Raw genomic sequence first — 50,879 nt, forward strand, 5'->3', positions numbered from 1 at the left:
ATTCGGGGTGGGTACTCGAGCCCGCCACCTACCGCACTCCCGGCCACCCGGCACTACCGGGGTGCGCTACCTGTCGCATTGCCAGCCACACGGCACCAGATTCAGTCCGCCATAACCGCAGTCCCCGCCCGACCGCCCTCCAGGGTCGCGCTCGAGTGGCGCTGTGGGGCGGGGAGTGGAGTGTGTTGCGGACCTGAGCGGTCGTGCTGGGTGGCCGGGAGTCAGTGTGGTGGCGCACTCGGGTGGTGCCGGGTGGCCGGGAGTGCGGTAGGTGGTGCAGGGGGGGGCTGGGTGCCCGGTAGGTGGTGCACTCGAGTGGTGGTGGATGGCCGGGGGCGCGGTGACCACTGCACTCCGATGGGATCAGCTCTGAGCCGCCAAAGCCTGTTTGACCTGCGCCAACGTCGGGTTCGTCGCGGTCGATCCATCCCGATACTTCACCGTCGGCACGACGTGGTTGCCGTTGTTGACGCTTCCGACGAAGTCGGCCGATGCGGGGTCCTCTTCGATGTCGATCACCGTGTAGGTGATGCCTGCCTCGTCGAGCTGGGTCTTGAGGCGGCGGCAGTAGCCGCACCAGGTGGTGGAGTACATCGTCAGGTCAGGGGTTGTTTCGCTCACGCGATGTGCAACGTCGTGGATGTCGCTGGTGTTCCGGGCGGGTTCTTGTCGGCGGGCGCTGTCATGATGGTGCCCGTGTCAGCACTCGATCTCGCCGCCCTCGACCCGGAACAGGCCGCCGCGGTGCGGGCACCGAGGGGACCGGTGTGTGTGCTCGCGGGCGCGGGCACCGGCAAGACCAGGACCATCACCCATCGCATCGCGCACCTGATCGCGGGCGGTCACGTGAAGGCCGACCAGGTCCTCGCGGTGACGTTCACCGCGCGCGCCGCGGGCGAGATGCGCGGCAGGTTACGGGCGATGGGTCTCGGTGGCGATGCGGGGCAGGTGCAGGCACGGACCTTCCACGCGGCGGCGCTGCGGCAACTGCGGTACTTCTGGCCGCAGGTCGTCGGCGATGTGCCGTGGCGCTTGCTCGACAGCAAGTTCCCTGTCGTCGCGCAGGCCGCCCACCGGGCGGGGTTGGGCAGCTCGACGGAGCTGATCCGCGACCTGCTCAGCGAGATCGAATGGGCCAAGGCCTCGCTGATCGCCCCGGAGGACTATCCGGCCGCGGCCGCGAAGCACCACCGCGACGCCCCGGTGGAGGTCACCCGCGTGGCCCAGGTCTACGCCGGGTACGAGTCGGCGAAGACCTCCGCCGATGGCCTGCTGCTGGACTTCGACGACCTGCTGCTGCACACCGCCGCCGCGCTCGAGGACTACCCGGCGGTCGCCGACGAATTCCGTGGCCGCTACCGCAGTTTCGTCGTCGACGAGTACCAGGACGTCACGCCGTTGCAGCAGCGGGTGCTCGACGCCTGGCTCGGCGAACGCGACGACCTCACCGTCGTCGGCGACGCCAACCAGACCATCTACTCCTTCACCGGCGCCACCCCGAACTACCTGCTCGACTTCTCCCGCCGCTTCCCCGACGCCACCGTCATCCGGCTCGAACGCGACTACCGCTCCACTCCGCAGGTGGTGTCGCTGGCCAACCGGGTGATCGGCGCCGCGCGCGGCCGCATCGCGGGCACCCGGCTCGCGCTCGTCGGTCAGCGTCCCGACGGCCCGGAACCCGAATTCGCCGAGTACCCCGACGTGCCCGCCGAGGCCGCGGCCGTCGCGGGCAAGATCAAGTCATTGATCGCCGCGGGCACACCGGCGGCCGAGATCGCGGTCCTCTACCGGATCAATGCCCAGTCCGAACCGTTCGAACAGGCGCTGGGGTCCCGTGGCATCCCGTTCCAGGTGCGTGGCGGCGAAGGGTTCTTCCAGCGGCCGGAGATACGCCAGGCGGTTCAGAAGCTGCGCCACGCCGACACCCGCGACGACCTACCCGACGCGGCGCGCAGCGGTGGCGGGCTCATCACACTGGTACGGGCCGAGCTGGCGTCGGTCGGGCTCACCGCCGAGGAACCGGCGGGCGCCCAGGCCAAGGAACGCTGGTCCGCGCTGCTCGCGCTGGTACAGCTCACCGAGGAACTTGTCGGCCACGACCCGGAGATCGACCTCACCGGTCTGCTTCGCGAGCTGGCCACCCGCGCCAAGGCCAAACACCCCCCGACGGTCGAAGGCGTCACGCTGGCGTCGCTGCATGCCGCCAAGGGTTTGGAATGGGATGCGGTGTTCCTCGTCGGCGTCAGCGACGGCACGCTCCCGATCCAGCACGTGCTCGGCGACGACGGCAGCCCGTCCGACCAGGCGGGTCTCGAAGAGGAACGTCGGCTGCTCTACGTGGGCGTCACTCGCGCGCGCGAGCATCTCGCCGTCTCGTGGTCGCTGGCCCGCGCCGAGGGCGGCCGACGGGTACGCAGGCGGTCCCGGTTCCTCACCGGTCTCGTCCCCGACGACTCGCCCGCCTCGCGCATCGCCGCAACGGCCACGGGCCCCAAGGACGCCGACGGCAAACGCCCACTGTGCCGGGTCTGCGCGAAACCGCTGATCGGCACCTACGCCTCCATGCTCGGCCGCTGTCGACGTTGCCCGGCCGAACTCGACGCCGAACTGCTCGCGGCCCTGCAGGAGTGGCGCGCGGAGAAGGCCGAGGTGCTGCGGGTGCGCGATTTCGTGGTGTTCACCGATACCACCCTCACCGCGATCGCCGAACAACTCCCCGCCGACGACAAGGGGCTGGCGGCGATCGCGGGCATCGGCCCGAAGAAGATCGAACAGTACGGCGCCGACGTACTCGCGATCGTCGCGTCACGGATGCGGGCCAAGACACAAAACCGCAGGTAGAAAATAGGTTGTCCGGTTATCGATCTTTGCCTATGGTGGACAGCACGCACCGAGAGTGATCTCGACGCGTGGAAACTATCAGCACACGAGTTCAGGAGGGAGGCAGTCAGATGAACAACAACACCGCATTCGTCGCGATGGGCAATCGCGACCTGGTGAACGAATTCATGGTGTCCGCCTCCCGGGGGGTCCTCGCTCTGCAGGGGACCGGTCTGTCCGGCGTCGATACCAAAGCTGTCCCGATGACTGTCGTGCATCAGCACAGCCCTGTTCGTCTCCAGGACAAGCCCATTGTGGGTTGGCAGCCGACCGCCGTTCCGGCATCGGCAGACACGTTCGCCGATGAGGCCGGATACGCACCGGCAATTTTCGGCGGCGCAACCCGCCTCCGCGTCCGCCCAGCGACCGTGCTCAGGTCTCGACACAGATGTCGAACTAGGTAGGAATTCCTCCCTAGACCTCCTGGCCACGGATCGCGAGAAGCGAAATCCGTGGCCATTGTTTTCGGCTCCTCAGCCGCAGGCTCCGGGTTCGCACACCGAACACCACGACCGCTGCAACGAGCTGAAGGAGAACGACGTGTTCACCGCCCAGGACTGGCCGACGGCCACTACTGACGTGACATGCCGAACCGTGGCGCAGACCCCTCGCGTCCGTGAGGTCACCACCAAGACCCTGCCCTGCCGGGCCGGAAACCCCGATCTGTGGTTCGCCGAGAGCCCCACCGATCTCGAGCAGGCCAAGCAGCTGTGCGCCTCCTGCCCGATCCGTAAGGGCTGCCTGACGGCGGCCATCGACCGCGCCGAGCCGTGGGGCGTCTGGGGCGGTGAGATCTTCGACCAGGGTGTCGTGATCGCCCGCAAGCGCCCGCGTGGTCGCCCGCGCAAGGTCGCGATCCCGGCATGAGCGGACAGCGGCCGGAGGCGGCAGCGGAGCGTAACCACGCAGGCCGCCCGCGCATGCCGCACGAACACCGCATGAACCCGGGAAAAGGGTTGTATCGCAAGCGAACCGCTCACCGCGCGTCGGTGGGCGGTTCGTTTGTCTCGGTGTGGCTAGGAGGCCCGTTCGGCGGGGAAGCCGGGCACCCAGGTGCGGACCAGGTTCATGAAACCGAGTTCCGCGTCGAGCTGGGCGAGGATGCCGACCGAGCCGCCGAGTACCCGGAAGATCATCAGGTGTTCCGGCGGAAGTTGTAGCGCCCGAGCGGTTTTCATCTCGGGGCTGGACAATTCCGACGCCTTGCCCGCCACCTGTTGCAGCCAGGTGCGGGTGAAATGGAACGAATCGGTGCGGATCGGGTCACTGAACGGACGCAGGTAGGCCCCGATCTCCTCGGGGGTGACGGTGCGGCCCGGGATCACCCAGCCGTGCTCGTAGAGCAGCCGGGTGAGGGCATCGTGGTCTTCGGCGACAGCCAGCGCCAGCATCTCACCGAGAACGCGGGGGAAACCGTCGGGCATCGGCGCGCAGGCACCGAAATCGAGGACGGCCAGCTTGCCGTCGGCGGCCACGAGGAAGTTGCCCGGGTGGGGATCGCTGTGCAGCAGACCGACCAGCTCGGGTGAGGAGAAGTGGAAGACCCCCATCAGCTCCGCGATCCGATTGCGCTGCGCGCGTGTGCCTTCCGGGTCCTGCGCACCCGCGGCGATGAGCGCCGAGATCGGCGTGCCCTCCAGCCATTCGGTGACGATCACCTTGGGCGTGCTCGCGAAGACCTTGGGGATCGCGATATGGGGGTGCCCGTCGAAGGCAGCGGCGAAGCGGCGCTGGTTGCCCGCCTCGATGCGATAGTCGAGTTCGTCCTCGGTGCGCTCGGTGATCTCGGCGAGCAGCGGCTTCACGTCGACGCCGGGGATCACCGACGAGAACAGCCCCGTCATCCGCGACAGTGTCTTCAGATCCGCGCGCAGCGCCTCGTCGGCACCGGGATACTGCACCTTCACCGCCACCGCGCGCCCGTCGGACCACACCGCGCGATGCACCTGGCCGATGCTGGCCGACGCGGCGGGAGTGTCGTCGAAGGACTGGAAACGATCACGCCACTTGGTTCCGAGCTGCTGGTCGAGCACCCGGTGCACCTTGTCGATGGGCATCGGCGGCGCGGCTGCCTGCAGCTTGGTGAGGGCATCGCGATAGTGCTCGCCGAATTCCTCGGGCACGGCGGCTTCCATCACACTGAGCGCCTGGCCGAACTTCATCGCGCCGCCCTTGAGCTCACCGAGCACGGTGAAAAGTTGTTCGGCGGCCTTCTGGTTCAACCCGGCGTTGATCTGCTGCTTGTCACCCCCGACGAGCTTCTTGCCGAACCCGACGGCGGCTCGCCCAGCGATGCCGAGCGGAATTTTGGCCAACTTGGCATTGCGGCTGGAGCTGCGGCGCACGATCTCGGACACGCTACCCATCATGGCCGAACCTGCGGGCGCTGTGCCATGGGAATGCTCACACCGGCGATCATCGAGCCACCTCCGCGTGGTGACCGGCCAATGTCCGGCAGCCGCATTCCGGGTGCGGTCGCCACGGCCTGCGGCGCAGTTCGTGCGAGTCGAGATCGAGTTCCAGCGTCGCGTCCAGGGTGGCGGGGCGTCGTCGTGGTGAGCACGCGACGATGGCTTCCAGTTCGCCGAGGGTGAGCGCGGTGGTCGCCGCCACGCCCGCGGGGGAGGCGTGCCCGGTGCGGCCGAGCAACTGCGCGGCCAGATGCGGCCAGTCTTGGTCGAGACCGGCGCGGGTGAGGTCCGCGCAGCGCAGGCAGCTGGTCTGACCGGGCAGGACGAGCGGGCCGACGACACCGATGCCGTCGCGCACCCGCACCTGCAGGTGCGGCATCCGGCGCAACACCAGGTCGACCGACAGTCGCGGGTCGATCATCAGCGCGTCGGTGAGCACGACCAGATCGCAACCGGGCGCGCCGACCACCACCTCGGGCCGGAACACGCGTGACCGGGTGGGCCGAAAGCCCATGCGGCGCAGCCCGATCGTCACCGCGTCCGAGAGCGGTCCGAGGCCGTGCACGGTGATCGAGCGGATCTTCGCCTGTTTGCGCTCGGGTTGCAGAAGCAGCCCGGCCCGATCGATGGCGGCCAGCAGGGCGTCGGTGCGATCGGGGGAGATGCCGAATTCCCCGGCACGCCAGATGATCTGGGGGCGCGACTGCAGACCGTCGAGCAGTCGGAGGAAGGCGAGCACCGTTGCGGTGTCGAGCTCGGTGGTCTCCAGGACGAGCGCGCGTTCGGGGTCCCAGCCCAGTTGCACCGTGCCCGAGGGTCGGACCAGGGTGGTCACCCTCGGGTGCAGCATCGGGCCGCGCAGTGGTGTTGTGGTCGTCATGTCGGAAGTATCGGCGACCGGGTGGGCCCACCCGGCGCCCGAAAGCCTGGTTATCCACAGGTTTTGGGCGTGTCGCATGCGCGATCTCGTCTTGTGAACAGCCGATGTTCCGCCCGTCGTCCCGGCGATTCGAGACGGCGCCGCGCCGAAAAGCCGTGTCGCGGGACCACCGGGGGAAAGTTTTTCACCACCGGTGGTCGCGCGGGCGGTCAGGAACGGTCGCTGTCCGGGTCGTCGCTGGTCTCGTCGGACTTCTTCTCACCCTGCTGCGCCTGATCGCGCTCGCGGGCCTCGGTCTCGGCCAGCTGGGCCAGCGGGTCGTCGAAAGCGCCTGTGCCACCACCGATCACGGAGTCGATGAAACCGGCGGGGGAGTCGAGGTCGGTGGAATCGGGCAGCAGATCCGGGTGCGCCCACACGCCGTCGCGGCGTTCCATGCCCGCGTCGTCGGTGAGTCGGCGCCACAGCGCCGAGGCCTCGCGCACCTTGCGCGGACGCAGTTCGAGTCCGACCAGTGTCGCGAAGGTCTGCTCGGCGGGCCCACCGGTCGCCCGGCGGCGCCGCAGCGTCTCCGACAGCGCCGTCGCACCGGGCAACCGCTCGCCGACCGCGTCGGTGACCACCACGTCGACCCAGCCCTCGATCAGCGCGAGCAGTGTTTCCAGCCGTTCCAGCGCGGCCTTCTGCTCAGGCGTGGTCTGCGGTTCGAAGGTGCCCTGCGAGAGCAATTCCTCCAGCTTGGACGGATCGCTCAGCATCATCGGATCGATGTTCTGGGCGGCGTCCTCCAGCGCGGAGAAATCCATCTTGATGCCGCGTGCATAGGCTTCGACCGCGCCGAGCACCTGCTGACGCAGCCACGGCACATGCGCGAACAGGCGCTGATGGGCGGCCTCGCGCGCGGCGAGGAACACCATGATCTCGCTCTCGGGCTGCTCGAGTCCCTCGCTGAAGGCGGCGATGGCGCTCGGCAGCAGTGCGGCGGTACCGGCCGGGCCGAGCGGCAGACCGATATCGGTCGAGGTGAGCACCTCCTTGGCCAGCTGGCCGAGTGCCTGGCCGAGCTGCGAACCGAACGCCAGCCCACCCATCTGACCGAGCATGCCGACCATCGGCCCGGCGAACTGCTTGGCCTCCTCGGGCAGCTGCGCGGTCCACATGCCCGAGATCTGCTCGGCCACCGGATCGCACAGCCGCTTCCAGGTGGGCAGCGTCTCCTCGATCCAGTCGTTGGCCGTCCACCCCACGGTCTTGTTCGCGCCCGCGGGGAGCACGGTCGCGCCGTCGAGCCACAGTTCGGCCAGGTGCGCCGCGTCCGCGACGGCGGACGACGTCTTCGCGGCGATCGGCGCCACGGAGGACCCGAGCTGCTGGCGGGCCAGGCGCTTGGCCACGTCGTAGTTGACCGGGCCGGACTGCCCGCCACCCGGCGCACCGCCCTGGCTCATGCCGCTGATCATCTGACCGAGCTGGGTCAGCATCTGACCAAGCTGCGACGGGTCGAACCCACCCGTACCGCCCGCCCCGAAACCGAACGGATCCGATCCGGCGGGTCCGTTCGCCTCGTCGCGACGCTTACCGGACTCGTCGTCGTCGCGGTTCGAGAAGCCGAAGGGGAGATCGCTCATGCCTCTTACGTTACGCGGGACCTGCCGGTCCACGGTGTTCGCGCTTCGCGAAATCCTCGGCACGGCCGGTGGCGCAAATGCGTGCCGTGCCGTCACGCGCGGGCGGTGATCACTACTGTGGTCCGAGTGAATCGTCGGATCCTCACCCTGATCGTGGCCCTGGTGCCCGTCCTCGTGCTCGGCGTGGTCGGCAGTGTGGTCACCGTCCCGTTCGTCGCACTCGGTCCCGGCCCGACCTTCGACACCCTCGGTCAGGTCGACGGCAAGCAGGTGGTCGACGTCACGGGCGCACCACTCGATCCGACCACCGGGCAGCTCAACATGACGACCGTCTCGGTGCGCGACGAACTCAACCTGTTCGAAGCGTTCGGATTCTGGGTGAGCGGTGAACACGGCCTGGTCCCGCGCGCCGAGGTCTACCCGCCCGGCGTGTCCCGTGAGGAAGTGGACAAGTCCAACCAGCAGGACTTCAAGGACTCCGAGAGCAACGCCGAGGTCGCCGCGCTGCACCACCTGAACCTGCCGACGGTGGTCCTGGTGCGCGGAGTCGTCGAGGAAGGCCCGGCCAAGGACATCCTCACCGCCGACGACCAGCTCATCAGCATCGACGGCAAGCCGATCAACGCCCCGCAGGAGGTGATCGACCTGGTCGGGACCAAGCGGCCCGGCGACGTCATCACGGTGGTGTATCGACGCGGCGACGCCGAGCAGACCACCCCGATCACCCTCGCCGCCCGTCCCGACGACAACGACAAGGGCTACCTGGGCATCGGCCTCGGCGAGGGCGGGCGCCCGCCGCTGAAAGTCGAGTTCAACCTGGCCGACATCGGCGGCCCCTCGGCCGGACTGATGTTCAGCCTCGCCCTGATCGACAAGCTCTCACCCGGCGAACTCAACGGCGGACGCTTCGTCGCGGGCACCGGGACCATCGACCAGGAGGGCAAGGTCGGCCCGATCGGCGGCATCCAGTACAAGATGATCGCGGCCCGCGAGGCAGGCGCCGAAACCTTCCTCGTGCCCGCGGCCAACTGCAACGAGGCGGCCCAGCGCATCCCGGAGGGCCTGCGGCTGGTGAAGGTCGACACCCTCGACACCGCGATCACCGCGCTGTCCGACATCGAAGCCGGACGCGAACCCGTCAGCTGTGCTTGATGGCGGCTGGCGCCGCGGTGCTTGATGGCGGCTGGCGCCGCGGTTCTCGGCGCTAAGCGCCGCCTCTTCCCTCCCTGCGGGCACTCCTTCGTCGCACCCTCCGGTCAGTCCAGAGGCGGCGACGCGCCGAGAACTCGGGGGTTGATCAGTTGATCATTCGAGGGTGTGGTGGAGGGCCTCTACCAGGCCCGGCGCCAGATTCGGGTAGGTGCGCAGGTCCAGGTCGCCGAAGCCGTCGTCGTCCTCGGGGCGGATCTGCAACAGACACAGTGACGCGCCCTGGCGCAACACGCCCGCGATGAGCCGGGCATCGCGACGGCCCGGGTGGGCGTGGGCGGCGGCGCGCCCGGCCGCGTCGGCGGCTTCCTCGTCGGCGAGCAGCGGAACGAGCGCCTCGTCCAGATCGCTCTCCGCGTCCGGCGGCAGCACCACGATCTCCTGGACGAGCACGCAACCCTCGACCGCGGGCGGCCAGGTGGTGGTGGCCAGGAATTCGTCGAGCGCCATCGACCCGCCGGTGATGTCGTCGGGGAAGGCGTCCTGGGCCACGGGCGTCAGTTCGCTGCCGTCGTCGAGCTGATCCTGCAGATCCGGTTCGGCCGCGGCCAGGTCGGCGGTCGGCACCAACGCGAACATCTGCGGCGGATTGCCCCAGCCTTCGGCGTCGGCGAACTCGACGACCTCGCGCACACAGCGGGCGAGGAGAACTTCGGCGTGCTCGTCATCGGTCACGCGACCATCCAATCATTTTCGGCCCTGGCGCTTGCACGGTGTCCGATTTCCGTAGAGTGGGCGCCAACGGTCCGGCAGTTCGGTTCCCCGCGCGAGTGGGGATGACCCTCCGGATCACCCGCAACATCGGACTGCGGTGTCCGCGCCCGGAATCGGTCGCGGTACCGCCGGAGCATGGAGAGTGGCACCGTGGGCATGCGGCCCCCCACCGGCTTACCTTCGTTGTCCCGACGCAGCCGTGTGCTGCTGGTGACGGCTGTCGTCCTCGCGGCGCTGCTGCTGCTCGGGCCCCGACTCACCGACGCCTACACGAACTGGTTGTGGTTCGGCGAGGTCGGCTATCGCAGCGTGTATCTGGGCGTGTTGCGCACCAGATTCCTCTTGTTCGTCGTGATCGGGCTGTTCGTCGGGCTCGTGGTGTGGGCGGCGCTGCTGCTGGCCTACCGGTCGCGTCCGGTGTTCGTACCCGTCGCCGGGCCCAACGATCCGATCGCGCGCTACCGCACCACCGTGATGGCCCGACTGCGCTGGTTCGGCATCGGCATTCCGGTGTTGCTCGGCCTGCTGTCGGGTCTGGTGGCGCAGTCGAATTGGGCGACGGTGCAGATGTTCCTGCACGGCGGCGACTTCGGTCAGCAGGACCCGCAGTTCCATCTCGACATCGGCTTCTACACCTTCGACCTGCCGTTCTACCGGATGGTGCTGAACTGGCTGTTCGTCGCCGTGGTCATCGCGTTCTTCGCGAACCTGGTGACCCACTACGTGTTCGGCGGGCTGCGCCTGGCCGGGCGCGAGGGCGCGCTCACCCGTGCCGCGCGGGTGCAGCTGGCCGTGATCGCCGGAATCTTCGTGCTGCTCAAGGCCGTCGCGTACTGGTTCGACCGGTACGACCTGCTGTCGAGCACGCGCAAGGAACCCACTTTCAGCGGTCCGTCGTTCACCGACATCAACGCGGTGCTGCCCGCCAAGCTGATCCTGCTGTCCATCGCGGTGATCTGCGCGATCGCGTTCTTCGCCGGGATCGTGCTGCGCGATCTGCGGGTGCCCGCGATGGCGGCGGCGCTGCTGGTGCTCTCCTCGATCCTGGTCGGCGCGGTGTGGCCGATGGTCGTCGAGCAGTTCTCGGTGCGCCCGAACGCCGCCGAGAAGGAAAGCCAGTACATCGAGCGCAACATCCAGGCCACGCGCGAGGCGTACGGCATCACCGACGACAAGGTCGAGTACCGCGACTACCAGGGCGTGAGCACCAAGAGCCCGCTCGAGGTCCCCGCCGACGCGGCGACCATCGGCAATGCCAGGCTGCTCGACCCGAACATCCTCTCGCCCACGTTCACCCAGTTGCAGCAGCGCAAGAACTTCTACGGCTTCCCGGAGTCGCTCGACATCGACCGCTACAACGTCAACGGCGAACTCCAGGACTACATCGTCGCCGCGCGCGAGCTGCATCCGGCGGCACTGTCGGGCAACCAGAAGGACTGGATCAACCAGCACACCGTCTACACCCACGGCAACGGTTTCGTCGCCGCACCCGCCAACCGCGTGAACAAGCCGCAGTCCGACGCGCAGAGCGCATCGGGCGGCAGTGATTCGGGGTATCCGCTGTTCACGGTGAGCGACCTGTTCACCGAGAAGGACAAGCAGCAGATCAAGGTCGACCAGCCGCGCATCTACTTCGGCGAGCTGATCTCCCAGACCGATCCCGACTACGCCATCGTCGGCGCGGCCGAGGGCGAGGCGCCGCGCGAATACGATTCCGACACCGCGCAGTTCACCTACGACGGCACCGGTGGCGTGCCGGTGGGCAACTGGTTCAACCGGTTGGCCTTCGCCGCCAAGTACGCCGAGCGCAACATCCTGTTCTCCTCGGCGATCAGCGACGACTCCAAGATCCTGTTCAACCGGTCGCCGCGCGACCGGGTGCAGAAGGTGGCGCCGTGGTTGACCACCGACGGCAACGCCTATCCGGCGGTCGTCGGTGAGCGCATCGTGTGGATCGTGGATGCCTACACCACCCTCGACAAGTACCCGTACGCGCAGTCGACCTCGCTCGACGGCGCCGTCGAGGACAGCATCGACAAGAAGACCGGCCGGGCCATCCCGCGCAAGGAGGTCAGCTACATCCGCAACTCGGTGAAGGCCACCGTCGACGCCTACGACGGCACCGTCACCCTGTACGAGACCGACACCAACGACCCGGTCCTCAACGCCTGGCAGGGCGTGTTCCCCGACGCGGTGAAGCCCGAGAGCGAGATCTCGGCCGAGCTGCGCGCGCACTTCCGCTACCCGGAAGACCTGTTCAAGGTGCAGCGCGAGATGCTCACCAAGTACCACGTGGACAACCCGCGCGAGTTCTTCACCAACAACGCCTTCTGGTCGGTGCCGAGCGATCCGACGATCGAGGGCGGCACCTTCAACCAGCCGCCGTACTACGTGCTGCTGGGTGATCCGAAGACGAACAAGCCGGTGTTCAACCTGACCTCGTCGATGGTCGGCTACAACCGCGAGTATCTGTCGGCCTACATTTCGGTGCGCTCGGATCCGGAGGGTTACGGCAAGTTCACGGTGCTGCAGCTACCGGGCGAGACGCAGACGCAGGGTCCGCAGCAGACCCAGAACTCGATGACCACCGCCGACGCGGTGTCGCGGGAGAAGACGCTGCTGTCGAACTCGAACAAGATCCGCTACGGCAACCTGCTCACCCTGCCGGTGGCCGACGGCGGCATCCTGTACGTGGAACCGTTCTACAACGAACGCAACACCGGTTCGTCGACGTTCCCGCAGCTGCTGCGCGTGCTGGTGAGCTACCGCGACTCCGGTGGCGGTGTGAAGGTCGGATACGCGGCGACCCTGGCCGACGCGCTCAACCAGGTGATCCCGGGCGCCGGTTCGCTGGCGACACCGTTCGGCGGTGATCCCTCGGTGAAGCCGAAACCGGGCGCCACTCCGCCGGTGGACCAGGGTTCGACCCCGCCCGCGGGTGGTGTCAACCCGCCGCCGCCCGCGACGGGTACCCCGTCGACGCCGACTCAGGACGCCGCGGCGGCCGAGCTGAGCCGCAAGATCGAGGCGGTGCGCGCCGCGATGCGCACGGGCAACTTCACCGACTTCGGTAAGGCGCTCGAGGAACTGGACAAGGCCGTGCAGGACTACCAGGATGCGGGCGGCCGGTAACGGTTCGTGACACAAGAAGGCCCCGCCGGACTCGGCGGGGCCTTCTTGCTGCAGGGGGAAACGAGTGGATCAGCCCGCGATCTGCGCGATCAGCGGAGCGTTGGCATCGAGCAGGTCCTGGTACTGACCGGCGACACCGTACTGCTCGGCCAGGGCGCGGCCCGCGGCGGTCGCCTGGTCGACGGCGGCGCGCACCTCACTGGGGGCCTCGACCGGCAGCTCGACGGCAGGCTCCTCGATCGGGGCAGGAACGGGCTCGGGCTCGGCGGCCTGCAGGTACCTGCCGCAGTGCGGCCACGCGCCGACACCCTGGGTGGCGAGCACGTTCTCCGCGACGCGGATCTGCTCTTCCTTGCTCGCGGTGTGGGCCGAGCCCTGTCCGCCGTTGGCCGCCCAGGTGCTCTGCGAGAACTGCAGACCGCCGTAGTAACCGTTGCCGGTGTTGATGCCCCAGTTGCCACCGCTCTCGCACTGGGCGACACCGTCCCAGTTGTGGGCGGCGGCGGAGGCGGTGCCGGTGGCGAGGCTGAACGGAACGGCAACCAGGGCGCCGGTCACGGCGGCGACGCCGAGGGCGCGGGTGCGGAATTTCCGGGTTTCAGTCATGGGGGAGACGCTAACCAAGAATTGCGCACCGATCACATCTTGATAACGGACATATTGTGTGATTGGTTCATCCGTCTTTTCTGGGTTTATACGGCGTATCCGGCGGGAATGCGTAAGTTGCCCGCAGTTTGTGATTGCATCGTTATGTGCCTGAGATCACGCCGAAATAGTGACCCGGGTCACTGATTGGCGTCCTTTCTCGGGGCGCGACCGTCGCGATGTGATGGTCATCACTGATGACGTCATGGCTGAGGGGCTGACCTTCGTGAAGATCGGCTCGCTTCCGCGAAAAACCCCGTCTGACCTGACGATTTGGCATCTACGCTAACCCGTGTGTAATGTTGTATTCACCGACGCGGGGTGGAGCAGCTCGGTAGCTCGCTGGGCTCATAACCCAGAGGTCGCAGGTTCAAATCCTGTCCCCGCTACAAACGAAGAAGGCCCTGATCAGTAGGTCAGGGCCTTCTTTCTGTCCGGTGCCCGCCCCGATCCTGTTCGTGGTCACCGTTCCCCCTGCGCACTGTCGGTGACATGTCCAAGGACGCCGCCGACGCCGTGTCGCCCGCGCCTTCCCCCGCTTAAGTTCGAGATGGCCTCACCGGCCGAAACGCACCCGGGGCGACCGCCCCACCATCCGGCTGATGATCCTGGGGAGGGACCACATGTCGCGGCCCGGTAGTTTGCGAACCCTCGTTCTCGCCGCACTCACCGTCACGGCGGCGGTCACGGCCGCACCGGTCGGGGCAGCGCCCTCGCTGGTCGACGACGTCGTGCCCGCACCCGCGCTGCCCGCCGCCTCCGCACAACCGATCAAAGACCTGCCCGCCGACATCGCCGCCCTGTGGCAGGCCACCCGCGCCACCCCCACCGGCGACCCGATCTTCGACGCCTGGCCCGCCGGACTCGCGGACCGGCGCCCGGGCGAGATCATCGACCAGCGCGACGTGACGGCCACGGCGGCACCGTTCGCGGTGGCCCCGATCCAGCAGGCCCTGCTCCTGAAATTCCGCACCACCGACTCGCGCGGCGCACCGTCGTACGCGACGGCGACCTTGCTCATCCCGACAGCCGCACCCCCGACGGGAACGATCAGACAGGTGGTGGTCAACGCACTACCGATCAACTCGCTCGGCGCGACCTGCACACCGGGTTACGCCTTCGCGCACGGCGCCCACCCGAAGTTCAACCTCGGCGATCTCTTCCCGCCGACGATGGCATGGGCACTGAACCGGGGACACGCGGTCCTCGTGCCCGACCACGAGGGACCGCTGATGGCCTATGCGGAGCCGACGGTCGCCGGACACGCGGTGCTCGACGCGATCCGCGCGGTGCGCGCGGTGCGTCCCGAGGTGTTCGGCGACAGCCGGTTCGCCGTCGGCGGGTACTCCGGCGGCGCGATCGCCGCCTACGGCGCCGCCGTGCTGCAACCCGAGTACGCGCCCGAACTCGCCGACGCGCTCGCCGGGGTGGCCATGGGCGGCCTGATCAGCGACTACCCCGCGATCGCCGAACGCTTCAACGGCGGCATGGCCTCCGGCATCCTGATGGCCGCCGGTCTCGCCGTCGCCAGGGAACACCCCGCGCTGCTCGCCCAGCTGAACCATCTCGGTCAATGGGTGGCAGCCTCACCGGTCCGCGACCTCTGCGGTGACAGCAACGGCCCGCTCGGTCTGCTCGGCCTCCCGGTGGACGTCGGGATGTCGCCACCGGACCCGCTCGCCTCCGACGCGGTGCGGGAGATCTTCAGCCGCACCGACCTGAGCAGCCGGACCGCCGACACGGCGCTGTACATCTATCACGGACAATTCGACTTCGGCGTACCCCCGGAACAGGGCCTCGCCGTCGCCAGACGACACTGCGCCCGCGACACCGAGGTCGTCTTCCGGGCGTTGCCCACCGAACACAGTCTCGGGATGATGGCCGGTTGGCCCGGAGCGATGGACTGGATGGACGCCCGGCTGACCGGCGTACCGGCGCCGCGCGAGTGCCCGTGAAGCGGATGTCCGTGCTCTGAGACGCCGACGGTGCCGTCCTGCGGAGGAGTCGGCACCGTCGGCGGGCGTGGTCAGGCGTCGAGGTCGCTGGCCACCAGTTCCGCGATCTTGTCGAGGGTTGGCTGATCGTCGGAGCTGAGGACGACCTCCGCGCCCTGGCCCGCGCCGAGGGTCATGATCATCAGCGCCGACCCCGCGTCGACCGGGTCGCCGCCGGTCAGCGCGATGGTGACGGGCACGCCCGCCGCACCGACCGCCTCGGCGATCAGGGCGGCGGGACGCGCGTGCAGGCCGACCGAGGAGCCGACGGTGACGGTGGTGCTCGGCATGGGTTTCTCCTTGTTGTGCGTGGTGGGTTACGCGGTGGTGAGAACTGGGGACTTCCGGCCGGTGAATTCCTTGGCGAGGGTGACGCAGGCGGCGCCGACGAGCGTGCCCGCCAGCACGGACACGATGAACCACAGCACGTGGCCGATGGCGAAGAACACGAAGATCCCGCCGTGCGGCGCGCTGAGCGTGACATCGGTGGCCATGATCATGCCGCCGGTCACGGCGCCGCCGACCATCATCGACGGCAGCACCCGCAGTGGATCGGCCGCGGCGAACGGGATGGCGCCCTCGGAGATGAACGAGGCGCCGAGCAGCCAGGCCGCCTTGCCGTTCTCCCGCTCGGCCTCGGTGTACAGCCGCGGCCGCAGCGTGGTCGACAGCGCCATCGCCAGGGGCGGAACCATGCCCGCGGCCATCACCGCGGCCATGATCCGCAGGGTGGTGTCGTCGGTGACCGACAGTCCGGCGGCCGCGAACGAATAGGCCGCCTTGTTCACCGGGCCGCCCAGGTCGAAGCACATCATCACGCCCAGGATGACGCCGAGCGCGATCGCGGAACTCCCCGACAGGCCGCCGAGCCAGTCGGTGAGCGCCTCGGTGACCGCCGCCAGCGGCTTGCCGAGCAGGACGAACATCAGCACACCGACGATCAGCGACGCCAGCAGCGGAATCACCACCACCGGCATCAGGCCACGTGCCCAGGTCGGCACCGGCAGCTTGCTCACCCACAGTGCCGCGAAACCGGCGATCACACCGCCGACGAGGCCGCCGAGGAAGCCCGCACCCACGAACACCGCGATCGCGCCCGCCGTGAAACCCGGTGCCAGACCCGGCCGATCGGCGATGGCGAAGGCGATGTACCCGGCCAGTGCGGGGACGAGGAAGCCGAAGGCGAGCACACCGATCTGGTTGAGCACAGCGCCGACATAGGTGACCAGACCGCCGTCGGGCAGGTCGGTGAGCGAGTTGTTCAGCACGATGTCTTCGGCGCTGTCGGAGATCTCGTAGCCACCGAGCAGGAAGCTCAGCGCGATCAGCAGACCGCCCGCCGCGACGAACGGGATCATGTAGCTCACGCCGGTGAGCAGGATCTGCCGCAGCCGGGTACCCCAGCCGATGCCCTTGGTCGCGGGTTCGCCCGTCGTCGGCGCGGTCCCGCCCACGGTGGCGGCGCCGGGAGTTCCGGCGGCCGCCACCGCCTCGGCGATCATGGTGTCGGGCTCGTTGATGGCCCGCTTCACCCCCGATTCGATCACCGGCTTTCCGGCGAATCGGCCCCGATCCTTCACGCCGACATCGGTGGCGAAGATGACCGCGTCGGCTGCGGCGACGGTTCCCGGATCGAGCTTGTTCCCCCCGCTCGAACCCTGCGTCTCCACCGCGATGTCGACGCCTGCCCGCTCGGCGGCGGCGACGAGCGAATCGGCGGCCATATAGGTATGGGCGATGCCGGTCGGGCACGCTGTCACGGCGACGATCCGCGTCCGCGAGTCGGCGCTGCGGGCTGACGACCCACTCGCGTCGACCCGAGCGGTGTCCGCTGTCGCCCCGACAGCCACGGCGCCTGCCGCGGCCGACCCGGTGCTGATCGCGTCCGCTGGGGGAGCCGCGCTGTCGCTCGATGACTCCGAGGTCGCGGCATTGTCCTGACCAGCGGTGGCTTGCGGCGAGTCCGAAACATTCGCGGAGGAGACGGATTCGGAGGCGCCCGCTGCGGTGGCACCGGTCGTGACGGGCGTCGGGGCGGAGGTCGGCGGCGGATCGACGACCCCGTCGACCAAGGCGACGACCTCGGCAGGCGTGGTCGCCGAACGGAGGTCGTTGACGAAGGCCGGTCGCACCAGCGCCCGGGCCAACGCCGACAGCAACTTCATGTGGTCGGCACCCGCGCCCTCGGGGGCGGCGATGAGGAAGACCAGATCGGCCGGACCGTCGGGCGCACCGAAGTCGACAGCGGGAGCGAGCCGCGCGAACGCCAGCGAGGGCGCGGTGACGGCCCCCACCCGGCAGTGCGGAATGGCGATGCCGCCCGGCAACCCGGTCGCCGATTGGGCTTCCCGGTTCAGCGCGGCCTCGCTGACAGCGGCCGCGTCGGTGGCCCGGCCGTTCGCGGCCAGCTTGTCGGCCAGTGCGGTGATGACCGATTGTTTGTCGGCGCCGAAGTCGGCGTCGAGCGTGACCAGGTCTGGGGTGATGATCGAATCGGCCATCGTCGTGTCTTTCCGGTGTCGGGTCGAGCGGGATGGAACGGGGAAGTCAGCTGGTCGCGGTGTCGTCCAGTGCCTTCGGCGACGCGTCGGGAAGCGGGTGGGCCAAGACGGCGTCGAGCATGATGTCGGCGGGGCCGGGCAGTTCTGTGCCGGGCAGTGCGGTGGCGGCGCTGCCGTAGGCGACGGCGGCGCGCAACCGATCGGCCGGGTCGAGACCGGCCAGGTCGGCGAGCAGATATCCGGCCAGCGCGGAATCACCCGCCCCGACCGTGCTGCGCGCGACGATCGGCGGTGCACCGGCGAACCACGCGCCTTCGGCGGTGACCAGCACCGCACCCGCTGCCCCGAGGGTGGCGAGTACGGCACCGACCCCGCGCTCGATCAGCGCGGTGGCGGCGCGAGCGGCGGCTGCGGGATTTTCGAGACCGGCCGGGTCCAGCCCCGTGAGCTGGGCCAGCTCGTCGGTGTTCGGTTTGACGAGATCCGCTGCGGCAGAACCTGTTTCCTCGAACAGGGCGAGCAACGGTGCGTCGGAGGTGTCGACCGCGATCTTGGCCGATCCCGCCGCTGAGAGCTCCTCGACCATCCGCGCGTACCACTCCACGGGCACGCCGGGTGGTAGCGAACCCGACAGCACCACCCACGCGGCGCCCACGGCCGACTCGGTCAGGGCGGCGGCGAGGGCGTCGAGGTGCGGTGCGCGCAGCGGATACCCGGGTTCGTTGATCTTCGTCGTGGTGCCGTCGGCTTCCGCGATCGTGAGATTGGTCCGTGGCGTGCCGCCGGTCGGTACCGCACGGAAGGCGATTCCGGCGCCGCGCAGTCCGCTCACCACCGGGTCGTCCTCAGTGCCGGGTAGGACGGCGAGCGCGGGCACGCCGCCGGAGGTCACCACGCGCGCCACGTTGACGCCCTTGCCGCCGGGCTGGGAGGTGACGTTCGCCGCGCGGTGCACCTGCCCTCGGAGCAGCGGTTCGGTGAGGGTTACCGTCCGGTCGACGCTCGGGTTCGCGGTCAGTGTGACGATCATGCGAGCACCACCTCGATTCCCTCGGCGATCAGTTCCTCGTGTGCGGCGGAGGGGATGTCGGTGTCGGTGACCAGCACGTCGATGTCGGCGGTCGTTCCGAAGCTCACGAAGTCCTCACGTCCGATCTTGGTGGCGTCGGCGACGACGACCACGCGGTCGGCGGCCGCGATCATGGCCCGCTTCACGGCGGCCTCCTCCGGGTCGGGCGTGGACAGCCCGTGCCGCACCGTGAGCGCGTTGGTACCGAGGAACGCGACGTCCACCCGCAATTCACCGAGCACCCGCAAGGTTTCGGCACCGACGGCGGCCTGGGTGACGCCACGCACGCGCCCACCGAGCAGGTGCGTGCGGACCCCGGCGTATCCGGTGAGCCGCGTGGCGACGGGCAGCGAGTTGGTGACGGCGACCAGGTCCAGATCCACCGGCAGGGCGGCGGCCACCCGCGCGGTCGTCGTGCCCGCGTCGAGCAGCACGCTGCCGCCCGAGGCGGGCAGGTACCGCACGGCGAGTTCGGCGATGCGGTCCTTCTCGACCGCGCGGGTGCTGTCGCGTTCGACGGTGCCGAGTTCGATGGTGGTGAGCGCGCCCGCGCCGACCGCCCCACCGTGCACCCGCCGGATCAACCCGATCCGATCGAGGACGGCCAGGTCGCGGCGGACGGTTTCGGTGGTGACTCCGTACTTGTCGGCGAGTTCGGCGACGGAGACGCGACCGCGCTGCCCGATGAGGGTCGCGATGGCCTGCTGCCGTTCCTCGGCGTACATGGTTCCTCCGGTGCGTGAGTGTGTACTCATGTTGTTTTATGCCCACTCATGTGGCTTTGTCAACGCTTTTTGGTGAGCCGAGTCACAATCGTTGCCCAGGGGTATGACAAAGTCGCGGTTACCGCGAGCGGAACGCGCCGGGATGTGCCCGCACGGCGGGCAGGACGAGAGGCGGCCGCTCGATCGGGGCCGATGGGCCGCGCGATGGGGCCTGAGTGCGGCTGTGCGCGGACGGCGCGGGAGCCGGAAGGGGAGCGTCGAGCGCTCGGGTCGAGCGTGGAGGGTCAGTCGAAGCCGAGGTCGCTGGTGAGCGGATCGCGTAACGCGCCCTCGGCGGCGCGTAGTCGATCGGTGACCGAGGTGAGCAGATCCATCGAGTCCTGGGACAGGCCGAGGGCGAGCCGGGTCAGGTGGCGCACGCGGTCGCAGTTGATGCGCTGGGCCAGCGCTACATCCGGATCGGCGGGAGCGGCCGAGTGTTCGACGACGGTCACGACAGGGGCACTCACAATCTCGGAACGCGCTGCTGGGGTAGGTGCTGCCTACGTTGGAGTATGACGCACCTTACATGGCCCCGACGACGCGCGAGGGCGGGTCGCGTGCGAAAGTTCAGCGATGAGTCAGTTCGCCGACTATCAGAACGAGATCTATCTCACCGCGCTCGGGGGCGTGCTGCCCGAATTCCCCATGGACTACGCCACTCTCGAGCGTAAAGCCACCGCCGCCCTGCCCGACACCCTGCTCAACTACATCGCGGGCGGCGCGGGCGACGAGCTCACCCAGCGACGCAATGCCGAGGCCTTCGCCGACTGGGGGCTGCTGCCGCGCATGCTGGTCGGCGCGACCGAACGCGACCTCACCGTCGACGCGTTCGGGCACACCTTCGCCAGCCCGCTGTTCCTGGCGCCGGTCGGTGTGATCGGCCTGGTCGGCGAGCAGGGCCACGGTGACATCGCGGTCGCGCGGGCATCGGCGGAAACCGGTGTGCCCGCGATGTATTCGACGCTGATGGAGGATCCGCTCGAAGAGGTTCGTCCGCACGCGGGCGACACCCCCTCGTTCTTCCAGCTCTACACCCCCAAGAACCGCGAACTCGCGGAAAGCCTCGTGCACCGCGCCGAGGCGGCGGGCTACGCGGGCATCACCGTCACCCTCGACACCTGGGTGCCCGGCTGGCGCCCCCGCGACCTGTCCAGCGGCAACTTCCCACAGCTGCGCGGTCATGTGCTGAAGAACTACACCAGCGACCCGGTGTTCCGAGCGATGGTCGGTTCCGACGACCCGAAGATGATTGTGCTGCATTGGGTTTCGACCTTCGGCCATTCGCTGACCTGGGACGATCTGACCTGGCTGCGCTCACTCACCGACCTGCCGCTGATTCTCAAGGGCATCTCCCATCCCGACGACGCGCGCCGCGCCATCGATCTCGGCGCCGACGGCATCTACTGCTCCAATCACGGTGGGCGCCAAGCCAACGGCGGTCTGAGCGCGCTGGAGACCCTGCCAGACGTCGCCGCCGCCTGTGACGGCCGCGTGCCCGTGCTGTTCGACTCCGGTGTCCGCTCGGGCGCCGATGTAGTGAAGGCGCTCGGGCTCGGCGCGACCATGGTCGGTATCGGCCGACCGTATGTCTACGCGCTCGCCCTCGGCGGGGTGCGCGGTCTGGTGCATCTGCTGCGCTCCTACGCCGCCGAGGCGGACCTGCTGCTGGCCGTGAACGGCTACCCCGATGTGGCCGCGGTGCGCGCCAACATCCGGCCGAGCCGTCACGGCAACGCCACACGAGGCTGAGCCGCCGAGGCGCAAACCCGCTCCGGGGGGCGGGTTTCGGCGGCCCGGCCGCGGCCTCGGCCGGAACTTGTCGGTGCGGTGCGGCATCATCAGGGGCACACCACGCTCTAGCACGCACCAACCTCCCGGAGTCCACGATGTCCTCGCCGAGCACCAAGTCCGCATCCCGACGATCAGCTCCCCCGGTTCTGTCCGAGGCCGAGCTCGCGCGCATCGCAGGCGAGTTGGCCGAGGGCAAACCGCCGATGGTGTGGTTCACCTCGGCGGCTGTCGGCGTCGAGGAGGGCAAGTCGGGCAAGATCGTCGCGCTCGGCGACCCGGCCGACGGCGACTTCCTGCAGGTGCGCCCGACCGGTTCCAAGGACGTGCTCTCGTTCGGCCCGAGCGAGGTGACGCTCACCAAGCCCGCCCGTGGGACTACCGTCGCACCCGGCGGTGCCAAGCCCGCCACGCACCACGTTCCCGAGCCGAGCAACCGAAAGGACACCCCCGTGACCCAGCCGTCGTCCCCGCCGAGTGCCGCGCCGAAGCCCGCCGCGCCGCGTTCGCTCGCCCCCGTGCCAGACGACGCCGCCGCACCGAAGCAGGCGGCGCCGCGTCCGGCCAAGACCACGGCGGCCCGCAAGCCCAAGGCGCCCGAGGTCACCGTCACGCTCACCGGCACCGCCGACGGCGAATGGACCGTCGACGTCGTCAACGGCAAGAAGCGCAGTGTCAAGGGACTCGCGGTGAACAGCGGAGCGGTCGCCCAGGCCGCCAAGATCTTGCACCCGGAGGTCGAGGAAGTGGTCGCCGGGATCCTGGAGGCTGCGCGTGAGGTGCAGCAGGCCAAGGTCGCTCAGCTGCAGGCCGAACTGGAGGCGGCCAGAAGGCTGCTCGCCGAACTAGGGGACTGACACCTCACACCGCCGTGCTCGTCGGATCGGCGGTGCGGCGCAGGGCCCGCCGGAACCCCGGCCGGTGCAGGTCGTCGTGGAAGGTCAGGCCGAGGCGGTGCTCCTTGGCGTGGTACATCGCCGCGTCGGCTTCCCGGATCAGGTCGTAGACGGTGGTCTCGCTGGGCCGGGCGCGTACGCAGGCCACCCCGATACTGGCGGTGATGGGGATTTCGCCGCAGCTCAGCTCGAAGGGGCGCACGAAGGCTCCGAGCAGATGTTCGGCGAGCACCGCCGCCTCGGTACGGCTGCGGGGAGACAGGACGACGAATTCGTCGCCACCGTAGCGTGCGGTCACGTCGGTGCGCCGAGCCGTGCGACGGATGCGCGACGCGGCCCGCGCGATCAGCTCGTCGCCGATGGCATGGCCGTAACTGTCGTTGACCATTTTGAAGCCGTCGAGGTCGATGAACAACAGGCACAACGGTTTTCCCGCCCATTGCGCCCGCAGCCGCTGGGGTGCGCGTAGCAGTGCGGCTCGGTTGAACAGTCCGGTGAGCACGTCGTGGTCGGCGCGGTACTGGGCGCGGCGTTCACTGAACTGACTGCGGGCGATGGCGCGTTCGCTGCGCACGAGGACCCCGACCAGCAGCGAGGTGAGCAGCAAACCGATCACCATCCGGTCGCCCGTGCCGAGGTCGGTGCCGACCACGCTCATCAGCGAGGCACCGACCAGGGCCACCGCGATCACACCCGCGCGCCTGCGGGAACGGTGTGGGTGGGCTTCGGTGCCGTCGCGGCTCACGTCCATCGTGGGATGCAGCGCGGCCAGCCCCGCCAGCAGATAGCCCAGCTGATGCGGCACCAGCCCGAACGGATGTTCCGCCGCGAGAAACCCTGCGGCCGAGAAGCTTTCGACGACCCCGGACACCAGCACCGCGAGCAGCGCCACGTGCAACAGGCGCAGGGCGATATCGGACCTTGCCGTGGTGACCAGGGAATGGGCAAGCGCCGTGAGTAGCAGCGCGTCGATCACGGGATAGCTCGCGGCGATCACCGCGTCCAGGCCGGTGTTGTGACGCAGGATCGGTGAGATCAGGAATGTCCACGAGGTCAGCAGCGCGCTGATCCCGATGAGTGTCGAGTCGAGCCAGGCGTCGTAGGCGCCGGTGAGCCGACGCGGCTGTAGCCAACCGACGGCGGCCAGGGCGAGGCACACGTACGCGGACAGGGTGCTCAGATCGTCGAACGGATGCCACGTGGTGTGCGTTTCCAGTTCGCGGATCGTGGTGCCCGCGGCGAAAAGGGGGATGGACGCGGCGAGCAGCCACCACGGCATCGAGTTGGTGGGCTGGTACCGCCGCACACCGACACCGATCATCGTCAGGCTGCCCGCGGCGACGATCAGCAACAGCGGGAACGACAGGGATCGCCCGCCGAGCAGTGGCGTGATCACGATGGCACCGACGGTGCCGAGCGTGACCGCCAACCAGCGCGTTCCGCCCCGTGGTGCTGTACCGACCTTCATCAGTTTCCCCCTCGATCCGCCGCGACGCGCCGATCGATCGTGGAGCCGGGAATTCGGGTCGGGGTGTCGGCCGAGGAGCACCGAGTGTCGTTGTCCGAGTGGAATTCCCGGCCGGCGGGCGCGCCGACGATGAAAACCTTTACAACTGAGTCGATCATGACACGTCCCACGCCGTCGCGATGGGGATTCGGCTGCCGCACGGGTACACGGTGTTGGATGGGATCGCGGAGACGGTGAGAAGGGAGTGTGGGTGGACAGGTGGATCGCGCCGGGGCGGGTCAACATCATCGGCGAGCACACCGACTACAACGACGGGTTTGTGCTGCCGATCGCGCTGTCGCTCGGGGTGGTGTGCGCGGCGCAGGCGCGTGGGGACGGCAGGGTGCGGGTGGGTTCGGCGCAGCGCCCGGGCGCGGCCGTCGAGCTCGACCTGGATGATCTTGCCGGGCAACGGGACCAGTTGCCCGGCTGGGCGCGCTACCCGCTGGGGGTCGTTGGTGAATACGTGGGGGGTGGTCATCCGATCACGGGGATCGATCTCGAGCTCGACGGCGCGGTACCGATCGGTGCGGGGCTGTCGAGTTCGGCGGCGCTGTGTTGCGCGGTGACCGTCGCCCTGCGTGACCTGTTCGCACCTGACCTCGACGACCGGGCGATGGTGGAGATCGCGCGGGCGGCCGAGAACGATTTCGCCGGTGTGCCGAGCGGCATCCTCGACCAGTCCGCCTCGATCCTGTGCACCGAGGGTCATGCCCTGTTCCTCGACGTCCGCGCCTATTCGAACGGGGAATCCGGTGCGGTGGAACAGATTCCGTTCGATCTGCGCGCGGCGGGCCTCGCCCTGATCGTCGCCGACACCGGTCAGCCGCACGACCTGGGCGACGGCGAGTACGCCCGGCGCCGGGCCGAGTGTGCGGCCGCCGCGGCCACCCTCGGCGTCCACGCGCTGCGCGATGCCACCGAGCTGAACATGGCGCGCCTGCACGATCCGGTGCTTCGCCGCCGGGCCACCCATGTCGTCACCGAGAACGATCGCGTGCTCGACGTGGTCGCCCGGTTGTGTTCCGGCGCCGACCCGCGCGCCGTCGGCCCCCTGCTCACCGCCTCGCACCGCTCGTTGCGCGACGACTTCGAAGTCTCCACCCCCGCTCTCGATCTGGCGGTCGACGCGGCGCTCGACGCGGGTGCCTACGGTGCGCGGATGGTCGGCGGCGGATTCGGCGGCAGTGTGCTCGCCCTGGTCGAACACACCGATGCCGACCGGATCGGCGTCGCGATCGGCAGGCGTTTCGCGGCGGCGGGTCTGCCGACCCCTCGGGTGTTCCCGGTGGAACCGGGGCCGGGCGCCCGCAAACTGGATTGAACGGTTGCCCAATTGTTCACCCCGTTTCGGGTGTGACGCGGGGCACAGAAGCGCACAGTGGTACCAACCGAAAACAGTTCGGCGGGCGTCGCGGCCCGCGCCGTGTGCACGACGCGCTACCTCGCCCGGTTCCCAGGTCAGGAGGGATCCACTGTGCCGTTCGCCCATTCGCCGTCGACAATGTTCGATGCCGCGTCGTCACTGCGTCTCGACGCGGCTCCGGTCGATTACGCGCTCGTCGCCCTGTATTTCGTCTTCGTTCTCGGCATCGGCCTGATCGCGCGCAGCCGCGTGTCCTCCAGTGTCGACTTCTTCCTGTCCGGCCGGTCACTGCCCGCCTGGGTGACCGGGTTGGCCTTCATCTCCGCCAACCTGGGCGCGGTGGAGATCATGGGCATGTCCGCCAACGGTGCCCAGTACGGCTTCCCCACGTTCAACTACTTCTGGATCGGCGCCGTACCCGCCATGCTGTTCCTCGGTGTGGTGATGATGCCGTTCTACTACGGCTCCAAAGTGCGTTCGGTACCGGAATTCATGCGCCGACGCTTCGGCACCGGGGCGCACCTGGTGAACGCGCTGAGCTTCGCCGTCGCGCAGGTGCTGATCGCCGGGGTGAACCTCTATCTGCTCGGCACGATCCTGAATGTGCTGCTCGGCTGGCCATTGTGGATCTCGGTGGCGGTGGCCGCGGCGATCGTGCTGTCGTATGTCACCCTCGGTGGACTCTCGGCCGCGATCTACAACGAGGTGCTGCAGTTCTTCGTCATCGTCGCCGCGCTGCTGCCGCTCACCCTCGTCGGGCTGCATCGCGTCGGCGGGTGGGACGGGTTGCGGGACAAGGTGAGCGCGTCGCCGGGTGGCGCCGACCAGCTGCACACCTGGCCCGGCAACGCGATGAGCGGGTTCACCGACAACTTCGCCTCGATCATGGGCATCGTGTTCGGTCTCGGTTTCGTGTTGTCGTTCGGCTACTGGACGACGAACTTCGTCGAGGTGCAGCGCGCCCTGGCCACGCATTCGATCGCGGCGGCGCGGCGCACACCCATCATCGGCGCCTACCCGAAGATGTTCATCCCACTGATCGTGGTGATTCCCGGCATGATCAGCGCGGTCCTCGTGCCGCAGATGATCGAGTACAAGCAGCAGGTCGCCGCGAATCCCGACTTCGAGGGCGAGGTCACCTACAACCAGGCGCTGCTGTTCCTGATGAAAGAGGTACTGCCCAACGGGTTGCTCGGGGTGGGGTTGGCGGGTCTGCTCGCGGCGTTCATGGCGGGCATGGCGGCCAACATCTCCGCGTTCAACACGGTGTTCAGTTTCGATCTGTGGCAGCAGTACGTGCGCAAAGACCGGCCGGACGGGTACTACCTGCGGGTCGGCAGGCTGGCCACCGTCGGCGCGACGGTGGCGGCGATCTTCACCGCGTTCATCGCGGGCGGGTTCAGCAACATGATGGACTACCTGCAGACGCTGTTCAGCTTCTTCAACGCCCCGCTGTTCGCCACCTTCATCCTCGGCATGCTGTGGAAGCGGATGACCGCGGCGGCGGGGTGGATCGGCCTGGTCAGCGGCACGCTGGCCGCCATCGCGGTGTTCGTGCTCAACGAGACCGGGGTGACCTCCCTGTCGGGGCAGGGTGCCAGTTTCGTCGCCGCGGGGGTGGCCTTCGCGGTCGACATCGTCGTCAGCGTGGCGGTCACGTTCATGACTCGCCCGAAACCGGCCGCCGAGCTGGTGGGACTGGTGTATTCGGAGACCCCCAAGTCCCTGCGTACCGACGCCGACGCAGACACGCTGCCGTGGTATCAGCGCCCGGTGCTGCTTGCCGGGATCGCGCTGGTGCTGGTGATCGCGCTCAATATCGTCATCGGATAAGGAGTCGTCGCGATGCTTTTCGATATCCGCACCATCATCGGTGCGCTGCTCGGTCTCTACGGTGTGGTGCTCGTCGCCACCTCGTTGCTGCAGGATTCCGCCGCGCAGGACGCGAAAACCGGTGGGGTGGACGTGAATCTGTGGGCCGGTCTCGGAATGGCCGGTGTGGCGGTGGTCTTCGTCGGGTGGGCGCTGATGCGCCCCGTCCAAGTGCCCGAGAAGACGCCGGAGGACCTCACGTCCTAGGCCTCGATCGTGCCCGGAACACCGTCCTGCACAACGAAGGTGGCGCGCGTGCTGACCGGCGCGCCCGGTGAGCGGACGTACGGCAGGACCCGGAAGTCGTTGCGCCACAGCTGGTGATCCAGTTCCACCCGCACATAGCCGCGCTGTTTGTTGTAGAACCGCATGTGCGGGTTGGCGGCCAGCAGGGCGGCGCCGGTGTCGGGGAAGTCCTCGCCGTCGCCGCCCGTGCTGATCGACGTGCCCGTGAATTCGGTTGCCACCACCGGTGATTCGGGGTCGGTGTAATCGCGGTGCAGGTCGGCGACATAGTTCTCGTGGCGGTCGCCGGTGATCATCACCAGGTTGGCCACGTCGTGGTCGACGGCGGCGCCGAGCACGGCGTTGCGGTCGGCGATGTAGCCGTCCCAGGCGTCGGTGCCGAGCAGCTGGTTCGGGCCGGGATCGTAGTCGGATTCGGCCATGGCGACCTGGTTGCCGAGGATCTGCCAGCGCGCGGTGGAGGTGGCGAAGCCGTCGACGAGCCAGTCGCGTTGGGCGGCACCGAGAATCGAGCGCTGCGAGGAGTACCGGTCGGCGCAGTCCAGCACCGCCTTGCCGTCGCCGCAGGCTTGTTCGTCGCGGTACTGCCTGGTGTCGATCATGGTGAACTCGGCCAGGTCGCCGAAGCGGTACCGGCGGTGCAGGCGAATCGACGGACCGGACGGGAGTTGCGCCAGACGCATCGGCTGATGCTCGTACATCGCCTGGAATGCGGCGGCCTTGCGACGCCGGAACAGGAACGGCAGGCGGTGCACGTCGTTGCCGAGGCCGGGATGATCACCGGCCCAGTTGTTGTCGAGTTCGTGGTCGTCGAAGGTGACCAGCCAGGGGAACGCGGCGTGGGCGGCTTGCAGGGGCGCTTCGGCCTTGGCCTGGGCGTAGCGCAGCCGGTACCCGGCCAGGTCGACCGCCTCACCCTCGAGTTGTGGCGGCAGCACGGCACCGCGTCGGGCCACCACCCAGGAGGATTCGTAGATGTAGTCGCCCAGGTGCACGACGAGATCGAGGTCCTCGGCGGCCATGTGGTCGTAGGCGGTGTAGTAGCCCGAGCTCCACGACTGACATGAGGCGAACGCGAACCGCAACCGCTGTGTCGGCCGGTCCGGCGGTGGCGCGGTGCGGGTGCGCCCGACCGGGGAGATCGCCGATCCCGCGCGGAAGCGGTAGAAGTACCAGCGATCCGGCGCCAGACCGCCCACCTCGGGATGCACGCTGTGGCCGAGCGCGCGGGTGGCGACCGCCGCTCCCCGGGCGACGACCTCGGTGAACCGTTCGTCCTCGGCGACCTCGTAGTCGACTGTCACCGGGTCCACCGACATGCCGCCGTATCCGTCCGGGGCCAACGGGTCGGGGGCGAGCCGGGTCCACAGCACCACCCCGTCGGGTGTCGGTTCGCCGGAGGCCACGCCGAGGGAGAACGGGTCACCGAGAAAGCGGGGCGCGGGAAACGGAGCACTGCTCGCCGCCGACACCCCGACCGCCGCCACGATCGACCCGGCCGCGCCGTATCGGAGGAACTGCCGCCGGTCGATCGCCATGCCCCGATCCTAAGCATCCCGCGCCGGGCGGACCGTGCACGCGGGGTAAGGGCTGGTCGCCTGGGCCGAAAGCGGCTGTCGGCGAGGCGGTTTCACCTCGCCGACAGCGCACTCAGCTGTTCGGGTAGGCGCGGGCGGCCAGGCCGAGCGCCACGTCGATCAGGAAGAACCCGAGCAGGCTCAGCCCGAGCAGGGGCACGAACCACCCGATCACCACGGCCGCCGCGACGAGCGGAACCGTGATCCACAGCGACGTCTTGCGTAGCACGCCGCGCCGAGGTGGTATCGGCAGCGAGCGGCCACGGGTGGGTCGCCGCTGCCACCACATCCGGTAGCCGAGCACGATCATGACCACGAGACCGAGCATGATCGCCAGCAGCAACAGCTGGTTGACCAGGCCGAACAGCAGCCCCATGTGGAAGGCGATACCCCAGTTGGTGAGCTTGGCCATCAGCGGCCAGTCGGCGTAGGCGAGTCGATCGGTGACGGTGCCGCTGCCGTCGATCGCCACCGCGTCGATCGTGTAGGTGCCCGGCTTGCGCAGCTCCTTGACCCCGAAAGCGGCGTCCGATTCCGCCGGAACAGTGATCTCGGCCGCCTGGGTGATGCCGTTGGCCCGCGCGACCTCGTAGACCCGGTCGAGTTGTGCGATCCGGAGGTGTTGATCGGCCGGTGCGGGTGTGGTGCTTCCGCCGCTGTGGTGGTCGCCGCCGGTCGTCGCCGGTGCGGCCGCGCCGGGCAGTGCCACGCTCACCGCCGGGGTGGTCCAGCTCATTTCCTCGCGCAGCTTCGTCACGTTCTCACCGGCATAGGCTGACCAGGTCAGACCCGTCGCCGACAGCAGCAGGATCACCGGTAACGTCCACACACCGATCGCGCCGTGCCAGTTCATCCTGCGGCGCTTCGGCTGCGAAAGATCCGGTGCCACCAGCCACCGCGCACCGTTGCGCGCACGACGCTTGCGCACCCGGTTCACCCACAGCACCAACCCGAACAGGGCGATCACCCACAGCCACGAGGCCGCGAGTTCGCTGTAGAGCCGACCGGGTTCACCCAGGTGCAGACTGCGGTGGAACTCGCTGAGCCAGGCCCGCAACGGCAGTGCGCCACCGCTTCCGTAGACCACGGCCTCACCCACCGGTTGGGCGGTGTGCGGGTCGACGAACACCGAGAGGCGCTCGGAATCGCCCAGCGTGGAGTCGCTGAACAACACGCGGGTGGTGTCGCCTTCGCCCGCCGCGGGCGCGACGGCGACCAGCGCCAGGTCGGGCCTGCTGGCCACCGCCGCGCCCACCTGCGCCGACAACGCCTGATCCGGCCCCGAGGTCTGCACCTGCAGCAGATCCCGCGACACGAACCCTTCGATCGTCGGCGCGATCGCATACAGCGCGCCGGTGAGCGCCGCGATCAGGATGAACGGGGCGACGAAGAACCCCGCGTAGAAGTGCAGCCGCATGGCCAAGGGAGCGACCCGCATTCCGCGCCGTGCGCGCGGGCGCCGCTCACCGTCCCCGACCGAACTCTCGGCCGGACGAATATCGGTAATACTCATCATCATTCGTTTCTGCAGTAGCCGAACCCGCTGCTCACCGTTCGCGAGCAGCAGCCATCGCAGGGCATAGCCGACGTCGGTCGGCCGCTGCGATTCACAATCGCAGAGCGCGGGTACAGGCTTGGTGACCAGTGCACGAGAATGCGCACCGGGGAAAAGGTCAGAAGGCGAAGACGAGAGGCGGGGCTCGGGGGCGCAGTGATCGCGCCGTGAGGACGCGCAGGATGACGCGGTCGCGGTGGGTCAGGCGCAGCGGTGCGCGACCGGGAATGCGCGGGGTGCGGTAGCGCTGGGGGAGGGCGCGGGCCAGCAGGGCGCCCGCGGCACGGTAAGCGGCTTCGGCGCCGATGACGACCACCGCGGCGAGGACGGCCGCGACGATGTGGGCCGTCAGCATGCCGAGGCCGAGCGAATCCTGCACGTGGTGTCCGTGACCGGACCAGCTCATCGTGGTGTGACCCACCAGCTGACCACCCAGCAGCACCACCGCGAGCCCGAGCGCGCCATTGCGCACCGGCCCGGCCACCAGCGCGCCGACCACGGCCGACACGGCCGCCAGCAGCACGACCGTTGTGCTGCCCGGCACGGCGCTCCCGGCGGCCAGCCCGTGGGCGGCCAGCGACAACGCACCCGACATCGAGCCCGCACAGGCACCGCGCACGCGCGCGCCGACGGCACGCGACGGCGCGGACGCCTGCCGGAACTCGATGATCACCGGCCGATGATAGAGCACCGCCGAACTGGATCTCGACGGTGTGACGGCATCACTGCCCGTCGATGTCCATCTCGACCAGCGGCTTGCGCAGCAGTTTGCCGGTCGCGTTGCGAGGGAGTTCGTCGAGGAAGATCACTTCGCGCGGCACCTTGTAGCGGGCCAGGTTCTGGCGCACGAAGTCCTTGATCTCGTCGACGTCGCGGGCGGAGTCCGGTCCGGGCACCACGAACGCGCGCAACCGCTTCCCGTAGTCGCGGTCGTCGACACCGACCACGGCCGCTTCGAACACGTCGTGACGGCCCGCGATGAGGTTCTCCACTTCCAGCGGGAAGACGTTCTCACCGCCGGAGACGATCATGTCGTCGTCGCGGCCGTCGATGTAGAGCAGGCCGTCTTCGTCGAAATGGCCCACGTCACCGCTGGACATCATGCCGTCGACCATCTCCTTGGTCCGACCGTCGGTGTACCCGGTGAAGGCGAAACCGTTGTCCACGAAAATCGTCCCGGTGACATTCGGCTCGGTGATGGGCTTACGGTTCTCGTCGAGCAGCACGATGCGGATACCGACCGGCGGCTTGCCCGCGGTGGTCGGCGACTTGCGCAGGTCCTCGGGGGTGGCCACGGTCATCACCGCGCATTCGGTGGAACCGTAGAGGTTGTAGAGGCTGTCGCCGAAGTAGTCCAGGCAGCGGGTCACCACATCGGGGGCGATGGCCGAACCGGCCGCGAAGATCACCTTGATCGTCGACGGGTCGTACTTCGCCAGGATCTTCTCGTCCAGGTCGAGGATGCGCTGCAGCATCGTCGGCACCACGACCAGCGAGTCCGCCCGGTACTTCACGATATTGGCCAGGGTCTGCTCGGGATCGAACTTGCGCTGCTGGAAGATCACCCGGTTGCCCAGCGCGAGCCCGAGGGTGAACTGCGACAGGCCGGTGCCGTGGAAGATCGGCGCCGCCATGATCATGGTGCCGTTGTAGGGCAGCGGCACCCGGTCGACGAACTGGGCCGAGGCGAACGGGCTCACCTTGTCGCGCGGCGCGCCCTTGGGGGTGCCGGTGGTGCCGCTGGTCAGGATGACCATGCCGCCCGGCTTGCTCGGCGGCGTCAGCGGTTCGACCGAGCGCCCCGAGCTCAGCGACTCGACCGTCGGGATCGCCGGATCCATACCGTGCGCCTCGTCGACCCAGGTCAGGATGCGCGGGATCTCGGCGGGAATGGCGCTCATGAGATCCATGAACTCGCTGTCGTGCAGCACCGCCTTGACCTTCTCGCGGGTGGCCACATCGGCGAACTGCGGTTTGGCGAACCCGGTGTTCATCAGGACCGCGCGCACACCGAGCTTGCCCGCCGCGAGCAGGCTCAGCACCATGCCGCGGTGATCACGCGCCAGCACCGCGATGACATCGCCCTCGGTGATGCCGTTGGCGCGCAGCCCACGGGCCAGGGCGCTCGACTGCTCGTCGAGCAGGCCGAAGGTGAGCTCGCCACGTTCATCGACGATCGCGCCCGCACCGGGTCGCGTCTGGGCAGCGTGCATCACCACCCCGGCGAACGGGCCGAATTTCGACACATTGCGGAACGAGCGTGCGGCATGGTCGAGGCGCAGCGGGTTGAACAGCTTGCGATCGACCATGACCTTGACGCCGAGGGCGAAATCGCCCGCACGCCGAGCCGTGCCGCCTAGCGCGGGCAGAGACAGAGACATCGAACAGCCTTTCGGCAGACCGAGCCCGCGTCACCGCGGGGCCGGACCGCGTCTTCGAGATCCAGTGCTGGTGCTAACAATAGCAAGCACGAGGCTCTCGCTGTGTCGCCCGTCTCAGCGATGAGGCATCACTGTGACACCTCATAATCGACGAGCACCTTGCGCAGGATCTTGCCGGTGGCGTTGCGGGGCAGTTCCTCGACGAACACCACCTCGCGCGGCACCTTGAACCGGGCCAGGTTCTCCTTCACGTGGGCCTGCAGCACGGCGGCCTCGGGCGACTGGCCCGGCTCGGGAACGACGAAGGCGCGCAGGCGCTTTCCGAATTCCGGGTCGTCGACGCCGACCACCGCCACATCGAACACCTGCGGGTGCTCGATCAGCAGGTTCTCCACTTCCTGCGGGTACACGTTCTCGCCACCGGAGACGATCATGTCGTCGTCGCGGCCGTCGACCATGAGCAGGCCGGACTCGGTGAAATGGCCCATGTCGCCGCTGGACATGAAGCCGTCGATGATCTGCTTGTGCCTGCCGTCGGTGTAGCCCTCGAACGGGGCGCCGCTGCGCACGAAGATGCGGCCCTTGGCGCCGGGTTCGCGGACCGGCTGGTCGTTCTCGTCGTAGAGGCGGACCTCGCAGGTGATGGGGGAGCGGCCGACCGTGCCCGGCGCTTCCGCCAGCTCGGCGGGATTGGCGATGGAGGCGATGGCCACCTCGGTGGAACCGTAGAGGTTGTAGAGCACCGGACCGAACGCCTCGGTGGCCCGGACGCACAGCTCCGGGGTGAGCGCCGACCCGGCGAACAGGATGACCTTCAGCGACGACAGGTCGTACTTCGCGCGGACCTCGGCGGGCAGTTCGGTCATCCGGTGCAGCATGGTCGGCACGCAGACCAGCATCTCCACCTTGTGCTCGGCGATCGCGGCCAGCGTGGCCTCGGCGTCGAAGCGGCGGCGCATCACGATCTTGTTCGACAGGATCGTGCCGACCAGCCAGGTGCCGAGACCCGTGCTGTGGAAGATCGGGGAGACGATCATCATCACGCCGCGCTTGGGGAAGGGCACCCGGTCGACGAACTGCGCGGTGGCCATCGGCGTCACCTTGGTACGCGGCGCGCCCTTGGGCAGGCCGGTGGTGCCGCTGGTGAGGATGATGAAGCCGCCCGGCTTGCTCGGCGCGGGCAGCGGCTCGGCGGTGTTGGCGGCGATCAGGTCGTCGAAGGTGGTTGCGCCCTCGGGGATCTCGGCGCCCGCGTCGACCCAGGTGAGGTAGCGCGGCAGATCGGCGGGCAGGGCGTCGAGCAGGCCGAGGAACTCGCTGTCGTGCAGGACCGCGCGCACCTTCTCGCGCTCGCACACCTCGGCGAACTGCGGTTTGGCGAAACCGGTGTTCATCAGCGCGATGCGCGCGCCGAGCTTGCCCGCCGCGATCATCGACATGATGAGACCGCGATGGTCGCGGGCCAGCACCGCGATCACCATGCCCTCGCTGATCCCAGCCGCCTGCAGGCCACGTGCCACGGCCGTGGACTGGTCGTCGAGTTCGCGGTAGGTGAGTTCGCCGCGCTCGTCGGCCAGGGCGACCTGGTCGGGGGCGACGCGAGCCGAGTGCCGGACCAGGGTGGCCTGCGGGCCGTAGATCTTGGACTCTTTCATCGTCCGCAGGGTCTCGAGCGGCTTGGTGGGATCGGAGACGCCACGCGAACGCAGAACACCGAGGGCTTTCACCGTTTCGAGAAGATGGGCCACGCTCACTCGTCTACCTCCACACATCGTTGGTCTTCGCTGCTCACGGTAGCAGTGTGGTGGCCTGCATCACAGTGTCAAATCAGGACAATTGGGACAATTCCCAATCATCGCTGAGCGCTGGCCAACGCCGCCAGCAGTGGAACCAGCCTGCCTTCGGGCACCTCGAACCGGCCGAGCCCGGCGGTCTGCAACCAGCCGACGGCCGCGAGCTGACGCAGATGCTGATAGATCTCGGCCGAGGTGCCGAGCTCGGCGATGGCCGCCAGATCGGCGGCGGTGCGACGCCCGTACACGATCTCGCGCAGCAATCGCAGGCGGACGGGATCGGCAAGGGCGGCAAGGCAATTGGCCGCTTCGATGGTCCAGATGTCGCCGACGATGGCGTCGGTGGCGTACTGCGCCTGCCAGTCCACCCGCTCGCCCGTCGGCAGCTTCAGGGCGCCCGCGAGCAGGACCCCGCCGTTGCGGTCGCCCGCCTCGTCGAACTCCGCCCGCAACCGTGCCACCGCCCATGGCAGCCGCTCGTCGGGGTGCGGGGTGCCTTCGAGGGCGGCGACCCGCCGCTCCAATGCCTCGAGTCGCTCGTCCAGATCCACGCGGTCAACCTACGCCACCGCCGGACCGACCGTTGCCGGACGCGAACACCCCCGGACCCGCGCGGGTCCGGGGGTGTCGTCACCGACGAGAATCAGCGCGTGACGGCGCCGAACGACGGCTGCTGGATGTGGCCGAGTCGGTAGGCGTACCCGTCCGGCTGACCGGCATCGGGCCAGCGGTGCCACAGGCTGCCGTACACGGCGGCCACGATGAGGCCACCGCCGGTGTTCAGCGGCGCGGTGCGGATGGTGGTGTCGACCGGGACGTCCATGTGCTCGGTGAGTACGGCGGTGCCGCTCTGCCCGTTCGACAGATTCAGCCACATCACCTCGAGCTTGGCGCCGTTCTGGTTCGGCGAGATGGTGCCCGGGCCGCCGAAGAAGCCGAATCGGAAACCGTCGATGTCGAGCGCGATGCCCGAGCCGTACACGCCCGGGCCGGTGCCGTTCTGGCCGATATCGGAGGTGGCGGGGATCTGGAACGGCTGCGCGGGCAGTGCCACGTCGACCGTGCCCTCGGCGACGAGCTGGTCGAGCGCGGCGAGCGCACCCGGGTTGTCGGCGACCGAGGTGCGCAACTGGGACACGGCGGCGGCGACGTCGACGGTCTCGGTGGGCTCGGCCGCGGCGGGACCGGCGAAAACAAGGGCGATGGCGGCCGAAGTCGCGGCTACCGCGGTGGTGAAACGACGCATGAAACTCTGCATGACCAGCTCTCCTAGAGTATTCCTGGTACAGCTTTTCCTGTCGTTGGCACCGTAACGGAGACCTGGATCACGTTTATCGCCCGCCCCCGGGAAAACCCATTTCAGGGCATCGGCGCGACATTCACCTTGTATCCGCGATACAACTCGGGTTTCGCGGTGAGCACCGGCATGTCGAGATTCTGCGCGGTGAAAACGACCGGGGCGATGAGCGGCCAATCGGTGTGATTGTCGGCGATCGGAACCGTGGTTCCGGTGCGAATGGCACCGGCCGCGTCGAGTTCGGCCCACCGCACCGCGACCCGATTGTCGAGCAGGCGGCCGAGTTCGTCGACATTGTCGACCGCGCGCATGGCGGCCATCAGGCTCACCGTCGGCACGACCATGATGCGGCGCTGCTGGGTGAACTGGCGCATGATCACCTGCCCGAACAGCGGGGACAGGGCGAGTGAGGTGAGGGCGGTGTGGTCGGCGACGCTCACCGGCGGCTCGCGCTCGTGCCGTCGAGCGCGCCCATCACCTTGCTCAATTTCGCCTCCGCCTCGGCGATGTCCTCGGCGGAATGCTGTTTGATCCGGTCGTCGAGTCTGCCGAGGATCTGTTCGCGCAGGTCGTCGTTGAAATAGGCGGGCGGCAATGCCGCGTGCCGCAGGACTTCCGCCGGTACCACTGCGACCAACTCTTTCCCCTCCCTGGTGACGATCACCGGTCGTCCGCTCGCGGACACCCCGTCGAAAACACTACCGAGCTGACCACGTAATTCGGTCAGCGGGACACTCTCGTAATCGGCCATATCCCACTGTACATCGGTGTGTACAGTCCGGCGGCGACAATCGGCTCGCCGGAAATCCGGCGAGGCGAGGGCGATCAGGCGACCTTGCGGGCCGGTTCGCTGCGGTACCGGGTGACGGGACCATCGATGCCGAGCAGTCGCCACGTCAGCCGCGACACCGGGTTCATCAGGCCGCTGTTGGTGGCCAGGGCGCGCACGTCGCCGAAGATGTTGCGCATCGTGCTCTGCGATTCCGGGCTCGCCCAGTAGGCGTCGCGCATCACCTCGGCGGGGATGTCGAACTTCTCGACGAACTCCTTGGGCGGGGTCATGATCATGTCGAGCATGATCCGCATCGCGATCGGGAACAGCACCGACAGCAGTGATTTGGTGACCACGTTCATGCCGGGCACGTTGCGGCGCAGGTACTCGTGCGCGAAGGAGATGTGGCGGGCCTCCTCGGCCACGTGGATCTGCATGACCCGCCGCACCATCGGGTGCAGGTCCACACCGCCGCGCAGCAGCGACTTCTGCAGGTGGTCGATCGGTTCCTCGCCGCCGAGGATCATCGTGAAGAACAGCTCGGGGAAGTACTTGACGGCGGGCCAGATGATCATCGTCAGCTTGCGATCGATCGTGCCCATGCCGATCACGTCGCCGTAGCCGATGCGGTTGATCATCTCCTGGAACATCATCGTGTGGTTGCACTCTTCGGCAGCCTCGTGCGTGACGTACCGGAATTCCGGGTCACCGTTGGGCACCGAGATCAGGTACTGCATCAGGCCGCGGATGAGCAGCTGCTCGAAATCCAGGCCGACTTTGGCGATGCCCGCCTGGCGCCACATGCCGATGGCGATCTGCTTCTCGAGCGGCTGCGCCTTGTACCAGGGGTGACGGCCCAGCGGGTCCTCGTCGGGCATGATCCAGCGCGGGTCGTCGCTGTGCACGGCGAACTCGGGGGAATCCCAGTCGATGTCGACATAGGGATCGAAGTGCCGGTTCACCGAGCCTTCGGAGAGGTTGCGCAGGATCTCGTGGTATTCGGGATCGGTCGCGGTGTTCTTGGCTGTCGACAGCATCAGCGGTGTCTCCTTCGTGTGGCGCAGCTCGCACGTTATATGAGACCCGGGGTCTCAGACAAGTGCCGACTCGCCGCAGGACGAGACTGCTCCACGGAATCCCGTCACCCGCCGCATACCGCCGCACACGAACTCGTGCTGCGCACCAGCGACGGACGCCGGGCCGCGCTCGCGCTGCGACCACGCACGGTCCTACCCGACGGCGCGCACTGGGACGCGGCACTCGGCGAGTTCGTATTGCCGTACCAGGTGGTTCGTTAGTCGGACGACCCCGACGCCACCCTCCTGCACTTCCTCGATACGACCTACGCCGCCGCTGCCGACCTGGCCGATTGGGATCGGGCGCTGCTCGAGGTGAACCCGCATCGCCTGGACCGCCGCCTTCACGCCGACGGCACGGCGACCATCTGAGGTCACTCCCGTTCGGCGGTCTTCTCCGCTGTTTCCCGTCGCTGTCGATAGAGCAGAATGCCCGCCGCGACCAGCCAGATCACCGCGTAGACGACCGCCCGCATCGCACTCCAGTTCGCGACGAGCAAACCGATCGCCGCGCCACCGGCTGCGCCGAGGATGATGACGGCATTCGGCTTCGAGTTCTTCCCCACGGTGGGGATCATCGCACGTCGATGAGTTTCGTGCGTTCGTGTCGTCGGTACCGGTACCGAACGCGAATGGGAGACATGGTCATGGACGATGCGCAGGTACAGAATTGGGTGCGAGCCGAGCGGCTCGCCCTCGCCGACTTTCTCGAAGATCTCACCCCCGGCGAATGGGCCACCCCGTCGCTGTGCCCGGGTTGGACCATCCACGACGTCCTCGCCCATGTCAGCACCACCGACACCCTGCGCGAGACCCTGGTGGCCGTCCTGCGCGCCAAGGGCAACTGGAACCGGATGAACGCCGACCTGGCCACGACCCGCGCCGCCCGCCACACCCCGGCCGAACTGCTCACCGAACTCCGCGCCTTCGCCGACTCGACCCGCCGCGCACCCGGCGCGGGCGTCCTCGACCCCCTGGTCGACATCATCGTCCACGGCCAAGACATCGCCCGCCCCCTCGCGCGCCCATACGAAACCCCCGTCGACCGCGTCGTCCCCGCCCTCGACTACGCCATCGCCAGCCGCTTCTACGGCGCCGAGAAACGTTTCCGCGCAACCCGATTGACCGCCACCGACACCGACTGGACCTACGGCGAAGGCCCCGAAGACATCAAAGCCCCCGCCATCGACCTGCTACTTCTCGCCACCGGTCGGCCAGCTTAGCCAACCGACCGCTTCATGCATGTCTTACAAGAAAAGTGTCACACTCATGCGCTGATCGATTGGCTCGGCGAGCGAATCGAGATGGCGTGGCTGACCTCAGCGCTGGCCGAGGTGGAACTCGTCCGGGCGGTCCGGGTGGCCGCGCCCGCTGATTTGATCAATGTGCCCGCCGTGCTGGCAAGGGGGGATCGCGTGGAGATCGATCCGATTGTGCGGGCGAATGCCGCTGCGATGTCACCGCCGTCGATCCGCGGCCACGATGCGATCCATCTCGCGACCGCGCTGGAGCTCGCCGCCGATCTGACGGCATTGGTGACCTTCGACAAGCGCCTGGGCGAAGCGGCCGAAGCTGCAGGCTTGAACTGGGAGTCTCCGGGTTCGTCGAGGTGAGCTACGAATACGAAACCGGTGCGGATCCGCGTGATCCGCACCGGTTTTCGCTAACCGATCACTTCAGTTCGGCGCTCGTCTTGCCGAGGACGCGGCGGGCGACGATGAGCTGCTGGATCTGCTGGGTGCCTTCGAAGATGTCGAGGATCTTCGAGTCGCGGCCCCACTTCTCCAAGAGCAGGCGCTGGGAGTAGCCGACGGCACCGGCCAGTTCCACGGCCTTGAGGGTGACGTCGGTGCCGGTGCGGCCCGCCTTGGCCTTGGACATCGAGGCCTCGAGCGAGTTCGGCTTCTTGTTGTCGGCCATCCACGCGGCACGCAGGGCGAGCAGGTAGGCCGCCTCGTAATCGGCTTCCATACGCAGGAATTCGGCCGCGGCGGCGTGCTGGTTCATGGCGGGGGTGTCGTAGGAGATGTCGACACCGGCCTCGGTGAGGATGGTGCGCAGTTCTTCGAGCGCGGCGCGGGCGACACCGATGGCCATGGCGGCCACGAGCGGGCGGGTGTTGTCGAAGGTCTGCATGACCCCCGCGAAACCCTTCTCCACGTTGACTTCCGGCGACCCGAGGATGTTGTCCTTCGGAATGCGGCAGTCCTGCAGCAGCAGCACAGCGGTGTCGGAGGCCTTGATGCCGAGCTTGTGCTCGAGCCGCGCCACCGACAGACCCGGAGCGTCACGCGGGACGACGAACGACTTGATCGCCGCGCGGCCCAGGTTCTTGTCGACCGTCGCCCACACCACGATGTGGGTGGAGCGTTCACCGGCGGTGACGAAGATCTTCTCGCCGTTGAGCACCCACTCGTCACCGTCGAGGACGGCGGTGGTCGACACCGCGGCCGAGTCGGACCCGAACGACGGTTCGGTGATGGCCATCGAGGCCCACACCTTGCCGAAGCGTTCCAGCTGCTCGTCGGTGGCGACGGCCGCGATCGCCGCGTTGCCGAGTCCCTGGTAGGGGATGGTCAGCAGCAGGCCGACATCGCCCCACGCGGTTTCGAGGGTGTTCATCAGCGACGACATGTTGCCGCCGTTGGCGTTGGCCGTCAGCAGCTCGGGCGCGGCGTCACCGCGACCGCCCGAGGCACCGCCGATCTGCTGGGTGCCCGAGTCGGCGAGGCCCTCGACCATGGCCGACATGGTGTCGAGTTCGACCGGGTACGCGTGCTCGGCGAGGTCGTACTTGCGCGAGATCGGACGGAAGATCTGGGCGGCGACCTGGTGGGCCTGGTTGGCGCTCGCCTTCAGCTTCTTGGGGAGTTCGAGATTGATCATGTAAGGGTTCTCCTAGGAGAGATAGCCGATTCGCGGCCCGCCTTGATTCTGGACCGACGGAGCGATGGAGCGAAGCGACTGAGCGGAGGAGGGAAGAATCAAGGCCCGTAAGGGCCGCGAATCCGCGCGCGCCGATTACACGAGCACGATGCCCTCGGCGACGCCGATGGCCCGAAGATCGCGATACCAGCGCTCGACCGGGTGCTCCTTGGTGAAGCCGTGGCCACCGAGCAACTGCACACCGTCGAGGCCGATCTGCATGCCCTTGTCGGTGGCGAGCTTGCGCGCCAGCGCCGCCTCACGGGCGAACGACAGGCCCTGCTCCGCGCGCGAGGCGCCGCGCAGCGTCACCAGACGCAGGCCGTCGAGCTCGATCGCGATATTGGCGACCATGAACGCCACCGCCTGGCGGTGCGAGATCGGCTCGCCGAACGCCTCGCGCTCGTTGACGTAGGGGATCACGTAGTCGAGAACGGCCTGCCCGGTGCCGACCGCGAGCGAGGCCCAACCGAGGCGGGCCAGCTGCACGGCGTCGGCGTATTCGGCCGCGCGGGTGGCGGCGTCACCGTCGCCGAGGATCGCGTCGGTGCCGATCGCGACGTCGTCGAGGATGAGGCGACCGAGACCGGCGGCACGCAGACCCATGCTCGGATCGGCCTCCACCACCAGGCCCGCCGCGTCGGACTCGACGATGAACAGCGCCGGGCGTCCGTCGAGTTCGGCGGCGACCAGGAACAGTTCGGCGTCGGCGGCCGCGGGGACCAGGCTCTTCACGCCGTTGAGGCGGTAGCCGCTGGGGGAGCGGGTGGCCTTGGTCTGCAGGGCGAACGGGTCGAACAGGGCGCGCGGCTCGCTGATGACCACCGAGGCCTGCGGCACGTTCTCACCGGTGAAGGCGGGCAGGTAGGTGCGCTGCTGGGCGTCGGTGCCCCACTGCGACAGCGCCACGGCCACACCGCTGGGCGCGAGGATCGGCAGCGCCAGACCCATGTCGCCGTAGGCGAGGGCCTCGGCCACCAGCGAATTGGTGACCGCACCGCGCTCGGCGGCCGCGCCCTCGAGCTCCTCGGGCACGTTGATCAGGGTGATGCCGAGTTCGGCGGCACGGTCGAGCAGGTCGCGCGGGGCCTTGGCGGCGGCGTCGGCCTCGTAGGCGGCGGGACGCAGGATCTCCCCGGCGAAATCCTTCACCGTCTCGACGATCATCTTCTGATCGTCGGTGGGGGTGAGGTCGAAGTAGTCCTTGGTCTTGGCCTCGTTGTCGGGCAGCCGCTTGGGCTGGCCGCCACCGGCGACCTTGCCGAAGGTACGGGTGGCCGCGCCGAGCGTGCGGAACCCGGTCTTGGTGCCCTCGTAGGTGATGCGCTCGATGGGCTTGCGCAGCCCGTACCTACCGGCGAACTCCGACCCGGTCACGGTCGTCAAAGCACGCATCGCGGCGCCCATCCAGTCCCGTTTGGGCTGGTTGAGGCCGACCGCGGACGTGTCGTTCGGACGTCGCTTCGTCGCGCTGTCTCGAGTGCTCATCATCACCTGATTTCCTCGGCTGTCGGGACGCTCCGTGGCCCCACTATCTTACTCTCCGGTAAGACTATCTTACTCTGGAGTAAGAAGTGCAAGGACGAACCGCGAAATCGCCGGATTCTGTCACGCTGCACAGGTGCGCGTCCTGGTATCGGTCTTCGCGCTCGTCCTGCTGGTGACCTCGGGCCGCTACGGCTACCACCGCGACGAGCTGTATTTCCTCGCGGCGGGCAGACGGTTGGACTGGGGGTATCCGGACCAGCCGCCCTTCGTGCCGTTTCTCGCGCGGGTGATGTCGGCGATCGATCCCGACGCGCTGTGGGTGCTGCGGTTGCCCTCGGTCCTCGCCGCGACGGTGGTGGTCGGGTGCGCGGGCGCGATGGCCGGTGTGCTCGGTGGCGGGCGGGGCGCTCGGCTGCTCGCGGCCGGGGCGGTCGCGAGCGCGGCGCTGGTGCAGGCCGCCGGGCACCTGTTCGGCACGACGGTGTTCGACCTCGCGGTGTGGTCGGTGGTGTGCCTGCTCGTGCTGAAACTGTTTCGGGTGCAGGGGGACGCGTCGTTGGCGACCGGGACCGGCGATCCGCGCCAGTGGCTGCTGATCGGTGTGGTCGTCGGTGTCGGACTACTGAACAAGGTGCTGTTGATCGTGCCGGTCGTGGCGCTCGTGGTAGCCCTATTGCTCACCGGCCAGCGAAAGATGTTCGCCACCAAGTTCTTTCCGTGTGCTGTCGGAGTCGGCGCGCTGCTTGCCCTGCCCTATCTGTGGTGGCAGGCGCGCAACGGCTGGCCACAGTGGGAGCTGAGCCGAGCCATCGCGGGCGGTTCGTCGGGGACCTCGGATTCCCCGATCATGTTCGTGCTCTTGCAGTTCGGCCTGTTCGGTCCGCTGCTGGCGCCGCTGTGGGTCTACGGGCTGTGGCGGCTGTGGCATTCGCGGTACCGCGCGTTCGCGGTGTCCTACGTCCTGCTTTTCGTGCTGTTCCTCGTGACCGGTGGCAAGGCCTACTACCTCGGCGGAATGTATCCCGTGCTGCTCGCGGCCGGATCGGTCGGCCTGGCCGGTTGGCTCGGGCACACCGGAAGACGCTGGTTCGCAGTGTCTTCCGTGATCGCGCTCAACGCGGTCATGTCCGCCTCCCTGTTCTTGCCGGTGTTACCCATCGAGGCGGTCCCGCACTCGCCGACCCTGGCGATCAACTACGACGCGGGCGAAACCATCGGCTGGCCACGCTATGTCGAACAGATCGCCGCCGCCCGCCCACCCGGCGCTTCGATCCTCACCGCCAACTACGGCGAAGCGGGCGCCATCGAACACTTCGGTCCCGAATACGACCTGCCCACACCGCATTCCGGCCACAACGCCTACTGGTGGTGGGGTCCGCCGCCGGATACGGCGACGGAGGTCCTCGCCGTTGGCATCGACCGCGACCGGCTCACCGAGCTCTGTGCGAGTGTCGAACCCCGGGGCGTTCTCGACAACGGCCTGGGGATCGACAACGACGAACAGGGCGAACCGATGTTCCTCTGCGGCAATCCACTTCGTCCCTGGTCACAGGTATGGCCGGAGCTGCGCAACCTCGGCTGAGTCACTGTCGGTCCGACAGCCTCTGTTCGCCGGTGCTGCGGGCAGATCGTGGGATTCAGAGCCCGTGCCGGTCCAGGAAGTCGGTCAGCAGTTTCTGCCACTCCTCGGGCCGCTCGACCATGACCACATGTCCGGCCGCGATCTCCGCGTACTCCGCGCCCGGGATCGCGGCGGCGAGTGTTCGTGAGTTCGCCGGGTTTACGAGCAGGTCGGCGGTGGTCGCCACGACGAGCGTCGGCACCGCGATCGCGGCGAGATCGGCGGTGGTGTCGACGGTTTCGACCAGCGCGGCCTGCGCGCGGGTCCCGCCGGGGATCGCGGCGGCGGTCTGGCGGACGACATCGTCGACGATGTCGGCGGGCAGACCGTTCACGAAGTCGGTGGAGAAGCCGGTGAGCAGGGCCAGGCGGGCGAAGGCCTCGTGCGCGCCCCGGTCGAGGAGGTCCTGCCAAGCCTGCACGGCGAGGCGGGCGCGATGGTCGGGTGTGGCCAGGCCCGCGGTGAGCAGCAGCCCCGTGACCCGCTCGGGATGGCGGGCGGCGGCACGCACGGCCACCGCGGTGCCGAGGGAGAAACCGACGATGGTGAAGGTCTCGACGCCCGCGTCGACAGCGGCCGTGACGAGCGCGTCGGCGAGGGCGTCGAGCGTCAACGGGGTGTCGTCGCCGGGGTAATCCGAGGCGACCACGGTGTGACCGGCGGCGAGCGCGGGGATCACGGGGCCGAAATTGCTCTCGATGCCACCGCCCGCGCCGTGGGCGAGCACGATGCCGGGGCCGGAGCCGTGAACGGTGGTGTGCAGCGGAATTGTCGTCATGACGGCGACGTTAGGGATTGACATGGGTGTGAAGGTCAAGCCGAACGTGCCGGTGATCACATGCTGATCGGCGAACTCGCGCACCGCACCGGGGTCGCCACCCGGCTGCTGCGGTACTACGAGGAGCAGGGTCTGCTGCGTCCGCGCCGCGACACCAACGGCTATCGCAGTTATCCCGAGGCAGCGGTCGCCCGAGTCGCCCGTATCCGCGATCTGCTGGCGGCGGGCCTGAACACCGAGGAGATCGCCGACCTGCTCCCGTGCGCCGAGCACGACGGACCGGTCCAGGCCTGCGAGAAGTCGGTTCGCATCATGGCCGATCGAACCGCCGAGCTGGACCGACGCATCGCCGACCTCGACCGTCAGCGTTCGCGCCTCGCCGCCCAGCTCGACGCCAGTCTCGCGAACAACGGCGCACCGATCCAGAGTGCGAGCGGCTAGGCCGACACGCTTCGGGCGGCACCACCGACCGTGGTCGGCCGACCCGTCCTCGCACCGCCCGGACGTCCAGGGCGGCGTCGAACTCATTCGCGTACGTAGAACCGCAGCGTCAGATAGGCGGTGACCGCCGCGAAGACGATGCCGACGGGGGCGATGGTCAGGGCGACCACCGCGATGTCGTCACCGGTGATGCGCGGGAACACATTGCTGTCGAACAGCGGGCCGAGCGCCCGATCGATCACCAGCGGACGCGCGATCACCAATCCGAGAACGGCGAGCACCGAACCAACGAAGGCGGCCGCGACCGCCTCGAGCAGGAACGGGAGCTGGGTGTACCAGCGTGTCGCGCCGACCAGGCGCATGATCCCGACTTCCGTGCGCCGGGTGAACGCCGCGATCTGCACCATATTGAGCACCAGCAGCATCGCGGCCAGCGCCATCACCAGTGCCAGCCCGAACGCGGCGTTGCGCAAACCGTCGAACAGGCTCACCAGGCGGTCGACGATCTCCTTGTCGTTGGCGACGATCCGCACACCCTCGCGAGTCGCGAACGAGTCGTAGATGTGCTGGTACTGATCGCCGTCGGTCATCTTCACCCGCAGCGACGCGGGCAGGGGAGAATCGGTGATGTACTGCACCATCTCCGGCTGGTCCTCGAACAGCTTCTTGGCCTCCTCCAGCGCGTCGGCGCGGTTGAGGAACTGCACGCTCTCCACCCCGGAGGTCTGCTTCATGTCGGTGAGCAGAGACTTGCACGGCTCGGCGGCGCAGTCGGGATCGGTCTCGGACACCACGTCGTCGAGGTAGAAGCGCACCTCGAGGCGGCTGATGAAGAAGTTCTCGGTCTTGTCGGCCATCCGCACCGACAACATGCCGCCGCCGAGCATCATCAGCGACACCGCGGTGGTGAGGATCATCGCGACCGTCATGGTCAGATTGCGGCGCAGGCCGTCGACGACCTCGGTGAACAGGAAACTCAGTCGCATTATCGCCCCACCCCGTAGACACCGGTCGCCTCGTCGCGCACGAGTCTGCCGTGGTCGAGTTCCACCACCCGCCTGCGCATCGCGTCGACGATGTGGTTGTCGTGGGTGGCCATCAGCACGGTGGTGCCCACCCGGTTGATCCGCTCGAGCAGCGCCATGATGTCGGCACTGGTCTCGGGGTCGAGGTTGCCGGTCGGCTCGTCGGCCAGCAGCACCAGCGGTCGGTTGACGAACGCGCGCGCGATCGCCACGCGCTGCTGCTCACCGCCCGACAGCTCCGAGGGCAACCGATTGCCCTTACCGCCGAGCCCGACCATGTCGAGCACCTCCGGCACGGTCCGCTCGATGAACTGACGGCGTTTGCCGATCACCTCCAGTGCGAACGCTACGTTCTGCTCCACCGTCTTCTGCTGCAGCAGTCGGAAGTCCTGGAACACGCACCCGATGCGCTGACGCAGTTTGGGCACCTTGCGCCCCGGTAACCGGTCGACCCGGAAGTCGGCCACCCGGATCTCCCCGGAGGTCGGCGCCTCCTCCTTGAGCAGCAGTCGCATGAACGTCGACTTGCCGGAACCGGACGGGCCGATGATGAAGACGAACTCGCCCTTGTCCACCTCGACGGAGACGTTGTCCAGCGCGGGCCGCGTCGACGTTTTGTACGACTTGGAAACGTTGCGCATGGTGATCACGAGGAGCCAGTGTAGCCAGCGGGCTGCTCGTGACGGGTGCCCCGACGACGTCGGCGGGGCGCTACTGGGTGGGATTCACCCAGGACGGAACCGAATTGATCAGCGTCACCGGCTCGGTGGTCGTGCCGTCGGCCGGTTTCACGAACAGGTAGACGACGAAGGTCGAGACCCAGGTGGCGATCAAGATCGCCGTGGACTTACGCGGTTTCACTGATTCCTTCCTTACGCAGGGCGGCCGCCACGCGCACGCGCAGCTCACGCCCCACCTCGAATTGTTTGCCTGGCAATGTGCGGGCAACCATCCGAATGTTCATCTCGTCCAGCGAGAGGTCCTCCACGCCCATCACCGACGGCTCGTCGAGCAGTAGCGGTTTCAGGCGGGCGTCCTGGTAGGCCTTGGTGCACACCTCGTGCAGCACCTCGTTGATCTTGTTGATGTCGGCTTGGGCCGACACCGGGACGTCGATCGCGGCGCGTGCCCAGTCCTTGGACAGGTTGGTCACCTTCACGATCTGGCCGTTGGGGATGGTGATCACCTCGCCGTCGGCGTTGCGCAGCGTGGTGATGCGCAGGGTCACGTCCTCGACGGTGCCCTCGGCCGGGTCGGCCGAGCCGGTGACCGCGATCTGCACCACGTCACCGAAACCGTATTGGCGTTCGGTGATGAGGAAGAACCCGGCGAGGATGTCCTGCACGATGCGCTGGGCACCGAAACCGAGCGCCGCGCCGAGCACCGCCGCGGGCGCGACCAACCCGGTCACCGAGAAGCCCAGGCGCCGAAGCACTTCCATACCGACCAGCACATACACGATGGTCAGCACGACCCAGGTGATGACCTGGGCCAGGGCGTGCCGGTGCTTGGCCGCCTCGGTGCGGACCAGGGCGTCGCTGGAGTGGAACGAGGCGTCGATCTTGGTGGTCACCCGGTCGCGCACGAACGCCGCGAACCGGCCGAACAGCATCGCCCCGACGACTAGTAGGACGATCTCGAGGCCGCTGGAACGCAGCCAGGCGGTGATCTCCGAGCCGCCGTTCATCGCGAGCACAGCGTTCATCGCACCGCCTCATGAGCGGCGCGCAGGCACAGTTCCGGTTCGTTCGAACACACACCAGAAAGGTTACAGGCCGGTCACGGCGCGTCGTCAAACGTGAACAACGACACCATCGGCGAGCGAATCGCTGGCTATGCGTCGCCCTGTTCGCGCATGCGCCACCGGATTCCGGACTCGATGAACCCGTCGATGTCACCGTCGAGCACCGCCGAGGGGTTGTTGACCTCATAGTTGGTGCGCAGATCCTTGACCATCTGGTACGGGTGCAGCACGTAGGAGCGCATCTGGTTGCCCCACGACGCGCCCTCGTTGGTCTTGAGCGCGTCCATCTGGGCGCGCTCCTCCTGGCGCTTGCGCTCGAGCAGTTTGGCCTGCAGCACGCGCATGGCCGAGATCTTGTTCTGCAGCTGCGACTTCTCGTTCTGGCAGGTCACCACGATGCCGGTGGGGATGTGGGTCAGGCGCACCGCCGAGTCGGTGGTGTTGACCGACTGACCACCCGGACCCGAGGACCGGTACACGTCGACGCGCACGTCGCCGTCGGGGATCTCGATGTGGTCGGTGGTCTCCACCACGGGCAGCACCTCGACCTCGGCGAAGGAGGTCTGGCGGCGGCCCTGGTTGTCGAACGGGCTGATCCGCACCAGGCGGTGGGTGCCCATCTCGACCGACAGGGTGCCGTAGGCATACGGCGACTTCACCGCGAAGGTGGCGCTCTTGATACCCGCCTCCTCGGCGTAGGAGGTGTCGTAGACCTCCACGCTGTACTTGTGCCGCTCGGCCCAGCGGATGTACATGCGCATCAGCATCATCGCCCAGTCGGCGGCATCGACACCGCCCGCGCCGGAACGGATGTTGACCAGCGCGTCGCGCTTGTCGTACTCGCCCGAGAGCAGGGTGCGCACTTCCATGGCCTCGATGTCCTCGCGCAGCGATGCCCGTTCGGCGTCGGCGTCGGCGAGTGCCTCGGTGGCGGCGGCGCCCTCCTCGGCCTCGGCGAGTTCGTAGAGCACCGGCATGTCCTCGAGGCGCTGGCGCAGATCCTCCACGCGGCGCAGCTCGCTCTGGGCGTGCGACAGCTCGCTGGTGACCTGCTGGGCGTGCTCCTGGTTGTTCCAGAGTTCGGGATCGGCGGCCTGGTGCTCGAGTTCATCGATGCGGCGGCGCAGTTCCTCGACATCGAGGACCGACTCGACCGTCTTGAGCGTGGTGTCGAGTTCGGCGAGGTCGGCGATAACGTCAGGATGCACGAGGTCCAAGGTTACCGGTCGGCACCGACAGGGCGAAACACGCGTACCACCACGTCAGCCCGCGACGGCGCGCAGGCCACCCGGGCGGCGGCCGAGGAGGTCGTCGAGGGCGGCGGCGCTCGCCGCGTCGGCGGGCAGCAGCACGGAGAGCTGCTGATCGTCGTCGATGGACAGATCGAGCGATTCGTAGGCCAGCCGCAACTCACCGGTCTCGGGATGGCTGATCCGGTTGATACCGCCCGAAGGCGGCAGGCCGGGCAGGCGCGCGAGCCGGTCGGTGAAGGCGGCGCCCGCGGTGACGGTGAGTTCGTCCACCAGCGCGGCGACCGACGGATCGGCGCGGAACGGGCCCTGTTTGAGTGACGCGACCAGCTTGTCGGCCGCCTCATCCCAGTCCGGGTACAGCTCGCGCGCGCCGGGATGAGTGAAGACGAAACGCGCGATATTGGCGGGTTCGCCCTGGTCGAACAGGCCGCTGGGCCCCATGAGCCTGCGGTAGCCCTCCGTGCGGGCGAGCACCTCGGTGAACCGATTGGTGATCGCGGCGGGCGCGGGTTCGAGCTGGTCGAGGATCGCGCGAACAGTGGGGCGCACCGTGCGATTGGGGCCGTTCTCGGCCGCACCACAACTGAAACCGGACATGCCCTTGGTGAGCTGGTGCAGATGCACTCGTTCGCGCGGGGTCAACCGCAGCGTCTCGGCCAGCGCCGACAGCACCGGCGGCGAGGGATGCCGGTCGCGTCCCTGCTCGAGCCGGATCAGGTACTCCACGCTCACACCCGACAGCATCGCCACCTCGGCGCGGCGCAGACCGGGCGTCCGCCTGCGCGCCCCCATCGGCAGGCCGACCTCCGCGGGGGAGACCGACTCGCGCTTGGTGCGCAGGAACAGCCCGAGTTCGTTGTCACTCACCCGAACGACGGTACCGAGCCGCGCGCCGCTGAGAGTGGCCGTGGCACTACCACTCTCAGCGTGGTCTCCCTGGCAGGTCCGTGGCGCGCGAGAGTGATCGCACCAGCCGGATCCGGCTGACACCACGTCTGAGGAGAAATAGCGTGTCCGCACTGAAACTCGCGATCATCATCGGCAGCGTCCGCGAAGGGCGGTTCGGGCCGGTGGTGGCCGACTGGTTCGCCGCGCAGGTCGACGACCGGTTCGATGTCGATGTGATCGATCTGGCGGAGTTCGATCTTCCGGCCGAACTGCCTGCGGTTCCGCCTGCGATGGACCCTGATCCCACGCGACCTTCCGGGATGGTGGCGTTGTCCGATCGGCTTGCTGCCGCCGACGCTTATGTTGTTTTGACGCCTGAGTACAACCGGAGTTATCCGTCGGCTCTGAAGACTGCCATCGACTGGCACTTCACCCAGTGGGACCGCAAAACGATCGGCTTCGTGGGCTACAGCGGTGGAACCGGCGGTGTGCTCGCCATCGAACACCTGCGTCAGGTGTTCAACGAGCTCAATGCCCATACGGTCCGGGATTATGTGTCGTTCCCGCGCTATTACCTGCTGTTCGACGAGGACGGTCGGCTGCGTGACGCGGAGGGTTTCGAGGCTGCGGCGAAGGCGATGCTCGATCAACTGCACTGGTGGGCAACGGCATTGGCGGGGGCGCGGGCAGTTTCTGTTTGATCTCGTACGGAACTACCTCGGGGTTTTGTGCACGAGAAAGGTATTGGGCTGTGTTTGTT

General features: G+C 68.3%; 49 protein-coding genes, 1 tRNA gene and 1 pseudogene. 19 read left to right on the top strand and 32 right to left on the bottom strand.

Annotated elements, in window-relative coordinates; translation table 11 throughout:
* Positions 1-363: 363 nt before the first annotated feature.
* Positions 364-594 (bottom strand): mycoredoxin, encoded by a 231-nt coding sequence (locus NC7_RS19430; RefSeq protein WP_067637296.1) that lies wholly within the window; start codon positions 592-594, stop codon positions 364-366.
* A 90-nt stretch (positions 595-684) separates the two neighbouring features.
* Between NC7_RS19430 and NC7_RS19435 the strand changes: the two genes are divergently transcribed.
* The 3 genes from NC7_RS19435 (at position 685) to NC7_RS19440 (ending at position 3,747) form a co-directional block, all read left to right on the top strand.
* Positions 685-2,841, top strand: a complete 2,157-nt coding sequence (locus NC7_RS19435) for an ATP-dependent DNA helicase UvrD2 (protein ID WP_067985230.1) — start codon at positions 685-687, stop codon at positions 2,839-2,841.
* 110 nt (positions 2,842-2,951) lie between these two features.
* Entirely contained in the window at positions 2,952-3,284 is a 333-nt protein-coding gene (locus tag NC7_RS29255) for a hypothetical protein (RefSeq protein WP_157102086.1), read from the top strand.
* A 136-nt stretch (positions 3,285-3,420) separates the two neighbouring features.
* Entirely contained in the window at positions 3,421-3,747 is a 327-nt protein-coding gene (locus NC7_RS19440; RefSeq protein WP_157102087.1) for a WhiB family transcriptional regulator, read from the top strand.
* Positions 3,748-3,896: 149 nt separating this feature from the next.
* Here NC7_RS19440 and NC7_RS19445 read toward each other — a convergent pair whose 3' ends face one another.
* The 3 genes from NC7_RS19445 to NC7_RS19455 form a co-directional block, all read right to left on the bottom strand.
* Positions 3,897-5,246 (bottom strand): ABC1 kinase family protein, encoded by a 1,350-nt coding sequence (locus NC7_RS19445; RefSeq protein WP_373861261.1) that lies wholly within the window; start codon positions 5,244-5,246, stop codon positions 3,897-3,899.
* A 49-nt stretch (positions 5,247-5,295) separates the two neighbouring features.
* Positions 5,296-6,171, bottom strand: a complete 876-nt coding sequence (locus NC7_RS19450) for a TOMM precursor leader peptide-binding protein (RefSeq protein WP_067985164.1) — start codon at positions 6,169-6,171, stop codon at positions 5,296-5,298.
* Positions 6,172-6,380: 209 nt separating this feature from the next.
* Positions 6,381-7,799, bottom strand: a complete 1,419-nt coding sequence (locus NC7_RS19455; RefSeq protein ID WP_067985166.1) for a zinc-dependent metalloprotease — start codon at positions 7,797-7,799, stop codon at positions 6,381-6,383.
* A gap of 126 nt (positions 7,800-7,925) precedes the next feature.
* Here NC7_RS19455 and NC7_RS19460 point away from each other — a divergent pair, with 126 nt between their 5' ends.
* On the top strand, positions 7,926-8,951 hold the full coding sequence (locus NC7_RS19460) for a YlbL family protein (protein WP_067985168.1): 1,026 nt from the start codon (positions 7,926-7,928) through the stop codon (positions 8,949-8,951).
* Positions 8,952-9,104: 153 nt separating this feature from the next.
* On the opposite strand, the gene NC7_RS19465 is transcribed toward NC7_RS19460, so the two are convergent.
* Positions 9,105-9,683 (bottom strand): PPA1309 family protein, encoded by a 579-nt coding sequence (locus NC7_RS19465; RefSeq protein ID WP_067985169.1) that lies wholly within the window; start codon positions 9,681-9,683, stop codon positions 9,105-9,107.
* Positions 9,684-9,872: 189 nt separating this feature from the next.
* Between NC7_RS19465 and NC7_RS19470 the strand changes: the two genes are divergently transcribed.
* Positions 9,873-12,854, top strand: coding sequence for a UPF0182 family protein (locus NC7_RS19470; protein ID WP_067985234.1), 2,982 nt, complete (start codon positions 9,873-9,875; stop codon positions 12,852-12,854).
* A gap of 69 nt (positions 12,855-12,923) precedes the next feature.
* Here the strand turns inward: NC7_RS19470 and NC7_RS19475 are convergent, their stop codons facing one another.
* Complete coding sequence (locus NC7_RS19475; RefSeq protein ID WP_067985172.1) at positions 12,924-13,460, bottom strand: transglycosylase family protein; 537 nt, start codon at positions 13,458-13,460, stop codon at positions 12,924-12,926.
* Positions 13,461-13,814: 354 nt separating this feature from the next.
* Between NC7_RS19475 and NC7_RS19480 the strand changes: the two genes are divergently transcribed.
* A tRNA-Met gene (locus tag NC7_RS19480) sits at positions 13,815-13,888 on the top strand.
* A gap of 213 nt (positions 13,889-14,101) precedes the next feature.
* Entirely contained in the window at positions 14,102-15,454 is a 1,353-nt protein-coding gene (locus tag NC7_RS19485; protein ID WP_067985174.1) for a lipase family protein, read from the top strand.
* Between the two features lie 71 nt (positions 15,455-15,525).
* Here the strand turns inward: NC7_RS19485 and NC7_RS19490 are convergent, their stop codons facing one another.
* The 5 genes from NC7_RS19490 to NC7_RS19510 form a co-directional block, all read right to left on the bottom strand.
* A complete protein-coding gene (locus tag NC7_RS19490) occupies positions 15,526-15,783 on the bottom strand; it encodes an HPr family phosphocarrier protein (RefSeq protein WP_067985176.1) in 258 nt (85 codons plus the stop codon).
* Positions 15,784-15,810: 27 nt separating this feature from the next.
* Positions 15,811-17,994 (bottom strand): PTS fructose transporter subunit IIABC, encoded by a 2,184-nt coding sequence (locus tag NC7_RS19495; protein ID WP_067985178.1) that lies wholly within the window; start codon positions 17,992-17,994, stop codon positions 15,811-15,813.
* A 46-nt stretch (positions 17,995-18,040) separates the two neighbouring features.
* A complete protein-coding gene (locus NC7_RS19500; protein WP_067985181.1) occupies positions 18,041-19,024 on the bottom strand; it encodes a 1-phosphofructokinase family hexose kinase in 984 nt (327 codons plus the stop codon).
* Positions 19,021-19,788, bottom strand: a complete 768-nt coding sequence (locus NC7_RS19505) for a DeoR/GlpR family DNA-binding transcription regulator (protein WP_067985183.1) — start codon at positions 19,786-19,788, stop codon at positions 19,021-19,023. Before NC7_RS19505 ends, NC7_RS19500 begins: the two co-directional genes overlap by 4 nt.
* Positions 19,789-20,072: 284 nt before the next feature.
* A complete protein-coding gene (locus NC7_RS19510) occupies positions 20,073-20,282 on the bottom strand; it encodes a hypothetical protein (protein ID WP_067985185.1) in 210 nt (69 codons plus the stop codon).
* A 121-nt stretch (positions 20,283-20,403) separates the two neighbouring features.
* Between NC7_RS19510 and NC7_RS19515 the strand changes: the two genes are divergently transcribed.
* Both NC7_RS19515 and NC7_RS19520 read left to right on the top strand, forming a co-directional pair.
* The gene (locus NC7_RS19515) at positions 20,404-21,579 is read left to right on the top strand and encodes an alpha-hydroxy-acid oxidizing protein (RefSeq protein WP_067985187.1); all 1,176 of its coding nucleotides are present in this window, start codon (positions 20,404-20,406) and stop codon (positions 21,577-21,579) included.
* Between the two features lie 137 nt (positions 21,580-21,716).
* Positions 21,717-22,475: a DUF6319 family protein gene (locus NC7_RS19520; RefSeq protein WP_067985189.1), complete on the top strand. Its 759-nt coding sequence runs from the start codon at positions 21,717-21,719 to the stop codon at positions 22,473-22,475.
* 4 nt (positions 22,476-22,479) lie between these two features.
* Here NC7_RS19520 and NC7_RS19525 read toward each other — a convergent pair whose 3' ends face one another.
* Complete coding sequence (locus NC7_RS19525; protein ID WP_067985191.1) at positions 22,480-23,982, bottom strand: GGDEF domain-containing protein; 1,503 nt, start codon at positions 23,980-23,982, stop codon at positions 22,480-22,482.
* A 250-nt stretch (positions 23,983-24,232) separates the two neighbouring features.
* Between NC7_RS19525 and galK the strand changes: the two genes are divergently transcribed.
* From galK to NC7_RS19540, 3 genes are all read left to right on the top strand, one after another.
* Positions 24,233-25,345 carry a galactokinase gene (gene galK / locus NC7_RS19530; protein WP_084458624.1) on the top strand — a complete coding sequence of 371 codons (1,113 nt, stop codon included), beginning with the start codon at positions 24,233-24,235 and terminating at the stop codon, positions 25,343-25,345.
* Between the two features lie 180 nt (positions 25,346-25,525).
* The gene (locus NC7_RS19535) at positions 25,526-27,220 is read left to right on the top strand and encodes a sodium:solute symporter family protein (protein WP_067985193.1); all 1,695 of its coding nucleotides are present in this window, start codon (positions 25,526-25,528) and stop codon (positions 27,218-27,220) included.
* A gap of 12 nt (positions 27,221-27,232) precedes the next feature.
* Entirely contained in the window at positions 27,233-27,466 is a 234-nt protein-coding gene (locus NC7_RS19540) for a hypothetical protein (protein WP_067985196.1), read from the top strand.
* On the opposite strand, the gene NC7_RS19545 is transcribed toward NC7_RS19540, so the two are convergent.
* From NC7_RS19545 to NC7_RS19590, 10 genes are all read right to left on the bottom strand, one after another.
* The gene (locus NC7_RS19545; protein WP_067985197.1) at positions 27,463-29,043 is read right to left on the bottom strand and encodes an alkaline phosphatase D family protein; all 1,581 of its coding nucleotides are present in this window, start codon (positions 29,041-29,043) and stop codon (positions 27,463-27,465) included. The two genes, NC7_RS19540 and NC7_RS19545, sit on opposite strands and share 4 nt — an antisense overlap.
* Before the next feature lie 112 nt (positions 29,044-29,155).
* The gene (locus NC7_RS19550; RefSeq protein ID WP_084458625.1) at positions 29,156-30,595 is read right to left on the bottom strand and encodes a PepSY-associated TM helix domain-containing protein; all 1,440 of its coding nucleotides are present in this window, start codon (positions 30,593-30,595) and stop codon (positions 29,156-29,158) included.
* 160 nt (positions 30,596-30,755) lie between these two features.
* Complete coding sequence (locus tag NC7_RS19555) at positions 30,756-31,310, bottom strand: hypothetical protein (RefSeq protein ID WP_067985238.1); 555 nt, start codon at positions 31,308-31,310, stop codon at positions 30,756-30,758.
* A gap of 49 nt (positions 31,311-31,359) precedes the next feature.
* A complete protein-coding gene (locus NC7_RS19560) occupies positions 31,360-33,018 on the bottom strand; it encodes an acyl-CoA synthetase (protein ID WP_067985201.1) in 1,659 nt (552 codons plus the stop codon).
* Positions 33,019-33,146: 128 nt separating this feature from the next.
* On the bottom strand, positions 33,147-34,790 hold the full coding sequence (locus tag NC7_RS19565) for an acyl-CoA synthetase (RefSeq protein ID WP_067985203.1): 1,644 nt from the start codon (positions 34,788-34,790) through the stop codon (positions 33,147-33,149).
* An 80-nt stretch (positions 34,791-34,870) separates the two neighbouring features.
* Positions 34,871-35,362, bottom strand: a complete 492-nt coding sequence (locus NC7_RS19570; RefSeq protein ID WP_067985205.1) for an ArsR/SmtB family transcription factor — start codon at positions 35,360-35,362, stop codon at positions 34,871-34,873.
* A 92-nt stretch (positions 35,363-35,454) separates the two neighbouring features.
* On the bottom strand, positions 35,455-36,069 hold the full coding sequence (locus NC7_RS19575) for a hypothetical protein (protein ID WP_067985206.1): 615 nt from the start codon (positions 36,067-36,069) through the stop codon (positions 35,455-35,457).
* Between the two features lie 101 nt (positions 36,070-36,170).
* Positions 36,171-36,548, bottom strand: coding sequence for a PIN domain-containing protein (locus NC7_RS19580; protein WP_067985208.1), 378 nt, complete (start codon positions 36,546-36,548; stop codon positions 36,171-36,173).
* Positions 36,545-36,859, bottom strand: a complete 315-nt coding sequence (locus NC7_RS19585) for a type II toxin-antitoxin system Phd/YefM family antitoxin (protein WP_067491628.1) — start codon at positions 36,857-36,859, stop codon at positions 36,545-36,547. The genes NC7_RS19580 and NC7_RS19585 overlap by 4 nt, the downstream gene beginning before the upstream one ends.
* A gap of 74 nt (positions 36,860-36,933) precedes the next feature.
* Positions 36,934-37,917 carry an AurF N-oxygenase family protein gene (locus NC7_RS19590; protein ID WP_067985210.1) on the bottom strand — a complete coding sequence of 328 codons (984 nt, stop codon included), beginning with the start codon at positions 37,915-37,917 and terminating at the stop codon, positions 36,934-36,936.
* Positions 37,918-38,052: 135 nt separating this feature from the next.
* Here NC7_RS19590 and NC7_RS30240 point away from each other — a divergent pair, with 135 nt between their 5' ends.
* Together NC7_RS30240 and NC7_RS30245 are read left to right on the top strand one after the other, a co-directional pair.
* Complete coding sequence (locus NC7_RS30240) at positions 38,053-38,178, top strand: hypothetical protein (protein WP_255285059.1); 126 nt, start codon at positions 38,053-38,055, stop codon at positions 38,176-38,178.
* Between the two features lie 12 nt (positions 38,179-38,190).
* Positions 38,191-38,328 (top strand): annotated as a pseudogene (locus NC7_RS30245) (DUF5996 family protein); the annotation flags it as partial.
* 2 nt (positions 38,329-38,330) lie between these two features.
* Here NC7_RS30245 and NC7_RS19600 read toward each other — a convergent pair.
* Complete coding sequence (locus NC7_RS19600; protein ID WP_133733818.1) at positions 38,331-38,522, bottom strand: hypothetical protein; 192 nt, start codon at positions 38,520-38,522, stop codon at positions 38,331-38,333.
* A gap of 66 nt (positions 38,523-38,588) precedes the next feature.
* On the opposite strand from NC7_RS19600, the gene NC7_RS19605 reads away from it, so the two are divergent.
* Together NC7_RS19605 and NC7_RS19610 are read left to right on the top strand one after the other, a co-directional pair.
* Positions 38,589-39,179, top strand: a complete 591-nt coding sequence (locus tag NC7_RS19605) for a maleylpyruvate isomerase family mycothiol-dependent enzyme (RefSeq protein WP_236573492.1) — start codon at positions 38,589-38,591, stop codon at positions 39,177-39,179.
* A 15-nt stretch (positions 39,180-39,194) separates the two neighbouring features.
* Positions 39,195-39,569: a PIN domain-containing protein gene (locus NC7_RS19610; RefSeq protein ID WP_067985214.1), complete on the top strand. Its 375-nt coding sequence runs from the start codon at positions 39,195-39,197 to the stop codon at positions 39,567-39,569.
* Positions 39,570-39,627: 58 nt separating this feature from the next.
* On the opposite strand, the gene NC7_RS19615 is transcribed toward NC7_RS19610, so the two are convergent.
* Positions 39,628-40,842 carry an acyl-CoA dehydrogenase family protein gene (locus NC7_RS19615; RefSeq protein ID WP_067985217.1) on the bottom strand — a complete coding sequence of 405 codons (1,215 nt, stop codon included), beginning with the start codon at positions 40,840-40,842 and terminating at the stop codon, positions 39,628-39,630.
* 135 nt (positions 40,843-40,977) lie between these two features.
* Complete coding sequence (locus NC7_RS19620) at positions 40,978-42,375, bottom strand: acyl-CoA dehydrogenase family protein (RefSeq protein ID WP_373861260.1); 1,398 nt, start codon at positions 42,373-42,375, stop codon at positions 40,978-40,980.
* A gap of 127 nt (positions 42,376-42,502) precedes the next feature.
* Here NC7_RS19620 and NC7_RS19625 point away from each other — a divergent pair, with 127 nt between their 5' ends.
* Positions 42,503-43,951, top strand: coding sequence for a glycosyltransferase family 39 protein (locus NC7_RS19625; RefSeq protein WP_067985220.1), 1,449 nt, complete (start codon positions 42,503-42,505; stop codon positions 43,949-43,951).
* A 55-nt stretch (positions 43,952-44,006) separates the two neighbouring features.
* Here the strand turns inward: NC7_RS19625 and NC7_RS19630 are convergent, their stop codons facing one another.
* Entirely contained in the window at positions 44,007-44,768 is a 762-nt protein-coding gene (locus NC7_RS19630) for an alpha/beta fold hydrolase (protein ID WP_067985241.1), read from the bottom strand.
* Positions 44,769-44,828: 60 nt separating this feature from the next.
* On the opposite strand from NC7_RS19630, the gene NC7_RS19635 reads away from it, so the two are divergent.
* On the top strand, positions 44,829-45,209 hold the full coding sequence (locus tag NC7_RS19635) for a MerR family transcriptional regulator (RefSeq protein WP_067985222.1): 381 nt from the start codon (positions 44,829-44,831) through the stop codon (positions 45,207-45,209).
* Positions 45,210-45,292: 83 nt separating this feature from the next.
* On the opposite strand, the gene ftsX is transcribed toward NC7_RS19635, so the two are convergent.
* The 6 genes from ftsX to NC7_RS19660 all read right to left on the bottom strand — a co-directional run bounded on the left by ftsX (position 45,293) and on the right by NC7_RS19660 (position 50,098).
* Positions 45,293-46,195, bottom strand: a complete 903-nt coding sequence (ftsX, locus tag NC7_RS19640; protein ID WP_067985224.1) for a permease-like cell division protein FtsX — start codon at positions 46,193-46,195, stop codon at positions 45,293-45,295.
* Positions 46,195-46,875 carry a cell division ATP-binding protein FtsE gene (gene ftsE, locus NC7_RS19645; RefSeq protein ID WP_210740346.1) on the bottom strand — a complete coding sequence of 227 codons (681 nt, stop codon included), beginning with the start codon at positions 46,873-46,875 and terminating at the stop codon, positions 46,195-46,197. The genes ftsX and ftsE overlap by 1 nt, the downstream gene beginning before the upstream one ends.
* Positions 46,876-46,945: 70 nt before the next feature.
* Positions 46,946-47,095, bottom strand: coding sequence for an Rv3103c transmembrane domain-containing protein (locus NC7_RS29260; protein ID WP_157102088.1), 150 nt, complete (start codon positions 47,093-47,095; stop codon positions 46,946-46,948).
* A complete protein-coding gene (locus tag NC7_RS19650) occupies positions 47,082-47,939 on the bottom strand; it encodes a mechanosensitive ion channel family protein (RefSeq protein ID WP_067985225.1) in 858 nt (285 codons plus the stop codon). The genes NC7_RS29260 and NC7_RS19650 overlap by 14 nt, the downstream gene beginning before the upstream one ends.
* Positions 47,940-48,067: 128 nt before the next feature.
* The gene (prfB, locus tag NC7_RS19655) at positions 48,068-49,186 is read right to left on the bottom strand and encodes a peptide chain release factor 2 (protein WP_067985244.1); all 1,119 of its coding nucleotides are present in this window, start codon (positions 49,184-49,186) and stop codon (positions 48,068-48,070) included.
* 54 nt (positions 49,187-49,240) lie between these two features.
* Complete coding sequence (locus NC7_RS19660; protein ID WP_067985228.1) at positions 49,241-50,098, bottom strand: helix-turn-helix transcriptional regulator; 858 nt, start codon at positions 50,096-50,098, stop codon at positions 49,241-49,243.
* 143 nt (positions 50,099-50,241) lie between these two features.
* Between NC7_RS19660 and NC7_RS19665 the strand changes: the two genes are divergently transcribed.
* Positions 50,242-50,820, top strand: a complete 579-nt coding sequence (locus NC7_RS19665) for an NADPH-dependent FMN reductase (protein ID WP_084458622.1) — start codon at positions 50,242-50,244, stop codon at positions 50,818-50,820.
* Positions 50,821-50,879 lie beyond the last annotated feature (59 nt).

It is taken from the genome of Nocardia caishijiensis NBRC 108228, from assembly GCF_001612825.1.
GTDB classification, from domain to species: Bacteria; Actinomycetota; Actinomycetes; order Mycobacteriales; family Mycobacteriaceae; genus Nocardia; species Nocardia caishijiensis.

Coding starts and splice junctions, on each gene's coding strand:
- NC7_RS19430 (WP_067637296.1), bottom strand. CDS start 594: ATGTACTCCACCACCTGGTGCGGCTACTGCCGCCGCCTCAAGACCCAG.
- NC7_RS19435 (WP_067985230.1), top strand. CDS start 685: ATGATGGTGCCCGTGTCAGCACTCGATCTCGCCGCCCTCGACCCGGAA.
- NC7_RS29255 (WP_157102086.1), top strand. CDS start 2,952: ATGAACAACAACACCGCATTCGTCGCGATGGGCAATCGCGACCTGGTG.
- NC7_RS19445 (WP_373861261.1), bottom strand. CDS start 5,246: ATGGGTAGCGTGTCCGAGATCGTGCGCCGCAGCTCCAGCCGCAATGCC.
- NC7_RS19450 (WP_067985164.1), bottom strand. CDS start 6,171: ATGACGACCACAACACCACTGCGCGGCCCGATGCTGCACCCGAGGGTG.
- NC7_RS19455 (WP_067985166.1), bottom strand. CDS start 7,799: ATGAGCGATCTCCCCTTCGGCTTCTCGAACCGCGACGACGACGAGTCC.
- NC7_RS19475 (WP_067985172.1), bottom strand. CDS start 13,460: ATGACTGAAACCCGGAAATTCCGCACCCGCGCCCTCGGCGTCGCCGCC.
- NC7_RS19485 (WP_067985174.1), top strand. CDS start 14,102: ATGATCCTGGGGAGGGACCACATGTCGCGGCCCGGTAGTTTGCGAACC.
- NC7_RS19490 (WP_067985176.1), bottom strand. CDS start 15,783: ATGCCGAGCACCACCGTCACCGTCGGCTCCTCGGTCGGCCTGCACGCG.
- NC7_RS19495 (WP_067985178.1), bottom strand. CDS start 17,994: ATGGCCGATTCGATCATCACCCCAGACCTGGTCACGCTCGACGCCGAC.
- NC7_RS19500 (WP_067985181.1), bottom strand. CDS start 19,024: ATGATCGTCACACTGACCGCGAACCCGAGCGTCGACCGGACGGTAACC.
- NC7_RS19505 (WP_067985183.1), bottom strand. CDS start 19,788: ATGTACGCCGAGGAACGGCAGCAGGCCATCGCGACCCTCATCGGGCAG.
- NC7_RS19515 (WP_067985187.1), top strand. CDS start 20,404: ATGAGTCAGTTCGCCGACTATCAGAACGAGATCTATCTCACCGCGCTC.
- NC7_RS19520 (WP_067985189.1), top strand. CDS start 21,717: ATGTCCTCGCCGAGCACCAAGTCCGCATCCCGACGATCAGCTCCCCCG.
- NC7_RS19525 (WP_067985191.1), bottom strand. CDS start 23,982: ATGAAGGTCGGTACAGCACCACGGGGCGGAACGCGCTGGTTGGCGGTC.
- NC7_RS19535 (WP_067985193.1), top strand. CDS start 25,526: ATGTTCGATGCCGCGTCGTCACTGCGTCTCGACGCGGCTCCGGTCGAT.
- NC7_RS19540 (WP_067985196.1), top strand. CDS start 27,233: ATGCTTTTCGATATCCGCACCATCATCGGTGCGCTGCTCGGTCTCTAC.
- NC7_RS19545 (WP_067985197.1), bottom strand. CDS start 29,043: ATGGCGATCGACCGGCGGCAGTTCCTCCGATACGGCGCGGCCGGGTCG.
- NC7_RS19550 (WP_084458625.1), bottom strand. CDS start 30,595: ATGAGTATTACCGATATTCGTCCGGCCGAGAGTTCGGTCGGGGACGGT.
- NC7_RS19560 (WP_067985201.1), bottom strand. CDS start 33,018: ATGTCTCTGTCTCTGCCCGCGCTAGGCGGCACGGCTCGGCGTGCGGGC.
- NC7_RS19565 (WP_067985203.1), bottom strand. CDS start 34,790: ATGTGTGGAGGTAGACGAGTGAGCGTGGCCCATCTTCTCGAAACGGTG.
- NC7_RS19575 (WP_067985206.1), bottom strand. CDS start 36,069: ATGCAGAGTTTCATGCGTCGTTTCACCACCGCGGTAGCCGCGACTTCG.
- NC7_RS19585 (WP_067491628.1), bottom strand. CDS start 36,859: ATGGCCGATTACGAGAGTGTCCCGCTGACCGAATTACGTGGTCAGCTC.
- NC7_RS19590 (WP_067985210.1), bottom strand. CDS start 37,917: ATGCTGTCGACAGCCAAGAACACCGCGACCGATCCCGAATACCACGAG.
- NC7_RS19605 (WP_236573492.1), top strand. CDS start 38,589: ATGGGAGACATGGTCATGGACGATGCGCAGGTACAGAATTGGGTGCGA.
- NC7_RS19610 (WP_067985214.1), top strand. CDS start 39,195: ATGCATGTCTTACAAGAAAAGTGTCACACTCATGCGCTGATCGATTGG.
- NC7_RS19615 (WP_067985217.1), bottom strand. CDS start 40,842: ATGATCAATCTCGAACTCCCCAAGAAGCTGAAGGCGAGCGCCAACCAG.
- NC7_RS19630 (WP_067985241.1), bottom strand. CDS start 44,768: ATGACGACAATTCCGCTGCACACCACCGTTCACGGCTCCGGCCCCGGC.
- NC7_RS19635 (WP_067985222.1), top strand. CDS start 44,829: ATGCTGATCGGCGAACTCGCGCACCGCACCGGGGTCGCCACCCGGCTG.
- ftsX (WP_067985224.1), bottom strand. CDS start 46,195: ATGCGACTGAGTTTCCTGTTCACCGAGGTCGTCGACGGCCTGCGCCGC.
- ftsE (WP_210740346.1), bottom strand. CDS start 46,875: ATGCGCAACGTTTCCAAGTCGTACAAAACGTCGACGCGGCCCGCGCTG.
- NC7_RS19650 (WP_067985225.1), bottom strand. CDS start 47,939: ATGAACGCTGTGCTCGCGATGAACGGCGGCTCGGAGATCACCGCCTGG.